Origin of the sequence: Escherichia sp. MOD1-EC5990 (assembly GCF_002965285.1) — a bacterium.
Taxonomy (GTDB): domain Bacteria; phylum Pseudomonadota; class Gammaproteobacteria; order Enterobacterales; family Enterobacteriaceae; genus Escherichia; species Escherichia coli_F.
Window position 1 is genome coordinate 1 of sequence record NZ_PTRV01000029.1, and the last position, 55756, is coordinate 55756.

At 51.3% G+C, this 55756-nt stretch carries 62 protein-coding genes and 9 pseudogenes; 9 read left to right on the forward strand and 62 right to left on the reverse strand.

What is annotated here, in order from left to right:
- A partial coding sequence (locus tag BEB42_RS22965) for an IS1 family transposase (protein WP_004200914.1) occupies positions 1-74 on the forward strand: 74 nt, incomplete at its 5' end.
- A gap of 49 nt (positions 75-123) precedes the next feature.
- Here the strand turns inward: BEB42_RS22965 and BEB42_RS22970 are convergent.
- The 6 genes from BEB42_RS22970 to BEB42_RS23005 form a co-directional block, all read right to left on the reverse strand.
- On the reverse strand, positions 124-399 hold the full coding sequence (locus BEB42_RS22970; RefSeq protein WP_000421252.1) for a type II toxin-antitoxin system RelE/ParE family toxin: 276 nt from the start codon (positions 397-399) through the stop codon (positions 124-126).
- Positions 399-683 carry a CopG family ribbon-helix-helix protein gene (locus tag BEB42_RS22975; protein WP_001178089.1) on the reverse strand — a complete coding sequence of 95 codons (285 nt, stop codon included), beginning with the start codon at positions 681-683 and terminating at the stop codon, positions 399-401. The genes BEB42_RS22970 and BEB42_RS22975 overlap by 1 nt, the downstream gene beginning before the upstream one ends.
- 909 nt (positions 684-1592) lie before the next feature.
- On the reverse strand, positions 1593-2450 hold the full coding sequence (gene repA, locus BEB42_RS22985) for an incFII family plasmid replication initiator RepA (RefSeq protein ID WP_000130933.1): 858 nt from the start codon (positions 2448-2450) through the stop codon (positions 1593-1595).
- Complete coding sequence (tap, locus tag BEB42_RS22990) at positions 2443-2517, reverse strand: RepA leader peptide Tap (RefSeq protein WP_064717003.1); 75 nt, start codon at positions 2515-2517, stop codon at positions 2443-2445. Before tap ends, repA begins: the two co-directional genes overlap by 8 nt.
- 233 nt (positions 2518-2750) lie before the next feature.
- Positions 2751-3008 carry a replication regulatory protein RepA gene (locus BEB42_RS23000; protein ID WP_000083843.1) on the reverse strand — a complete coding sequence of 86 codons (258 nt, stop codon included), beginning with the start codon at positions 3006-3008 and terminating at the stop codon, positions 2751-2753.
- A gap of 283 nt (positions 3009-3291) precedes the next feature.
- Positions 3292-3441: a Hok/Gef family protein gene (locus BEB42_RS23005; RefSeq protein ID WP_001312851.1), complete on the reverse strand. Its 150-nt coding sequence runs from the start codon at positions 3439-3441 to the stop codon at positions 3292-3294.
- Positions 3442-3775: 334 nt separating this feature from the next.
- Here BEB42_RS23005 and BEB42_RS23010 point away from each other — a divergent pair, with 334 nt between their 5' ends.
- Positions 3776-3982: a hypothetical protein gene (locus BEB42_RS23010; RefSeq protein WP_001262247.1), complete on the forward strand. Its 207-nt coding sequence runs from the start codon at positions 3776-3778 to the stop codon at positions 3980-3982.
- A gap of 80 nt (positions 3983-4062) precedes the next feature.
- On the opposite strand, the gene BEB42_RS23015 is transcribed toward BEB42_RS23010, so the two are convergent.
- The 7 genes from BEB42_RS23015 to traI form a co-directional block, all read right to left on the reverse strand.
- The gene (locus BEB42_RS23015; RefSeq protein ID WP_000141887.1) at positions 4063-4629 is read right to left on the reverse strand and encodes a hypothetical protein; all 567 of its coding nucleotides are present in this window, start codon (positions 4627-4629) and stop codon (positions 4063-4065) included.
- A 444-nt stretch (positions 4630-5073) separates the two neighbouring features.
- Positions 5074-5529, reverse strand: coding sequence for a hypothetical protein (locus tag BEB42_RS23020; protein ID WP_001095945.1), 456 nt, complete (start codon positions 5527-5529; stop codon positions 5074-5076).
- A gap of 48 nt (positions 5530-5577) precedes the next feature.
- Positions 5578-5910, reverse strand: a complete 333-nt coding sequence (locus BEB42_RS23025; protein WP_000008339.1) for a hypothetical protein — start codon at positions 5908-5910, stop codon at positions 5578-5580.
- A 33-nt stretch (positions 5911-5943) separates the two neighbouring features.
- Positions 5944-6570 carry a PIN domain-containing protein gene (locus BEB42_RS23030; protein WP_040080517.1) on the reverse strand — a complete coding sequence of 209 codons (627 nt, stop codon included), beginning with the start codon at positions 6568-6570 and terminating at the stop codon, positions 5944-5946.
- A 217-nt stretch (positions 6571-6787) separates the two neighbouring features.
- Entirely contained in the window at positions 6788-7348 is a 561-nt protein-coding gene (locus BEB42_RS23035; RefSeq protein ID WP_000139347.1) for a fertility inhibition protein FinO, read from the reverse strand.
- A 53-nt stretch (positions 7349-7401) separates the two neighbouring features.
- Positions 7402-8142, reverse strand: a complete 741-nt coding sequence (traX, locus tag BEB42_RS23040) for a conjugal transfer pilus acetylase TraX (RefSeq protein ID WP_000206159.1) — start codon at positions 8140-8142, stop codon at positions 7402-7404.
- Positions 8143-8161: 19 nt separating this feature from the next.
- A complete protein-coding gene (traI, locus tag BEB42_RS23045) occupies positions 8162-13432 on the reverse strand; it encodes a conjugative transfer relaxase/helicase TraI (RefSeq protein WP_032219139.1) in 5271 nt (1756 codons plus the stop codon).
- 81 nt (positions 13433-13513) lie between these two features.
- On the opposite strand from traI, the gene vapB reads away from it, so the two are divergent.
- Together vapB and vapC are read left to right on the forward strand one after the other, a co-directional pair.
- The gene (gene vapB / locus BEB42_RS23050) at positions 13514-13741 is read left to right on the forward strand and encodes a toxin-antitoxin system antitoxin VapB (RefSeq protein WP_000450532.1); all 228 of its coding nucleotides are present in this window, start codon (positions 13514-13516) and stop codon (positions 13739-13741) included.
- Positions 13741-14139, forward strand: coding sequence for a type II toxin-antitoxin system tRNA(fMet)-specific endonuclease VapC (vapC, locus tag BEB42_RS23055; protein WP_000911315.1), 399 nt, complete (start codon positions 13741-13743; stop codon positions 14137-14139). Before vapB ends, vapC begins: the two co-directional genes overlap by 1 nt.
- Before the next feature lie 8 nt (positions 14140-14147).
- Here vapC and traD read toward each other — a convergent pair whose 3' ends face one another.
- From traD to traQ, 9 genes are all read right to left on the reverse strand, one after another.
- Positions 14148-16364, reverse strand: a complete 2217-nt coding sequence (gene traD / locus BEB42_RS23060; protein ID WP_040100291.1) for a type IV conjugative transfer system coupling protein TraD — start codon at positions 16362-16364, stop codon at positions 14148-14150.
- A gap of 252 nt (positions 16365-16616) precedes the next feature.
- The gene (gene traT / locus BEB42_RS23065) at positions 16617-17348 is read right to left on the reverse strand and encodes a conjugal transfer complement resistance protein TraT (protein ID WP_000850422.1); all 732 of its coding nucleotides are present in this window, start codon (positions 17346-17348) and stop codon (positions 16617-16619) included.
- Positions 17349-17372: 24 nt separating this feature from the next.
- Positions 17373-17894, reverse strand: a complete 522-nt coding sequence (gene traS / locus BEB42_RS23070; RefSeq protein ID WP_000632669.1) for a conjugal transfer entry exclusion protein TraS — start codon at positions 17892-17894, stop codon at positions 17373-17375.
- Positions 17895-17926: 32 nt separating this feature from the next.
- The gene (gene traG, locus BEB42_RS23075; RefSeq protein WP_001007052.1) at positions 17927-20743 is read right to left on the reverse strand and encodes a conjugal transfer mating-pair stabilization protein TraG; all 2817 of its coding nucleotides are present in this window, start codon (positions 20741-20743) and stop codon (positions 17927-17929) included.
- Complete coding sequence (gene traH, locus BEB42_RS23080) at positions 20740-22113, reverse strand: conjugal transfer pilus assembly protein TraH (RefSeq protein WP_170816519.1); 1374 nt, start codon at positions 22111-22113, stop codon at positions 20740-20742. Before traH ends, traG begins: the two co-directional genes overlap by 4 nt.
- Positions 22113-22493 carry an F-type conjugal transfer protein TrbF gene (gene trbF / locus BEB42_RS23085; protein ID WP_024186094.1) on the reverse strand — a complete coding sequence of 127 codons (381 nt, stop codon included), beginning with the start codon at positions 22491-22493 and terminating at the stop codon, positions 22113-22115. Before trbF ends, traH begins: the two co-directional genes overlap by 1 nt.
- A complete protein-coding gene (gene trbJ / locus BEB42_RS23090; RefSeq protein WP_001443031.1) occupies positions 22480-22821 on the reverse strand; it encodes a P-type conjugative transfer protein TrbJ in 342 nt (113 codons plus the stop codon). The genes trbF and trbJ overlap by 14 nt, the downstream gene beginning before the upstream one ends.
- Positions 22751-23296 carry a type-F conjugative transfer system pilin assembly thiol-disulfide isomerase TrbB gene (gene trbB / locus BEB42_RS23095; RefSeq protein WP_000059851.1) on the reverse strand — a complete coding sequence of 182 codons (546 nt, stop codon included), beginning with the start codon at positions 23294-23296 and terminating at the stop codon, positions 22751-22753. The genes trbJ and trbB overlap by 71 nt, the downstream gene beginning before the upstream one ends.
- Positions 23283-23567, reverse strand: coding sequence for a type-F conjugative transfer system pilin chaperone TraQ (traQ, locus tag BEB42_RS23100; RefSeq protein WP_000624109.1), 285 nt, complete (start codon positions 23565-23567; stop codon positions 23283-23285). Before traQ ends, trbB begins: the two co-directional genes overlap by 14 nt.
- Before the next feature lie 80 nt (positions 23568-23647).
- Between traQ and BEB42_RS23105 the strand changes: the two are divergent.
- Positions 23648-23962: pseudogene (locus BEB42_RS23105) on the forward strand (toxin ArtA).
- Between the two features lies 1 nt (position 23963).
- Here the strand turns inward: BEB42_RS23105 and trbA are convergent.
- From trbA to traM, 22 genes and pseudogenes are all read right to left on the reverse strand, one after another.
- Positions 23964-24311, reverse strand: a complete 348-nt coding sequence (gene trbA / locus BEB42_RS23110) for a conjugal transfer protein TrbA (RefSeq protein ID WP_001287910.1) — start codon at positions 24309-24311, stop codon at positions 23964-23966.
- A 15-nt stretch (positions 24312-24326) separates the two neighbouring features.
- Positions 24327-25070, reverse strand: a complete 744-nt coding sequence (gene traF / locus BEB42_RS23115) for a type-F conjugative transfer system pilin assembly protein TraF (RefSeq protein WP_001030378.1) — start codon at positions 25068-25070, stop codon at positions 24327-24329.
- On the reverse strand, positions 25063-25320 hold the full coding sequence (locus tag BEB42_RS23120; protein WP_000864318.1) for a conjugal transfer protein TrbE: 258 nt from the start codon (positions 25318-25320) through the stop codon (positions 25063-25065). Before BEB42_RS23120 ends, traF begins: the two co-directional genes overlap by 8 nt.
- Positions 25321-25346: 26 nt before the next feature.
- Entirely contained in the window at positions 25347-27155 is a 1809-nt protein-coding gene (gene traN, locus BEB42_RS23125) for a type-F conjugative transfer system mating-pair stabilization protein TraN (protein ID WP_000821836.1), read from the reverse strand.
- Positions 27152-27793, reverse strand: coding sequence for a type-F conjugative transfer system pilin assembly protein TrbC (trbC, locus tag BEB42_RS23130; RefSeq protein WP_105267573.1), 642 nt, complete (start codon positions 27791-27793; stop codon positions 27152-27154). The genes traN and trbC overlap by 4 nt, the downstream gene beginning before the upstream one ends.
- A 5-nt stretch (positions 27794-27798) precedes the next feature.
- The gene (traU, locus tag BEB42_RS23135) at positions 27799-28791 is read right to left on the reverse strand and encodes a conjugal transfer pilus assembly protein TraU (RefSeq protein ID WP_000830183.1); all 993 of its coding nucleotides are present in this window, start codon (positions 28789-28791) and stop codon (positions 27799-27801) included.
- Entirely contained in the window at positions 28788-29420 is a 633-nt protein-coding gene (gene traW, locus BEB42_RS23140) for a type-F conjugative transfer system protein TraW (RefSeq protein ID WP_001203720.1), read from the reverse strand. Before traW ends, traU begins: the two co-directional genes overlap by 4 nt.
- Entirely contained in the window at positions 29417-29803 is a 387-nt protein-coding gene (trbI, locus tag BEB42_RS23145) for a type-F conjugative transfer system protein TrbI (protein WP_000099692.1), read from the reverse strand. Before trbI ends, traW begins: the two co-directional genes overlap by 4 nt.
- Positions 29800-32427, reverse strand: coding sequence for a type IV secretion system protein TraC (gene traC / locus BEB42_RS23150; protein WP_001064245.1), 2628 nt, complete (start codon positions 32425-32427; stop codon positions 29800-29802). Before traC ends, trbI begins: the two co-directional genes overlap by 4 nt.
- Positions 32428-32586: 159 nt before the next feature.
- Positions 32587-32808 (reverse strand): conjugal transfer protein TraR, encoded by a 222-nt coding sequence (gene traR / locus BEB42_RS23155; RefSeq protein WP_001278689.1) that lies wholly within the window; start codon positions 32806-32808, stop codon positions 32587-32589.
- Positions 32809-32942: 134 nt separating this feature from the next.
- The gene (traV, locus tag BEB42_RS23160; RefSeq protein ID WP_000809838.1) at positions 32943-33458 is read right to left on the reverse strand and encodes a type IV conjugative transfer system lipoprotein TraV; all 516 of its coding nucleotides are present in this window, start codon (positions 33456-33458) and stop codon (positions 32943-32945) included.
- On the reverse strand, positions 33455-33706 hold the full coding sequence (trbG, locus tag BEB42_RS23165; RefSeq protein WP_001038349.1) for a conjugal transfer protein TrbG: 252 nt from the start codon (positions 33704-33706) through the stop codon (positions 33455-33457). Before trbG ends, traV begins: the two co-directional genes overlap by 4 nt.
- A gap of 11 nt (positions 33707-33717) precedes the next feature.
- Positions 33718-33915 carry a conjugal transfer protein TrbD gene (locus BEB42_RS23170; RefSeq protein ID WP_236942412.1) on the reverse strand — a complete coding sequence of 66 codons (198 nt, stop codon included), beginning with the start codon at positions 33913-33915 and terminating at the stop codon, positions 33718-33720.
- Positions 33902-34491: pseudogene (traP, locus tag BEB42_RS23175) on the reverse strand (conjugal transfer pilus-stabilizing protein TraP). Before traP ends, BEB42_RS23170 begins: the two are co-directional and overlap by 14 nt.
- Positions 34481-35908, reverse strand: a complete 1428-nt coding sequence (gene traB / locus BEB42_RS23180) for an F-type conjugal transfer pilus assembly protein TraB (protein WP_000146676.1) — start codon at positions 35906-35908, stop codon at positions 34481-34483. Before traB ends, traP begins: the two are co-directional and overlap by 11 nt.
- Positions 35908-36636 carry a type-F conjugative transfer system secretin TraK gene (traK, locus tag BEB42_RS23185; RefSeq protein ID WP_001230787.1) on the reverse strand — a complete coding sequence of 243 codons (729 nt, stop codon included), beginning with the start codon at positions 36634-36636 and terminating at the stop codon, positions 35908-35910. Before traK ends, traB begins: the two co-directional genes overlap by 1 nt.
- Complete coding sequence (gene traE / locus BEB42_RS23190; RefSeq protein ID WP_000399799.1) at positions 36623-37189, reverse strand: type IV conjugative transfer system protein TraE; 567 nt, start codon at positions 37187-37189, stop codon at positions 36623-36625. The genes traK and traE overlap by 14 nt, the downstream gene beginning before the upstream one ends.
- Positions 37190-37210: 21 nt before the next feature.
- Positions 37211-37522, reverse strand: coding sequence for a type IV conjugative transfer system protein TraL (gene traL, locus BEB42_RS23195; RefSeq protein ID WP_000012106.1), 312 nt, complete (start codon positions 37520-37522; stop codon positions 37211-37213).
- Between the two features lie 14 nt (positions 37523-37536).
- Positions 37537-37902, reverse strand: a complete 366-nt coding sequence (gene traA, locus BEB42_RS23200; protein ID WP_000340282.1) for a type IV conjugative transfer system pilin TraA — start codon at positions 37900-37902, stop codon at positions 37537-37539.
- 42 nt (positions 37903-37944) lie between these two features.
- Entirely contained in the window at positions 37945-38160 is a 216-nt protein-coding gene (gene traY, locus BEB42_RS23205; protein ID WP_001352842.1) for a conjugal transfer relaxosome protein TraY, read from the reverse strand.
- Between the two features lie 135 nt (positions 38161-38295).
- Positions 38296-38943 (reverse strand): conjugal transfer transcriptional regulator TraJ, encoded by a 648-nt coding sequence (gene traJ / locus BEB42_RS23210; RefSeq protein WP_105267575.1) that lies wholly within the window; start codon positions 38941-38943, stop codon positions 38296-38298.
- Positions 38944-39134: 191 nt separating this feature from the next.
- Positions 39135-39518 carry a conjugal transfer relaxosome DNA-binding protein TraM gene (gene traM / locus BEB42_RS23215; RefSeq protein ID WP_001063020.1) on the reverse strand — a complete coding sequence of 128 codons (384 nt, stop codon included), beginning with the start codon at positions 39516-39518 and terminating at the stop codon, positions 39135-39137.
- Positions 39519-39857: 339 nt separating this feature from the next.
- Here traM and BEB42_RS23220 point away from each other — a divergent pair, with 339 nt between their 5' ends.
- Positions 39858-40460 carry a transglycosylase SLT domain-containing protein gene (locus tag BEB42_RS23220; protein ID WP_077628677.1) on the forward strand — a complete coding sequence of 201 codons (603 nt, stop codon included), beginning with the start codon at positions 39858-39860 and terminating at the stop codon, positions 40458-40460.
- Between the two features lie 296 nt (positions 40461-40756).
- Here the strand turns inward: BEB42_RS23220 and BEB42_RS23225 are convergent, their stop codons facing one another.
- The 3 genes from BEB42_RS23225 to BEB42_RS26520 form a co-directional block, all read right to left on the reverse strand.
- Complete coding sequence (locus tag BEB42_RS23225) at positions 40757-41578, reverse strand: DUF932 domain-containing protein (protein WP_001234430.1); 822 nt, start codon at positions 41576-41578, stop codon at positions 40757-40759.
- A 117-nt stretch (positions 41579-41695) separates the two neighbouring features.
- The gene (locus BEB42_RS23230) at positions 41696-41983 is read right to left on the reverse strand and encodes a hypothetical protein (RefSeq protein ID WP_000107538.1); all 288 of its coding nucleotides are present in this window, start codon (positions 41981-41983) and stop codon (positions 41696-41698) included.
- A gap of 24 nt (positions 41984-42007) precedes the next feature.
- The gene (locus BEB42_RS26520) at positions 42008-42214 is read right to left on the reverse strand and encodes a hypothetical protein (protein ID WP_000275856.1); all 207 of its coding nucleotides are present in this window, start codon (positions 42212-42214) and stop codon (positions 42008-42010) included.
- A 69-nt stretch (positions 42215-42283) separates the two neighbouring features.
- Between BEB42_RS26520 and BEB42_RS26875 the strand changes: the two are divergent.
- A pseudogene (locus tag BEB42_RS26875) lies at positions 42284-42605 on the forward strand (hypothetical protein); the annotation flags it as partial.
- A gap of 276 nt (positions 42606-42881) precedes the next feature.
- On the opposite strand, the gene BEB42_RS23240 reads toward BEB42_RS26875, so the two are convergent.
- The 10 genes and pseudogenes from BEB42_RS23240 to BEB42_RS26525 form a co-directional block, all read right to left on the reverse strand.
- The gene (locus tag BEB42_RS23240; RefSeq protein ID WP_096937776.1) at positions 42882-43007 is read right to left on the reverse strand and encodes a type I toxin-antitoxin system Hok family toxin; all 126 of its coding nucleotides are present in this window, start codon (positions 43005-43007) and stop codon (positions 42882-42884) included.
- A pseudogene (locus tag BEB42_RS26880) lies at positions 42949-43098 on the reverse strand (DUF5431 family protein); the annotation flags it as partial. The gene BEB42_RS23240 and the pseudogene BEB42_RS26880, both read right to left, overlap by 59 nt.
- 182 nt (positions 43099-43280) lie before the next feature.
- Positions 43281-44034: pseudogene (locus BEB42_RS23245) on the reverse strand (plasmid SOS inhibition protein A).
- The gene (gene psiB, locus BEB42_RS23250) at positions 44031-44465 is read right to left on the reverse strand and encodes a conjugation system SOS inhibitor PsiB (protein ID WP_105267576.1); all 435 of its coding nucleotides are present in this window, start codon (positions 44463-44465) and stop codon (positions 44031-44033) included. The pseudogene BEB42_RS23245 and the gene psiB overlap by 4 nt, the downstream one beginning before the upstream one ends.
- A gap of 54 nt (positions 44466-44519) precedes the next feature.
- Entirely contained in the window at positions 44520-46478 is a 1959-nt protein-coding gene (locus tag BEB42_RS23255) for a ParB/RepB/Spo0J family partition protein (RefSeq protein ID WP_000117203.1), read from the reverse strand.
- Between the two features lie 63 nt (positions 46479-46541).
- Positions 46542-46775: a DUF905 family protein gene (locus BEB42_RS23260; protein WP_000005991.1), complete on the reverse strand. Its 234-nt coding sequence runs from the start codon at positions 46773-46775 to the stop codon at positions 46542-46544.
- A 62-nt stretch (positions 46776-46837) separates the two neighbouring features.
- A complete protein-coding gene (gene ssb / locus BEB42_RS23265) occupies positions 46838-47335 on the reverse strand; it encodes a single-stranded DNA-binding protein (protein ID WP_050541230.1) in 498 nt (165 codons plus the stop codon).
- Between the two features lie 149 nt (positions 47336-47484).
- A complete protein-coding gene (ltrA, locus tag BEB42_RS23270) occupies positions 47485-49386 on the reverse strand; it encodes a group II intron reverse transcriptase/maturase (RefSeq protein WP_000936286.1) in 1902 nt (633 codons plus the stop codon).
- 613 nt (positions 49387-49999) lie between these two features.
- A pseudogene (locus BEB42_RS27125) lies at positions 50000-50077 on the reverse strand (single-stranded DNA-binding protein); the annotation flags it as partial.
- Positions 50064-50270, reverse strand: coding sequence for a hypothetical protein (locus BEB42_RS26525; protein WP_000547969.1), 207 nt, complete (start codon positions 50268-50270; stop codon positions 50064-50066). The pseudogene BEB42_RS27125 and the gene BEB42_RS26525, both read right to left, overlap by 14 nt.
- 69 nt (positions 50271-50339) lie before the next feature.
- Between BEB42_RS26525 and BEB42_RS26885 the strand changes: the two are divergent.
- Positions 50340-50853 (forward strand): annotated as a pseudogene (locus BEB42_RS26885) (hypothetical protein).
- 22 nt (positions 50854-50875) lie between these two features.
- Here BEB42_RS26885 and BEB42_RS23295 read toward each other — a convergent pair.
- From BEB42_RS23295 to BEB42_RS23305, 3 genes are read right to left on the reverse strand one after another with little or no spacing between them, the layout of a single operon-like run.
- Positions 50876-51439, reverse strand: coding sequence for a class I SAM-dependent methyltransferase (locus tag BEB42_RS23295; protein ID WP_001352840.1), 564 nt, complete (start codon positions 51437-51439; stop codon positions 50876-50878).
- A gap of 45 nt (positions 51440-51484) precedes the next feature.
- On the reverse strand, positions 51485-52846 hold the full coding sequence (locus BEB42_RS23300) for a DUF3560 domain-containing protein (protein WP_000170692.1): 1362 nt from the start codon (positions 52844-52846) through the stop codon (positions 51485-51487).
- Between the two features lie 51 nt (positions 52847-52897).
- Positions 52898-53128 (reverse strand): hypothetical protein, encoded by a 231-nt coding sequence (locus BEB42_RS23305; RefSeq protein WP_000218642.1) that lies wholly within the window; start codon positions 53126-53128, stop codon positions 52898-52900.
- 549 nt (positions 53129-53677) lie between these two features.
- Here BEB42_RS23305 and BEB42_RS26890 point away from each other — a divergent pair.
- Positions 53678-53972, forward strand: a pseudogene (locus BEB42_RS26890) (hypothetical protein); the annotation flags it as partial.
- 141 nt (positions 53973-54113) lie between these two features.
- Here the strand turns inward: BEB42_RS26890 and BEB42_RS26540 are convergent.
- Positions 54114-54631: pseudogene (locus BEB42_RS26540) on the reverse strand (transposase); the annotation flags it as partial.
- A 103-nt stretch (positions 54632-54734) separates the two neighbouring features.
- Positions 54735-55682: a DMT family transporter gene (locus BEB42_RS23325; protein WP_001255344.1), complete on the reverse strand. Its 948-nt coding sequence runs from the start codon at positions 55680-55682 to the stop codon at positions 54735-54737.
- Positions 55683-55756: the final 74 nt, after the last annotated feature.

Below are 55756 nucleotides of genomic sequence, written 5' to 3' on the forward strand. Positions count from 1 at the left end.
TGTCGTTCTCAAAATCGGTGGAGCTGCATGACAAAGTCATCGGGCATTATCTGAACATAAAACACTATCAATAAGTTAGAGTCATTACCCTGCAGGCTATGTTAAGTTGTCCCCACACACAATCTACCTGTTTTCTCGTGTGTGCCACAGGGCCAATACATAAATAGTCTGGCCAGTAAGTTCGTAACGGATTTCGTACTCGCCAGCAAAAATCCGTCTGACCTCCCTGGGTTCAAACTGAAACAACTGTTCTCCCATACGTGGATGAGTTAACAGAATGACCGGAGCCTGTGTCAGGGCCTGCACCGTTCTGGCAGCAGCAGGTTTACTGGCCAGTACCAGAAAATCATATAACCGCGCCAAATCAGAAAGCGCCTTACTGGTCCACTTCAGTTCCATCAGCGTGGCACCGGTAACGGATTATCAGTACTGAGGCTGTCCGCCCAGGCCTGTACAGCCTGATGGTCGATAACCTGTCCGGATGTCACATCGTCCAGGGCTTCCAGCGTCAGGCGATTACGCTCCTCCTCCTGGGCAAGCCATGCAGAAAGCGCCTGTTTGATAACCCAGCCCCGGGAGCGTTCCAGCCTGGCTGCCATCTGGTCGACTTTATCAGCCATAGGTAATGGCACATGCGCGGTAATGACTTTTGTTGCCTGTGCAGTATTGTTTTTCATTTGCATATCCGATTAGTTGTTAATCATATTTAATCATAGTGATTACTATCAGACGAAACAAGGCAAATAATGCGCGCCAGCGCATGTAAGGCGGCACTCTGTTGTTTCATATGATACTGGAGTAAAACCGCCGAAGCCCGGCGTAAGCCGGTACTGATTGATAGATTTCACCTATCCCATCCCAGTCCTGCAAAGCTATACCCGTTATCAGCGATGAAAATGTCTCTGTGCGCGGTCGGAGTGGTCCCGACAAGGGTTTACCCGCAGTCGGGGCGTATCTCCGCGTTAGCGGGCCGTCAGGGCCGCTTACGAGCGTGTACTCGATACGTCCAGCCAGAAGGCTGACAGCAATGAGATGTTTAGTTACAACATTCATAATTAAAAGCGACTCTGTTCCGGCCCTTTGGGCCGGGGCGAGGCCGCTTTTCAGTTATGAGGAGGGGCTTTGTGGTTTCGGTTCTGCGCGGAACCCGGGTTTTTCCGGGGTCTATGTCTGCATGTTGTAACTAAATCGGCTCCGGCCGGGGCCCGCCGCTTGCGGTGGGAGGTGCATATCTGTCTGTCCACAGGACAGGCAGTGAATAGGTTTTATTTTTAAATGAATGTAGTTAAGTAGTTTAAAGGAGATATAAACAGGTGTTTAAAAGATACATTGCACCCTGTAAGGCTGGCGGCTGGCGCTTTATGACATAAACGGTTGTAACTTTATGGAGAAGTCCCTTGCAGTTTAATGTGGATAAGCAAAATTACCCGTCTGTGAGGCGTGTTTTGTATCGAAAACAGGGGGGACCGGATGCACCAGAAGGTGGATGATGAGGTTGTTTTTTGGATGTGGTGCCGATTTTTTGTGCACTAACGGGCTTCAGGCGTGCGAATGCCTCCGGCGCGTGCCGGATTATTCTGAGGAGGTCACTTTCAGGGGGAAGCTGTGGCCAGCCGGCTGTAATTACGGTTACGTGACAGAATCATGCGCTCCTTCACACGACGTTCCACTTCGCGTTTTACCGCCTCACGATTAGTAGTGAAGCGCCCTTCCGAGATTTCACGTGTCAGCTGCCGTTTCACCAGGGTGACGATATCCTGGCGTTCCCTGCCCGCATCACGACGCGCACGGGCACGCTTTATTCCCCGGGACTTAAGCTCTGTCTGGTAACTGCGGAAACGCTCACGCACAAAACGCCAGGCTTTCGCTATCAGTTCATCCATACACAGGGTATCCAGCCCCTGCTTTTTGCGCTGTCTGTTTTCCCATTCCACACGGCTGCGGCGTGCGGAAGCCACCGCCTCTTCTGAGATATCGAGAGCAGCAAACAGCGCCGGTGTGAACGTGATGTCGGTCGGAATATAGCAGCCAATAAGCGGGTCATATTCCGTCTGGTAGGTAATCAGTCCCAGCTCTGACAGGAATGTCAGGGCCCGGGTGGCCCGGGTGATGGAGAGTGTTCCGGCAGCAGACTCCGTCGCCAGTCCGCACTCAATGGCCAGTGTGGTGATGGAGCACTGGACGCGGTTGGCCAGCGGGTCATAGTGAAAACACAGCCCCTGCAGCAGCGCATCAATGGCCCGGCGACGCAGTACCGGTGGCATGCGTCGACGCAGGCCACGCGAACGGGCATGCGCCACATGAATGGCGAAATCAAAACGGGAAGTGAAGCCCACCGCCTTTTCCATCAGTTTTTCGCAGAACTTCAGCGTTCCGGCACCTTCACGGGGTGTAAACACCGGATTCGGGTTCTTTACCTGGCGGTAATACCTTTGTTGAAGATCAGTCACACCATCCTGCACTTACAATGCACAGAAGGAGTGAGCACAGAAAGAAGTCTTGAATTTTTCCGGGCATATAACTATACTCCCCGCATAGCTGAATTGATGGCTATGCGGTTTTATGGGGCCCCGGTAATCTTTTCGTACTCGCCAAAGTTGAAGAAGATTATCGGGGTTTTCGCTTTTCTGGCTCCTGTAAATCCACATCAGAACCAGTTCCCTGCCACCTTACGGCGTGGCCAGCCACAAAATTCCTTAAGCGATCAGCAATCTATCACTCACGCCTGAGATAAGCAAGAATGTGAATATTTACGAAGTCGCTCTGCGTTTCAGCTCTGATTCAATCAGTTTTTCAAGCATCTGCGCCTGGGTAATACCTTCCTCATCCGCCAGTTCACTCAGCCTGTCTTTTAACCGTGCCTGGATAACCGCATGAAAAGCCTTATGAGTGTTGCTTCTGCGAGCCAGAGAAGCTCTTTGCCTCTCTCTGGCCGGAACAGGATTACCTTTCCGGTATGCACGCTTGGTGCCTGATGAGGAAGTCACTGCATTTTCTGTCTGCGACATCTCGCCTCCTCAATACTCAAACAGAGATCGTTTCGCAGAGGATACTACAGTTTTTTGAAATCAGCGACTTGAAAGTTGTGACGATGATCAGTGTTGGCGCACAAATCATGTCTGATTACGACCGTTTAATGTGATTTTGATAATGAAATGACTGAAAAGCAGGAAATGCCTTAACCAGGATGCCGGCCCCGGGCGGGACCGGCGGTTTCTGGCATTTCGGGTGTCTGCCCCTGAAATACCTCACACTTCCGGAAAGCGGGGACTTCCGTCCCCGCCCGGCAGCTTACTTCCGTGCTTCGTAGGCCAGAGTTACCTGCACCACTGTATTTCCCCTGTGAATATTCAGCTCACATAACCGTTCCCTGAATATCAGTGAAAAACACAACACCGTGGCGCACACGGCGAGCAACCCGATAAGGGCATACTTCGTCATAAACTTTGACCTCTCTGCAAGGAAGAGGCTACAATCAGTAGTGCAACGTACTTCATGCAGACCTCACGAGTTAATGGATTAACGAGTGGGGTCTTCGCATTTCTGGAACCTGCGTCTTGCCTGAACCAGAAAGGCTCAGACACCCGCAGCAATAGTACCACACTTCAGCCAGTCGGTTAATTATCTGATAACCTTAATAATTATCAGTATTTCCCGAATTGTTCCATACCTGTTTGTACGTAAAATCCCCTAAAAAAGATAATAACGATATCGTTCGTTATCTGTCAGATAGCTGTGAGTTTCTGTTTTCACTTATTTTACGAGAGTTGATAGTATGGCTAACGCAATTTACCTGGCTTATTTTCTTATCGCCATTCTTAATACATGGTTTCTGGTGCAACAAATTAAAACCAGAAAAACACTGGCTATATCTCATGAATCCTCAGCACTGTTAAAAGAAACCAATATTAATATCGGGCTTTCCGTATTAATTTATCTTGTTGATATTATGTTTGTATATATGACAAATGCCATTCACTAAATAATACCGGAAACGCCGGAAGCGGGGAAAACTTGCTTTTTCCCGTTTCCGGGGTTGGACAACTGAGCAACGCGAAGGCGTCAGGCAACGTTTGCCTCTGACGTATCCCATAAATTTATTACCAGATGCCCCGGAATTTGCCTCTTTGGCATCTTTTTACCACCTGATACAAAAACATCTGAAAGTTTCATATTGATATTTGCCTTCTCAGTATAACAAAACAGATCGGATATTATATAATTAGCCTCCTGAGAGACAGGAGTTGCCGAGAACCTGTAGCCATTCACACTAACCCCGCAGGGTTTATCAAACATCAGTTCATGACTACCAAGCACTTTATCTGCCAGCTCTCGCTGTATCATGGCGGTGCTTCTTTTCAGAGTGGTTATTTCCTGTAAAAAGTTTTCAGAAACGCTCTTCAGCTGTAATAACTCTTTTGATATAAAATCTGATTCCTCAGCCGTTTTTATATCCTGCAGAATTTTATTAATCATCCACTCCACGGAAGACTCAGACTCAATTATGCTATTGACGACATCAGCACACTGATAGCGTTTTTTCTCTTCAGCGTTCGGAGCATAACGGCTGTTCAGCGTAACAATCCCATAATTCATAGTTCCTTCCCATGAATTATCTTCAAAAGTCATACTTATTCCCCAGTGAAATAACTTAGTGATATCTTTATTTTTGTTCACCCATATTATCTGGAGAAGAACTACAATCAAAATAAGACAGGACGGGGGTCTAAGCCGGAATCCCAGAAAATTCCGTCACTAAAGCGAGTCACAGACAGCTTTGCATGACATTGAATAAGTGACGGGTTATGTGACGAATTCAGTGTCGAAATCGTTGTTTCTGTGAGTGTCACTCAATCGGTCGTTTATGTGACAACCCACGCCGTTACTGGTCGCGGAAAAATCTAGGTTTCCGGCTTGGAACCCCATATAAAGACGGGACAGAAACATTATTTGCTTTCGCGACATTTATTTAATTTCCCGCTTTTCATAAATAATCTTCAGCACATCCAGATTTATTACAACAAAACAACCATGAATAAGATAAACAGGATTACACAACAGAAAAGTTAATTATTATCCACCTGGCTGATGGCAGGGGCAGACGCTTCCCTGACAACTTACAACAACAATATTATCCTTACCCGTTAACTTCCCGACAGTCCTAAAGTTGCACTTCAGTCCGGACGCATCTCTTTTATGTACTGCAACAATAAGTTGCTTATCAAGTTTTCTGGCTGTCATGGCAAACTGTAATATTGCCGAACCTTCTCCCAAATCCGGCCACCCGACACAATTAAAAATAATAACGTGCTCTTCAGAATTTAAGGCATCTCTGACAACAGAAACAGCATAGTCATTTCTGCCAGCAACCAAATCACCATCACCGCTTGCCTGACTGAAGTCATAATATTTAGAATCAGGCATGTAATATCTCTTAAAAAACCTATCAATTTGGGTGACAGAATTCCCTACAATAAGAACATTATGCTCATATCTCGCTATCAAATCTGATGCTTCCTGAGTATTCATATATTCATTCTCGTCATTTAATTTCACAAAAGAATCACAACAGGCACTTTAATAATTCCCGTACCACCATCCATCATCTTTTTTGTTTAGAATAATACAAACACTGCGCACACCTGCAGGCAGTATTTCTTTGCTGAATTTACCAGCGAGCGTGAATGTACCGGAAGACAACTTCAATCCCTCCCCGGGTGAATCTGTTGGTTTTAATCTTATCTCTTTCGCATCATAGTCCAGCTCTGTGATGATGAATTCTTTTTCTCCACGAACTGCAACACTCACATAAAGACCTGACGCGCCGGATTTTGTCCTTCTTACTGTCAGTCTGGCATTACCCTTATCTTTAAATGATGCCCTCTGTTTTGTCACAGGAATAAATGACATTCTTTTCTCCTTATTTAGCATTATAAATCATGGCTACTTCCGATCACTCAAAGATGACCAGGTAATTTTGCTTTCTTTAACTTTTATCACCCTCCGACGAATCAGTTCATCACGAATATCCTTAGCCAGCGTTTCACTCCACTCTTTCCGCATCTGTGACTTCAGATAGTTATTAAATGACTTCACTGACGCTGGCATATTACGGGGTTCTCTGGCATATAACTGAATCTTATCTACCCAGCGCACAATAACATCAATACAAATAACGGGGAATGCTGCCAGAACAGCTCTCTCAGGTGTGACACGACGGCTCTGAATGCCCTGCCTGCGCAGCGTCTGTATAATCCCGTCATATCCCTTATCTGCTGAAATAATATGGTATGTATTATCCCTCTCACCACAACAGGTCATCCGGCCAAGTTCAAGAACCAGATGAAAATCAACATTATTTTTTGACACTCCGCTTGTCTGTCTGATACTTATTTTTACATTATCCGGAAATGAATTAACCGGTAGTACAACATTTTGCTGCAGGGGGCCGGTAAAGATGATTAATTCTGTATATTCTTTAAGTGATATATTTTTCAGATTACTGCAGTTCTCATAATCAATAAGGGCAATACATCTTTCTGTATCTTCTCCCCTGATTATCTTCTCCATAATAATTATGATCTCCATATGCTTTTTGTAAAACTTTCATGACAAAACATTACATCAGAGGGGTTATCAACCGTAATATGCTGTGCTACCTTTCCGGGGTATTCTCTGGACGTGGGCACAGATTCTGTACATGATGAGGCATATACAAATATACTGATTCACACTAGGATACGTCTGGGATGAATCCTTCGGCCTCCGACCCCATGCGGAGGCTTTTTTATTTCTCATTGAGCACGGCCTGTAGTTCTGCCTTTATCCGGTTCTGGCGACGGATTTTCTCCAGACGCGCTGCCGCATACGCTTCTTCCTCCTGAGAAATATGCTCCGTCACATACCCTTCCGTGTCATACCGACAAGCACCGGCTTTCATGACACACAGATAGCTTTCTGAACGGGTAATGGCCTTCAGCGCCCTGCGCAGTTTTTTATGCGAAAGCGGGATATTCCGCTGCGCCACATCTTCCAGTAACACGTCCCGGATACCGCAGGCCAGAAGCCGGGGCGTGTCACCGTCAAATAATCCCGGCCACCAGGGCTTCAGGGTATTCACAGCTTCATCCAGCGTGGGCAGGTTCAGATAAATGGACAGCGCCTGTCTGGCCTGCGCTTTTTTTGCCGCCAGCTCTGCTTCCCGGGCTGCTTTCTCGGCCAGTTTCTGCTTTTTCACCTTCCATTTTGGTGGCGTGGTGACATTGATGATGGTTTTCCGGCTGCGGACAGGCGTCTCCCCTTCCGTTTTCCGTTTCAGTGTCAGTACCGGTCGTTTCTGCTCTGTCATGCTGTGTTCTGCCTCTGACGAATCATCCTTTACGGTCAAAGATACCACACCCTTCACAGTGCCAGAACGCCCAGCACAGCCAGATGACAGGCATAGAACGTCGGGAAAAAATCCCCGGGCCAGAAACGGGGTAATGATTTCCCTGCACAGGACACCAGACCAACGGTCAGCACCGTCATCACAAGGCCGGCCACCGCCGCGGCATCACTGGTGGCAAGGTTAAGTGCCGGAATCACGGCCAGCAGGCATGCAACCAGCGCCAGACGTTCCGTTCTGTCTTCCGCCCGGTACAGCCGGTGGCTGACAGCCAGCATCAGCAGCCCGGCAATGCCGTAACTGGTGCCAGACAAAGGCCCCCACAGTGCCATCATGAGAATGGCCGCTGCAGTACGCCACCCACTGCGCGTTTCACACCATGTCAGCACCTGTGCCGCAACTGCAAAGGCAAACAGGATATTCCCCTCATACCTGGGAAAGCCGGCCAGATAATATGCGAACTGGGCAATCACCGCCCATCCCCACAGCCGGTTAATGGCCTCCTGCCGGATATGCGTATGACGGGACAGATTCAGCCCCCACACCAGGGCAAACAGCGGAAAGGCCCCACGCCCGACCAGAAACATCCACGTCTGGTCCAGATGCAAAATGCGGTTTGCATGGTCCAGTACCATCAGCACCAGTGCCACCGTTTTGATGATATCCCGCTGTCCCGGAGACCAGACCAGCAACGACTGCAACCAGGTATCGGTCCGGGCAGCCAGTGAATCGTTACGTGTCGTGTTCTCTGTTGTCATCAGCGTGTGTCTTCCTGTATCAGTCTCCGCCCAGGGTTTTCTCTTTCTGCAGGTCACGGACCATATCCCGCTCCATCTGCTGAAGTCGCTCCTGCAGCAGATTTTCCCGGGCAATTTCCCTGACAGCTTCCCGCACCCGTTGAGGTTCACGCAGTACACCCTCCGGCAGCGCGGCTTCCCGTTCAGTTATGGCAGCCCGGTCACGCTCCTGCCCGGCAATCTCCCTGACAGCCTGCTCTGTTTTGCCATCCGGCAGGTCAGGTTTGTTCTCTGCCATTTTACGGACAATTTCATCTGCGCGGTGTTCCGTTTCACGACGGATGGCCTCTTCAGCCTGCCGCTGTGCCAGCACCTCTGCCGTGACCGGTTCGCCATTTCCGGCTCCCGGCTGGACACTGTTGTCCGGGATATCCCCCCACACGCGACCACCGGTGATGGCACCGGGATTCCACGGACGACCTTCACCGGCGATTCTCACCACCACACCGCTGTCAGGATTATCACGGGCAATCCGGACACCATCCTGCATATTATCAGCCAGCAGGCTCTCTCCGTTACGGCTGCCCTGCAGGGCCACGAACTGCGCATCCCCGCAGCCTTTCACCCGTCCTTCACCACTGAATCCCCGCAGCCCGTTTCCGTCATCCGTGGTCAGTGGGTTCAGCCAGATACCTGCTGACTTGCCGTTACGGTCAAACGCCGGCAGTGCCACATACGGCTGCGGATATTTGCGCCCCGGTGCAATAAACCGTGCCGGACTGTCTCCCCCGGCCAGCCCCGCCTGACGGAGAACAGCACGCCCTGCCGCCACGTCCCGCAGTTCCCGCGCCGTACTGAACAGCCGCTCTGCATTCATGACCTCCCGGTCCGGTTTCGGCTCAAATACATCGTGGGCCGTTCCTTTCTGTACGGCATTGTTAATGGCATCCGTCCAGCCCTGACGGTTATCGGTGTACACCTGCACATGCTGCTTCATACGCGACAGGGCCACGTAGGCTGACTCAAAGCCGGCCATCAGTTTCCGGTTACCTTCCGTGCCTTCAAGCGCAATGGCAAAGGTTTCACTTGCCCCCTGCGCACCGTGAGCGGTGATGGCATAGGCCAGGTCAATATGTTGCTCTGCCTGCTCCTGGCCGGGGCGAATCTCCCGGGTCTGCTGTCCGTCCGACAGCGTGACACTGTCACCGGAAACTGCTGTCACCGTCCAGACGCTGTTGGCAACATAACCGCGCTCCCGGTCACTCTTCGTGAAGCGCATCCGGTCACCGGTCCCCACCCTGATGGTGTCCGGGGTGTACAGTGTGACACCTTCAGCCACCGCCTCCCGGGGAGAAATCAGCCGCGTGTTACCTTCCGCATCCTGCAGGGTTATCAGCCCGTCATCCTTACTGATACCGGCAATCCGATGATACACATTATCCACCAGGACAAGTGCGTCCCGATGTGTCTCCCAGGTGGAGAGACGACGCAGCTCCCCGTCACGTATATTCGCTGTGTTCAGGACAGGCACCATGACCTGCTCTTTCCCCAGCTCACCGGCCTTTTCCCGTACATCATGAATCATGCTGTTCAGTACGCGCCGGTCCTCATTCAGGTGCGTGACAATCAGCGTCTGCTCCCGTGCTTCCGGTGTTCTGCCGGTATAGTCGCGGACAATGGCTTCATACAGTGTCATGGGGACATCCGGAAAAGCCTCGCCTTTCAGCATCGCCTTCTGCTGCGCTTCTGCCAGTTTCGCTTCCTGGCTGTGACTGAACTCCGTCACGGAGTGCTCCGGTGCCCATGCGCCCTCCTGACGTGGCACCTGAGACGGTTTCACACTCTCAAGCCCGGACAGTGCCCTTTCCACATCCCGGTTAATCAGGCTGTATACCGCCTCCCGCAGTTCCGGCGTCTGACGCACAATCTCCTTCATGATGGCCACATCGGCAGCACTGCGCGTCTGCTGGAGACGGAAAGGCTGACCGGGCGCGATGGCCTGCAGCTGGTCCGTGTCACCACTGGCCACCGCCCTACCGCCACCGGCCGCAATCAGGGCGTATGCCCGTGCCATGTCGGTATTGCCCACCATTGAGCTCTCATCGAGCAGGAACAGCGTGTTGCTGAAATCCGGCGTTTCTCCGCTGCGCTGCTGCAGCTGCGTGTCATGCAGAAAGGACGCCAGTGTTTGTGCATCCACGCCGGCGCTGCGCATCTCACCGACCGCACGGTGCGTGGGCCCCAGCCCAACGATACGGGGACGCTCACTCTCCAGCAGCATGTTCACGGCTGACATCACCGCCCGGAACTGTGTGGTCTTACCCACACCGGCATACCCCTGCACCACCGTGAAACGGTCGGACGTTTCCAGTATCATGCGGGTGGCGGCACGCTGTCCTGATGTCAGTTTCTCCATGAGTTCGCTAGGTACTCTCTCCATCAGCGGCGTGACCGCCTCCTTACCTTCGAGAATATGGCGAAGAATGCTTTTTTCAGCCTCATACGACGCACGGGAAACCAGCAGGCCTGTGCCATAGCCTTTTTCCACATCCACATACAGTAAATCACCGCGTTTTATCTGCGCATTGATTTCCCCTCCCAGGTCAGTAAAACTGGTTCCTTCTGCAGCAAACGACTTCGCCTCTGTCAGCAGGTCCACCATGCTGAAGGCCAGGTTTTTACTTTCCAGCACAGGAAGGGCCAGATGAATGGCCTGCTGTGCCGGCGTGTGAAGCCCTGCTTTCTGCAGACTGATAGCGGTTTCCAGCAATGTCTCACCGGCACGCGCCTTTATCTGCTCAGAAACCACCGTAAAGGAGGGATGGCGGGCAAGTTTTTCCGCAGTACGGGTTTCATCCAGCGAGGAATACAGCCGGACATCACGACCGCTGCGGGCCAGACCGTTCAGGGTGGCGTTGTCCATTGCCATCTGTGTGACGGAGGCAAAAACCTTCGCACTGTCACTGACGGAATGCCCGGGCGTTTCCACCCAGCCGTTCTCCAGCTTCAGTGCCGTGAACGGTGAATCAGCCACAGGCAGGGTGGCCGGTTCAGCCCGCCCCGGCACAACAACCGTCATCGCATCTTCACTGACGGATGCCGCCTGCAGGCGGTCACCGCCGTAGACGCGGAGTCCGGGAATTTTCCCTGTCACCCTCAGACGCTCGCCGTCTGCCACCGGCATTTTTTCCGGCCGGAACAGCGACCAGCTGCTGTCCAGAGAAGAAATACGCACCACCTGCGTTTCACCCTGCGCATCCCGCAGGGTCAGGCAGTGACTCTGCGCCGTCACCCGGTCTATCACATAGCGGTCATGACTGCGTGTCTCCGGGTTCCACTGCTCCATCACCATTCCCGGGCGGTACATATCCCGCAGATAACGGCTCCGGCTGTCCAGCCAGACCGGTGACAGTGCCGTCATGGTCACCTCCTGATGACCGAGCACGCCCTGTGTTTTCAGCTCGCTGCGAATGGCCTGTGTCAGTATGGCCTGTTCCCGTACCCCGCTGACCTGTGCCACGCTCTCTTCTCCGGCTTTCACGCTGGCCGCAAAATCTCCGGCCAGCCGGGCATAGCGGACATTACGGTCTGGTTCACTGATGATGGTGGCCGGTCGCTGTTCTCCCCCCTGCCAGCGATATGTGTTCACCCCGGCATCCTTCATGGCCATAAGTGCACTGCCTGTACCGGTTCGCTGCCCGCTGTCGGTTATCAGGACCTGTACGTTATGACGTGCGGCACCGTCCAGCAGGGTTAACGTCTCTTTCAGGGAGAGTTTTTCGCCCTGGTCAACGATAACGGTACTGCCCGGTGTGAAGGTCATGCCCTCCTGCAGCTGACGACGTCCGGTTATCAGCTCACCGGACAGCCGTTCATCCTGCTTCAGGTTCATCTGCGAACGACGGTCAGCAGCGATAATCTGCACCTCCCGCCCCTGCTCCCGGGCCATCATGACCAGTTCAGCCACCCGCTCACGCTGCCCGGCTGCACCGCCCTGCCCGGACACAATGGCCAGCGACGGGCGATCCTGTGCCAGAACACTGACGGCATCGCTGTAGCCGGCCGTCCGGGGGACACTTTTCTCCGGATGTACGGTCACCCGGTTCTGTTTCATGATATCGCGACTGAGTGCCCGGACTGACAGTTCATCGAGCACATGAATCCCGGACGTGAACAGCCCCTTCTCACGGTCAAGGGGGATGAGTTGCTCACGGCTGATGGCCTCATCGATACCGGCGCGTGCCCGTTCAATCACACCATTTTCCGGCGGCAGTATACCGACCGTTCTGGCCAGCACGTCCGTGTACGTAAACTGCACTTTTTGTTCACTTAATCCGGCAATCGCCTGTGTCACCGCCTGCTGCACATCCGGCCCCTCCTGTGAAACAGCCCCGGGCGCCTGCGTGCGGGTCTCCGCACGCTGATCCGCCGCGTCACGATATGCCCGGATGTCGAACCTGGTTTCCTTCAGCGTCTGCATCCACTCGGCCATTCTGACTTCAGGATCGACGTGCTGTTTGGATTTTCGCGTATCCAGCGCCGCCACATCCCGGGATTTCAGCGAGGCGTCTTCCCCGACGGCCTCCCGGATAGTCTGTGAGCGTCCGGAAAAGGCCTCCACCGGTACGCCCGGCATCTCCCACATACCGTGCTTACCAACCACTTCCGTTTCATAGCCCAGCGCCTCAACCTGCTCTTTCAGTTTTTCCCGGTAGAGCCTGCCGAAGGCAATCTGATTAGCGTACACATTCTCAATGAACCCCGTTTTCCCCACTTTATCACTGCTCAGTGTCTTCCACTCGCCGTTATGCTGCGTGACATTGGCCACTACCGCATGTGTGTGTAACTGTGGTTCCTGATCGCGACTGGTGTCGTGGTTAAACAGTGCCATCACCAGATTACCGGTCAGCACCGTTTCTGACTGTCCGTCCGTCATAACCCGTGTGGAAGCCAGCGCCTCCACCTGACGGACAGCAAAATCCACGGCCTGGTTATGTGCATCAATAAGACGTTTGTCCCCCCCGAGCATGGCCATCATGGAGACACTTTTGGGAGCGGAAAAGGTCAGGTCGTAGCCGGGACGATGCCTGTTACGGCCATCCTGCATGCGGCTTAAATCCGCCCCGTCTGGCAACCTGCCCTCCAGAAGGCGGGTAAAGACATCCTTATCGACACTGCCCTGCAGCCCCAGTTGTTCAGCCCCCTGGCCGGCCCAGCGTTCTCCCATGCTGCCCAGCACATAGTAATTATCCTTGTCGGTATAATAGTTCCCGGCACTTCCGGCCGATCTGACCTGCGCAATACTCATCATAAACGTATATCCCTTTGACATATCCCGGCATCAATCCCACAATGGATATACACAAGACATATCCACATAAGGAGGCAAATAATGGAAACCACCGTATTTCTCAGCAACCGCAGCCAGGCGGTCAGACTGCCAAAAGCGGTTGCATTGCCGGAAAACGTAAAACGCGTTGAAGTGATTGCTGTCGGACGAACCCGAATCATTACGCCTGCCGGAGAGACATGGGACGAATGGTTCGACGGAAACAGTGTCAGCGCTGATTTTATGGATAACAGGGAACAGCCTGGTATGCAGGAAAGGGAGTCATTCTGATGCTGAAGTTTATGCTCGATACCAACATCTGCATTTTTACGATAAAGAACAAACCCGCCAGTGTCAGGGAACGTTTTAACCTGAACCAGGGGAGAATGTGCATCAGTTCGGTCACTCTGATGGAGCTGATATATGGTGCAGAAAAAAGCCAGATGCCTGAACGTAATCTCGCTGTGATCGAGGGATTTGTTTCCCGCATTGACGTTCTGGATTACGACGCTGCTGCTGCCACACACACCGGCCAGATAAGAGCAGAACTTGCCCGTCAGGCACGCCCTGTCGGGCCATTTGATCAAATGATCGCAGGTCATGCCCGCAGTCGGGGACTGATTATTGTGACTAATAACACCCGGGAATTTGAACGTGTGGGCGGCCTGAGAATTGAAGACTGGAGTTGACCTGTTCATCAGAAATCATCTCCCGGCTCAACATCCTCCCCGCGCTCCCGGTGCACATTAATGTTCACCTCTTCACGACGCTGCATCTGCTGCTGGATGTCCGGATGATTTTCCTGTTGCCATGCCTCATAAGCGGCCATATCCACCACTTCACCGGATTCACTGATCCCGGGTGGCAGTTGCTGTTCCATCTCTTCTTCCGGTTTCATTTTCAGCTCCTGCTCGATCCCCCCTGCCGGAACATTCACACCTGAATCTGACTTCTTATCGTTGATGGCAGGAGACACCGGCTGTTGCGGCTGTTGCGGCTGTTGCGGCTGTTGCGGCTGTTGCGGCTGTTGCGGCTGTTGCGGCTGTTGCGGCTGTTCAGCCTGAGTCACGTCTTCTCCGGAAACAACCTCCGGGACATCCGGTTCGAAGAGGCTGGCCATCTGACGACCTTCTGCTTCCCTTGCGGCAAGTACGGCACTCAGACGGTTCTCCATTTCCGGGTTGATGTCACGCGGAATAAACTCCGGAGCGACCTTCGGTCGTGTCTGATATTTCAGAGAGAGTTTTACTGCCGGATACGGTCCGGGCAGGGTGACATAACAGGTCAGATCCGGCAGAGACTGAATGTCGGAATAACTGACCAGCGTCTGGCGCTCCATATCCTTACCGGTCGATACCCCGTCACGTACCGGATCAGCACCGTAGGAATACTGCTCGCTGGCTTTCAGGTGCTCTTTCTCACCAATTTCACCGGCAGCGAACTCTGCAATCTTATGGCTGGGAGAACGGAAAAAGGCACGGGTGTTCATGACGTCAAACAGCGAGGCAGCCGCTTTCTCACCGTAGATATCTTCCAGCTGGGCATAGGACTGGATACCAAACACATAACAGCCACCGAACTTACGGGCTTCCGGCAGGATCTCCACCAGGTCCGGCAGTTTGTGTAACGTGGGTAACTCATCACAGAAAAACCACACACGACGGTTACGGTTTTCTCCCATTGCCAGCAGACCACGAATGGCAATGGACAGCCACATGGAGATCACCGGCTTCAGGGAGGCATGGGTGTCGGCATTCGACGAAATAAACAGCCAGCCGTTTTTCTGATCTTCCCGGACACCACGCATCCAGTCACGGATGGTAAAAGACTCACCGTTATGCTCAATCCCCTGCAGGTAACGGATGGCTTTCACGTAGTTGGTCAGCACAGCACGGATGGAAATCGCCGTTTTCTCAATTTTCTCTTCCACCAGGTTGGCCGCCGGTGAATTACGCAGGAAGGTACGCAGTTTTTCGATTTTGATGGAAAGCAGTGTGTCCACCAGTTTGCTGTAGCTGCGGTTGGGGTCATTACGCATCAGGTACGCCGCTTCCGCAAAAATGGTACGTCCTGACCCCTGCCAGAACGGGTCCTCTTTTGTGCCCATCGGGATCAGCGTGTTCGCGGTATTATCAAAATCCGGCTGTGTCAGGCACTCCTTCCACAAATCCCAGGCGGCACAGCGGGCATCCAGCGGATTCAGGATTTTATCGATGGAGGGATCATAGTAACTTTTAACAAATTCCCCTGAACGGTCATAAATCACCACCATATCTCCACGCTGACGGGCGTAGTTGGCCAGACGACGGATAACTTCCGACTTACCGGCCCCGACCGTGCCGTGCAGACAGAAGTTCTGGATTTCGGAATCCCGGATAATCGGCAGGTCGCCAATCCGTATATCGGAGTCCTTGCCGTCTTTTTTCAGCATCCGGGCAACGTCTTTCGGATTGTCTGTCAGCTGACGACCACCTGTGACTTCATTTTCGCTCTGTTGTTTACCCTGACGCCCCAGAATCCAGGAGACAACAAAGAAGGTAATCAGGCAAATAACCAGTGCCACAACTGTGGCCAGAACGAATGCGGACCATAGCTGCTCTCCGCACCAGATCATATATTTATCATGCAGTACCTGAGCAGCATTCATCCGGAAGGTTTTGCCGTAATACTGGATCTCATATACCGGCTGGGACTTGATTAAATCCCGCATGCCTTCCAGCGTGGTACACCACCAGTAAATACAGCCGTTCACAAACGTCTGCCAGCTTATTTTTACCCATAAAACCAGACCAACGAGTATCCAGAAAAAAATAAACAGGCAGTAAAGCATGATATTGGCGATCTGGCTGAACATGCGGATACGCATGGACGCAATCTGACCGCCCTGGGTCATATCCTTTGCGTTAAAACTCATGATGATATTCCGAAGAAAAAAAGTCAGTCGGACTGATTATTAATGATGAAAAGATTAATAACCGTTAAATTCCGGCTTCGCCGGCAACACTTCACGGTCGCACAAAGAATTTGCACAACCGCTCAGTGTTTTCATATTTATTTCGGAAACGCCGGGGAGAAATAAAATTTATTTTATTTCTTTCCGGGGTTGGACAACGAGCAAAGCGAGGCGTCAGTCAGGAGGCCGGTCAGACCAGCCTCCGGAAGATAATCAGAGAATATTTGCGATTGATTTGGCCAGCTGGTCTTCGAGAACAGGCTTCGCCTCTTCAAATTTCAGGTTAACCTTGTTCGCATTTGAGACCACACGGGTCTGGTATTTATGCTGGTTACCTGTTTCTGTACTGGTCTGAATTTTCGCACCTGATGTGCCCTGACGCAGGGCGGCAACATTATCCGTTGTCACCGTTGCCTTAGTACGCTCTGCAATCTGCACATCCGTGATCATGGTATAGTTCACATCTTCCACCATCGCATCTGCAGCCATACCCACCAGACCGGCAGCAAGGCCCACACCGAGTGTGGCACCGGCAGAATTGGAATTATATCCGGTGATACCGGCACCTAACGCTGCACCAACTGCTGCGCCTTCATAACCACGGTTCAGCCATCCCTGAGACTCCCGCAGATCCATCTTATCGGCCTTCAGCACATTCGCCTGAATCCAGTAGTAGGCTTTATCCGGAGAAGTCACCACCTGATACCCTTTTGCTTTCACAGCATCAGCAATTTTGCCCTGCAGCCCACTCATGTCTTTATCAGACGTGTTTTTGATCTGCAGAAATACCGTGCGTTCGCTGGCGGGTTCAAGCCAGATGGTCTCACTCATCTGAGTCTTCACCTCAAGGTTACGCTTCTTGATTGCTGTGCTCATCGCACCACACCCTGAAAGGGCCAGAGTGGAACTGACCAGTGCAACCATCATTAGTTTTTTTGTTTTCATCATATATTTACTCTCTAATATCTTTTATTTTACTATTGATAACTTCTTGTTTTTGACGTAACTATTGATTGCATCAATAACACCAACAAATTGATATCTACCGATATCTAATTGAATCAAGAACGCCATAATAACCGTCACTAAAATTGCGCCAAAACCGTATATAATCCCTCCACCTAAAAAAGACCATAAAAATATAACTCCCATATACACAATGAAATACACTTTAAGTTTTGATGATATAACCCTCATTACAGATGATGTCTTTAGGAATTCTTCCGGCAGAGAGAAATATAACATTCTAATCCTTGCCACAATAAACAGAATAATAAGTCCAAGCCATCCTCCGGCTAACACAGCAGTGAGTGTTTCACTTGTCTTTTGTGTTATTAGAAATGACATTAGCAAGGGACAAAAAATCATCCACCCCATGATGATAAGCCCGGGTTTTAATCCCTGCCATAGTGACGGAATTCTAATATCTCCTGAGTCAATATGTTTCTTTAAAACTTCCAACTCACTACTGATAATTTGTTGTGTAATCATGGTCTCTCCATACCCTACCCAACATGTTATGATTATTCTTTATGCTGGTAACTCTTTGCTTTCTCTAAAAGCTCTTTCGGACTATCAGCACCAGGTATTCTTTCCTGAGCCAACTTTTCTTCATTATATTTATTATTCTGAGTTAATGCTTCTGTTTTATGATGATTTTGTAGTTCAGAATACTGCCCTTTTACAATATTTTCCTCGCCTCGGATGCTGTTCTGAGTATCTCCGATATTACCTCGATATTCTGTGACCATATTATCAACCTGATGTTTTACATCATTACGGATATTACTGTCCTGCGTTCTTTGCTCAATAATGGCCTGATGTCCCTGATGATCAGCAATAATATCCTGGCTGCCACCACCCGAAGGTACGCTCTCCATTCCTTTACCTATATCTCTACGGGATTCACGCCAGGTGTTATCAACACCAGGCTGTACCTGTTCCTGCACAAAAGACCACGCCATAGCCCGACGGCGTTCTGCAATCTCCGGCGAACTGGTATTTGTCAGAATAGCTTCAACATCCTGCGGTGCGTTTTTCATCACATACTGTGCAAACTGTTGCGACAGATCTTCACTCATCTGCCCACTCATACTCTCAGTACGGGATGCCATTTCAGCATATTCATGGCTGCGGGTCATATTCGTCGTGTACTGGTCGTAACTCTGTTTCGCTGAATTCAGGGCTGCAGACAACTGATCCACACGGGAATCAGCATTATTGTCAGTATGGCTGCCGGATTCACTGACTTTGCGGCTGGTAAAGTAATCGCTGGCTTCTTTAAAGTCTTGTGTAGCTCTGGCATCGATATCATGACGAGCATCATGGCTGGCCCGTGAACCACTACTGGCTTCATGTGAGTCAAGATCACTGCCATCAATGCTTGCCTTAGCTCCGGCCTGGAGACCAACCCCTCCACCGTTACCCAATACACTTATGCCTAAATGCCCTTTAGCATAAGCATCACCGTAAAGGCCAAGCGACGCATTTGTACTTCTCGAGGCCAGTTCTCTCGTCGCCTGCTCATTACTGATATTATGCGCCTTCGCATAGCTTTCCACTGCACTGCGCATACGGCTGGCCATCATGGAGTCCTGAGCACTCATCGTGCTGTCAGCACCACCAGTGACAGAGTCACTGCTCCCCCGGTTAGAGCCAAACTGACTGAGTGTGTTCCAGGCACTGGCAATACTGCTGCTGAAACCATGCAGGGCACTTTCGGCTCTGTTCGACGCCTCCCGGGCCATTTCCTGTTGTGCCGCTGCAATCTGACGCGTTGCATTGATACCGACCGGTAACCGGGACATCGCTCCGCTTGCATCCATCACCATATTACCGTCACGGGTCTGTGTGGCGGTTGCGCCACTGCCGGTCTGGTACATCATCTGACCAAACGACGTGGTGCTGTTGGTGCTCCAGCTGAAGCCGTTCACGTTTTCCGTCTGCATGTTGCCGTAGGAGTAATTACCGTCAACCACACTGCCTGCTGCACTGGCCGTTGGACTGATAGATGAAGAGGCGAAGTGGCTGTACACGCTGGAAAAACCTGCGCCAAGGCCTTTTACCATCATCCATGACAACGGGGGGATCATGGCTGAAAGATACCCGGCAGTGGAGGCCAGGTCAGAGTATTTCAGCTGTATCTGAGAGAGTTCAGACAACACGACCGGCGCACCATTCTGTTTCGCATAGAATGTCATGGCACTGTTCAGAATGGCATACAACAACGGCCAGGTCTGCAGCCACATCAGGGCAAACACATACCCCTTTAATACAGACAATGTCAGCTTGTTAAAGACAGCCGCCAGTATCAGGAGCGGGAATATACCAATGGCAATCCCCGTCAGGATAGTCTGGACCATCGGCAGGTTTCGCATAGTTACATGACCAATGGAGACATGTGCCAGACGTTGTTTCTCCATCGATGACGTGGTGGCCAGACTTACCAGGCTGGCGGTGTCACCGTTACGGGCTGCATTACTGGTGATACCCTCTTTCAGGGCATTCATGGTGACGTTCTGGCGCATAATCTGGCTGGCAGACTGACTGGAGCCGTAGAAATAACTGTAACTGTCACTGACCAGTTGTCTGAATAACAGGTCCGGGTCCGGTCTGCCGCCAAATATCTGCTGCACATAATAATGCCAGGTCTTGCCTCCCGTCTTTGTATCGAGATTCAGCCTGTCTTTCAGCGTGACCGACGCATCCTTACAAGTTATGAAATTATTATTGTTGTCATAAACGCCCCGTAGCGGGCTGGGGCGGGAAAAAATCAGCGTGTAGGGGTCAGCGGAGGCCATCAGGTCTTCCAGCGTGTATTTATGATTCAGGTAAATATCACCCAGCACGCAGTTCTGGACGTAGTCCTGGAACAGATTGATGATTTCCGGATTCCGGGACAGGAAATCGGTGCTTTTCACAATCAGATTCGCCCCGAACAGCATCCCCGTTTTGCTGTAGGTGACGCTGTCCGGTTGCGTGAAGATCATCTCGTAACTGGCCACCATTGCATGCCCGATACGGGTCGTCAGTGAAAGTGGCATCGCCAGACCGACCGGCACATTATCCACCCGGTGAACTTTGACCAGGTCACTGTTATCAATAATCTGCACCGATGTGCGGACATTAACCAGCAGGCTGATAAGCACAAACACGGCCACCCAGCCCAGCAAATCCATCACGTTGTGCCGCTGTACCCACATTACGGCCACCGCGAGAACAGACAATGTGAGCGCAATTTTTTCAATGGAATCCCACGTCCAGGTTCCCATAAAGGCGGCAATGGCGTTCAGGTTATTCCGCAACCACTCACCACCGGCAATCACATAAACTTCATTCACAGCGTGCTCCCTCCGAAGTGATAGTTGTTCTGGTAACGACTGAGCATGCGGGCGGAAAGCTGCTGACGCATGTAGCTCATCTGACGATCGACAACCAGCAGCGCATCCTGCTGTACCTGCACCTGTGACTGAAACGCCGCAATCTGCCGGGTGGCATCATTCATGTTGTCGTTAATATGCCCGATAACCGCTTCGTCATAATTTCCCGTGGCCACCATCGCCCGTGCCTGCTGTATCAGCTCCTGAATGTACTGCAGCAGGATGTCGTAACCGATATAGTCCGTCAGCTGGTAAATCATACTGTTGGAAACACCGAGCATCTGCGGGTCAACCAGGTATTTGAAGACGGGGATGGTGGTACTGGAAATAAAGCCTTTTTCCTTGTCATCCAGAGGCGTGTCACTGACAGCCTTGTTCTGAATGCTGGCCAGAAGTTTAGTAATCTGAGACTTCAGTGCATTATCCCGGCTGATGGTCACCGGTGTGTCTGCCACCACTTTCAGGCATTTATCAGAATCGTTGCAGTGATAAATTTTTGCTGTGCCGCCTTCCATCATGGCCCGGATAATTGAGCGGTCAGTGGTTCTGGCTGACAGCGGTGTGATTTCGCCGTTGGGACCAAACACCAGTGAGCCGGTCAGCGTCATCACAAACTCTTTCAGCTCTTTGTTGCCGTCAAACATTCTGTTTTTGGAAAGCGCATTCCACATGATGTTAATGTTTTTGGTCACACGCTCCTTATCCTTGTCGCTGGCTTTATCCCTGACGCTGTCAGATTTACCGCCAACGGTACATCCCTGCCGGGAAGCCGCCCAGTCAGCAAAAATATTGCTCTCACCGGCAATGTCCTGACAGACTTTCTGCTGGGACACCTGCATCCGGGGGAAAAGCCCGCCGATAATCCCCTGCGCCGCCTGGCAGGAACTGAGGTTCATGCTGTTAATGTCGCTTGCCATTTTCTGCAGGAAGTCTTTTGCGGTTTTTATTTCCGGCACCGTTGTCTGCAGGGCAAGGTCAAAAAAGTAACCGGCAGCATTGCTCATAATCTGCTTAACAAAACGCTGCAACTGCTCACCATTAATAAAACTGAACGAGCCGAGATAGGCGTCGATGCCGCCACATCCAGCATTGATATCCGGCAGCGTCATGGAAATTAGCTGAACATTTTTGACCTGAGTACGGGCATACAGGGAGCCACCGTAAGCATAGCCGGCGGCCTGCCCCTGCCAGACGCCCGGCTGTGTGGTATTGGAAGCAAATCCCAGCTTATTAAAGAACTGATTCATGTCGCTGTTCACATCCGCTGACGCTGCAGGCGTCACCGTCAGTAAGGCGGCACAAAGAACCAGAAGAGGTTTAATGCGTGGCATCATTCTTGCCCTCCCTTAATGTGTTCTCCCGGTGCATACGACATTTCAGCAGGAATATCTCGATATTTCCGTATATTAATTCGTACATTGGGGACAGAAAAAAATGTAACAAGAAACCCGGCTGCAAGCGCATATAACGTATACGGAATGGCATATATCAGGATATTCCACATATAACTCGAATTATTTAATTCCGGGTCCGCTTTCCACGAATCAATACAGGCATCAAAAATAATATCCATAACTGTCCATAAAATAATTCCGGCAGTCAGGAATACCAGAGACAACCCAGCATACCTGCCAGTAATTCTGGAAATGCATTTATAATCTCGTTCTGTACTTCTGATTTTGAGCTCAGGATTACTTTTATTTTCTCTCATTATAAGTTCCCTCTGATATTTCCGATGATTCATTCAGACCGGTCATGCGGCTGTAATATATTTCAGACACCGAAATCCATCCCACAATTGCCCCCACAAAAAACACAACAGAAACAGAAAAGGTAAGACTCAGCGAAACGACAATTTCTACAGGGCTGGCGGGATAAAAAAGCCCCTGACGGATAAAGGGGATATTCAGGCTGACGATTATTCCCGTCACGATGCCGGATATTCCGGCAATGAGTAACACCACCTGCTTATTTCGCACCTTTTTTTCCTCCGTACATCTGCAAAACGGTATCCACCCGCGCCATAAAACCGGCGGCATCCGTTGCCCCCTGTAAAAGCGGTAATGCCTCAAGCGTGTTGACGTTGACCAGGAAGGTGGTCGGTGTGGCCACCGGGATATTCGGGAAGAAGGTCTGCATCACCTCCGGTGGCACCGGTAATGCTTCAGGAAAGGCCGTATCCCCCTGACCATCCAGGGTGTAGGAAAAAACGGAAAAGCCGTACTGCTGTGCCAGCTGTTTCAGTACCGGGTCAAACTGGTGACAGTAAGGGCAATGCCCCTGCATAAACAGCACCACCTTCCAGTCGGCCAGGTTAACCTGCCTGCCATTACTGAGGCGGAACCAGCGGGGAGCCGGCTTTGCTGTCCTGGCTGACGTGCCTGCTGCCGGTTGTGCAGGCTGCGTAGCCATACCCTGCGGATTCCAGAGTCGCTCTATTTCATCCCGGGTGGAGGCCTGCACAGCAGCGGCGCTCAGCAACAGGGTGAACAGCAGTGATTTAGTGAGAGACATGTCCGCCCTCCTGCTGCCCTTCCATCATGGCCTGTTGCCTGGCTTCCAGTGCCTCACGCTCTTCCCGGCTGACACGGGCAATCCATGCATCCAGCACCTGGTATGCGCCGAACAGTACGAGAATGGCCGCAATCAGCTCCGCCAGAAAAAAAGCCATCCAGGGTTTGCTGTAAACAAGACGGGCGACGATATGAAACCAGACACCCAGGGAAAATACCCACATTCCCGTAATATCAAGCCGGGGTAAAGAGAATCTGCGTTTACTTATCATGTTAAACTCCGGTTATTATTTACATGAGAGTATTCATGTCTGTAATATTCGCGTTTGTGTGATATTAATCAGAGGTACAAATGGAAAAGCGATCTTTTAAAGAAAAACTGGAAATAATCAGAAACATAATAAGAGAGTCGTTACTGGGAAATGCGGCAATTATTGCGCTGATATATGCAGCATCACATTCATTACCGGTCAATGCCTTCCCTGACTATCTTGTAATAAGTTTATTAAGTATCGCAGCAGGCATCGTTGTATTATGGTTATTTTCAATTATCTATATTTATTTTTGTGAGCTATTCAGAAGCCACTGAATTGCGGTATGGTTTATCATATGGTCTTCAGTAATCAACCTCATTATTTTGTATGGTTTTTATGACCGTTTTATATGACTTAGCCTGTCATAAGCCCCCTTATAAAAAACCACATCACTCCGGACCATACCGATGACAACACAATACAGATAAATATTCTTCTGAACCTGTCGAAGCTCGTAACGTCCGGTAATGCGGCCGCAACTATTGAAACAACCAGTGCTGCGCCCTGACTCATAATTGCACCACACAGAAACCAGAGACTGGCGGTAAGCACATATAAACACGCGATATTAATAACAAGGAAAACCAGTGAGCTCAGGAGAAACATTTTCCTGTCATTACGCTCAGAAAAGAAATAACCGGCAATAATGACAAATATTAACAGAACAACACCTGTAAACATTTTCAAATAATCTTCACTCATAAATCAAATCCGCGATTAAAAATTGGGTTTAAAATCCTCAGAAACGTTCAGGAACTGTTTTGCCAGGTCGTCCTGCGAAATAAAGCCGTATGATAACGGGCGAACACTGCCCTGTTTCGGGTCAACCAGCATCATGGCCGGGAAATATTTCACGCCGAGGCGCTGCGCCTGCCCCTGGTCAGTCCGGGAATCCGGCAACAGCGGATTAATCACGCCATCCACGGAAACGGGAATAACACTCAGACCATACGTATCCCGGAAGCCATTAATGACCTGCGCCAGTTGCCCGTCGATGGGGTCCTGCCCCCGGTAAAAAAACATGATGCCGTAGTGTTCAGCCAGTTTCGCAATGGCCTGTCGCTGCTGCGCCTGGTCTGCTGCCAACTGGTTCCGTACCGTGCCGTTGTAATGGCTGTACTGCAGGTTATAGTCCAGTTCAGGATGTGCCAGCATGGCCTTTCTGGCGCTCATGGTGAAAAGCCCGGCCTGCTGAGTCCAGTAATTTTGCAGCCGGAAATATTTCACAAAATTATCCACGCCGGGATACAGAATGGCTTCGTACAGCGCCCGCTTTGTTGCCGTCTGCAGTGCGGCCAGTTTCTGCATAATATCCGGTTCCTGACGGGGGGCTGCAGGTACAGGTTTATTTTCTTTTTCCTTCGGATTTATTTTCTCGTTATACCACTGCCAGCCTGCATCTTTTCCTGACGCCGGAAAAATAAAGCAGCAGAGTAACAGTGGCAGTAATGCTTTATTCATCTTCATTCCTTTCATCACTTTTTCTTTCATCAGGTTTCTGCAGGTCAGTCAGGGCAGAAAAACAAAAATACAGAATAAACAGGAGCACACCGGAGTAAAGGATAACGAAAGCAGCGGCAAGCATCCCGTCTGCCGTGGTTTCTTTTACCGTATCCCACGACCAGATAATTACCGGAGAAATGACAATCGCTGTAATCAAAAGCCGGATAAGAAAATCAATAAAACGGTTCGACGTGAATATGACTTTCATCATTTCCCCCGGTTATTTCCCATACCTTACTGTCCTGCCTGTTTCAGCTGGTCAGCAATCTGCTCTTTCACTTTCTGCGTCAGAACGCCACTGTCCGGGATTTTCTGGTTATTCATCAGGTCTTCGTAGAAGTTAGTGAAATCCAGTCTGTTGAACTGAATTTTCTGCAGCTCATCAACCGTAATCCCCCGACAGTCAGGATGCTTCGCACTACCAAAACTGATACGCAACTGACCGTTGCGCCCCTGCTGCTGGACTATCTGCGCCAGCTTCGAATCAAACTGACAGTAGCTGCGTTTTTTCTCCAGACAGACACCCAGCACTTTCTTCGAACAGAACTCCCCGACGCTGACGGTCAGTTTGTTTGATTTTGCTTTAGCCAGGGCCTTTTCATCACTGCTGCATTTGGCCAGCCCGATATCCTGTCCCCAGCCGCTGTCCTTACAGCAGTTGCTGTATCCGGCTGCAGCCTTCTTACAAAATTTCGCCTGACCGGTGAAAGCACGGACATCCACCCCGTTCAGCGCCGCAACATCCTTACCTGCTGCGGCCAGTGCCGCCAGCTGAGAAACGGCTTCGGCAAAATCCTTACTCTGCCCGCTCTGAGCCTTATCGCATTCGCCATCGAGACAGAAGACGTCTCCCCCACAGACCATCACTTTCCCGGATGTTTTTGACTCACAGGAGTACGTGGCATATTCATGCAGACAGGCACCTTCTTCGGAGTAAAAGGCACACTGGTGTGACACCAGGGTACAGGCAGGATTGTCGGTGTAGGTCTGACAGGTTCCCTTGTCTGCTGACTGCGTGACATACGTGTCCCGGTATGCCCAGCAGCTCTGGTACATGCTGTATGACTGACCGTCTTTCACCAGCGTCCTGTTCCCGCCAGCCTCCGTACATTCTGTTTTTGTCAGTTTCCCCAGCTCCTTGCTGAACGGGCAGCTTTCAGACCAGACAACATACGGGGTGTACGAGGCTTTTTTTACCCTGACAACCAGACGCAGCTTCATTGCCGTATGACGTTTGAATTTTGTATTCCCGACCCGGACGGGGTGAGATGACGTAAAAGCCACACCGGCAGTCAGTGTTTTCTGTACTGGTGTAAATGAGGCATCTGCTGAGTATTTGGCATTCCAGCTCAGTGGGGTTCCCAGTACTGTAATTGTCATAGGTACACTCTTCTGCAGGTAAGTACGACTCCAGCTGTAATGCGCATCGACAATTTCACCGGTAACGGGAGAGGTAATGGAGACAACATACTGACCATTCACTTCACGTGCAGGTAGCTGACTCATTTCATACTCCAGCGTCCGGGTTTCCCATGTGGTACTCCCCTGCAGCTCCATACGGGCAGTTCGTGTGCAGTACTGCTCCACCTGTAAATCCCGCTCACAGGTGTAATTCGTGTATTCACTCCTGCTAATCTCCTGCGCACTGCACTGCTGCCCGGTGTTTCCCACAATGCTGTCAGCCCGGTTCACCACATCCCTGCCGGTCTGGATAAACGGTGCATCCGGTGAAAGAATGTCTTTCGGCTTGTTCATGAATGACTCTGTAATGGTTTTTCCGGTTTCACCGGTCGCCCATTCCGTGGTGCCGTCATTTTTCAGGCCGCCATCCCCGCCGGCAGTCACGCCACCGTAATATTTTGTCTCGTCCGGATTCGCGTTATAGCCGGGGATACTCTCCTGTGGCTTAAAGCCCTGAATACTGCTGCTTCCCTGCCCTTTGATCTGGTGAGCAAAATCAGAACCGGCCCGGTAATCACTGTTGCTGTCAGCCTGTGCCATGCCGGCAACCAGAGCCAGTATCAGAGGTAAAATACGTTTCATTTCCCGGAATCTCCTTTCCCTGCCAGTAAATCATGAGCCACCTGCCGGCAGTCACCCGTGGCGGCCACTTTCTCCAGCGCCTGGCCGACCCGCAGGTTTCCCCGGATGATGTCGTATCCCTGACTGCAGAACACCACCAGTGCCGGTACAGTGCGAATGCCGTACTGTGAAAACAGCGTCGGGTCGATCTGAACACCATCAGTCGCGCCGTCTTTCACCAGGGACAACACAGCTTCAGCGGTGGTCTTCAGGTCATTGTTCACCATGCCCCGCAGTGTGGCCGGAATACCGTAGTGCCGGGTTTCGCCCAGCATTCGTTTCAGCCCCTCTTCGGGAATGGAAAACGACACAAAATACAGAGCACCCTGCCGGGGTTTCCCGTCCTGCGAAGCCTGCTGTTTACGAACCAGCTCATCCAGGAAATGGTTATCTGAACGCTGAAGGGGGTTTTCCAGCACCTGTTTCTCCGCCCAGGCTTTCAGCTGATGGTCAGGTTTTTCACGCAGTTGTCTGCTTAAATTTTCCTGCTGCTTCAGGAACTGGCGGTTTTCAGGAGTGTTCACGTTTTCTGACGCCATAACCGCCCCGTTCAGCATCATCAGCAGTGCTGCCAGAGATTTCATACTCAGCTTCCTCATTCGCCTCACAGGAAGACACAGTTACGTTTACGCCACATCAGGTAGCCGAAGTTTTTCTTTGTGTTGGGCGGATTTTTCCCGGTTTCCCAGCGGGTCACGCTGCGCCCGAACGGGTGGCACTGCCCGCTGTCCGGATACATATTCACCATCTGGTAACGCCAGCGTTCTTTGGGCAGGATTGGGGACGGATATTCATTACAGACGGCGTTATTTTTCCCGATGGTTTCCATAATCATGCCCTGACGGTGCAGCTTGAACGCCATGCGTTCACTGACCAGCAGGGAGGACTGCAACGGACTGGACTCATTACTCACCCAGCCATTGAACGGGTACATACTTCCCTGCGAACCGGCACACCAGAACAGAACATCGAGAGGCATATTAAAGGCGCTGGCAATCGCATCTGCTGCGCAGGCTCCCTGTGCTATCGGATTGGCAAAGATGACAGCTTCCGGATTGAGAATGGTGGTCAGGCTGCTGTCCGTCCAGGTGGGGTCGATTTCAGAAAGATAAGCGATATCCAGGTCACCACCTTCCAGACAGCCCAGCGATGTGATGATGTTCAGCCAGTACGTCAGCGGGTATTTGTACCAGTGAACGTGATAGAACGCCCCATTTACCTGCTTCTCATCCTTTTTCGCCGTTCCCTGTGCCGTTTTACCAAAAGCCGGCAGGCTGAAGCCCAGGTTCACCATGCATCCCGGTGACCGGGTGACGTCCGTCAACGCCATCGGCTCCCAGTAACCAATGGCCAGCCCGATACGCCTGAACAGCGGCGGCGGTGCCGGACAAATCTGAATGGGCATCGACGGGTTCGCCGTGTCGGGGACCTTACCCTGACTGACTTTGATACTGCCCAGCGAGAGCGGGAAAATACAGCTCCAGCAGATATCTGTGATCGGGTTTACAAAACGCCCCTCACAGGCAGAATCCGCAGACGCCGCAGGGACATGACCGGCGAAAAGGAATAACATCAGCAGCCACAGCCTTCGCTTCATTTTCTGCCCTCCTCTGCCGGAATAAATTCCACCTTCAGGAAGCGATCGCCGGGAACGGCGCTCACCCGTGCCGGGACCTGATCAATGCCGAGGCGCTGGCAGAGCACACCGTTCTGGTCAAAGTAAACACGGCTGTCCAGAGACTTCTGCATCTCCGGGATACTGCCCTGCACGAGGATAATTTTGCTCTCCAGTGTGGGCGGCGTCTGGCGTTTCATCCAGGCCACCTGCGCCGGATCATCGCCATTGATGAAATACAGCGTCTGGTTAAAAGGAACATACTGCAGCGGATTCATCACTTCACCCTGACGGGCAAACACCCGCCCTTCGTTATCCCGGATATCCGCAGCCAGTCTGACGGACGGGTCAAACAACCGGCTGCCGTATTTCTCCGTGCGTCCGATACCGGGTACGGCAGGGGGCCGCAGACTGTTGCGGATCACCCGCTCCTTAAAGGCATCCATTTTCCGGCCCATCTCACCGGACTGCTCCAGTGCCGTCAGGCGCTGCATGATCACCGTCAGCATGTCCGGCTCCTTTACCGGCCACAGATCGCCCCAGGTACCAAGATCGGCGGCGGCCACACTCTGCCCCCATATCAGCAGGGCAATCAGCCCCCGGCATCTCATGGTTCCGCCCTCATTCGCCGGGCAATATCCTGCTGGATTTCCCGGGTGATATCCGGTGCCCCCTGTACCACAGCAGGCGACACCAGAATGACCGAGTGGTGTTTCTGCTGCCACGCCTGCAGGCTGGCTTCCAGTGCCGTGTTAAAACGCGCTGAAAGGGCTTTTGACTGCGCTTCTGACAGTTGTTTCTGACTGGCGCTGTCAAAAAACGCATCCACGGTCTGTTTCATGTTGAAGGCGACAGTCACCGGTGCGTTCAGTCTGACAATGCCGTAACTGACGGCTGCGTTCAGTAACACCATTGCCAGGCATCCCGGCACCGTCCACCACCAGTGGCTGCGTCGTTCTGCCGTGACGTCGGCGGGTTTCTGCGTTGAACTCATGCCACACTCCTGTATTTCTCATGTTCTTCCAGCCAGGCTTCCAGCGAAGCCATTTCCGGCCCTGACTTCTTCCACGCCAGCTGCCACACTGCCTCATGAATACTCAGCCCCTCTTTACGCTTCTGCTGCACAAACTCAAAATCCGGGCCGTCAGAGCTGTACATGGCGCGGCTTAACGGGTCCACAAACAGACGGTGCCAGGAGGAATGGTTTTCCACCTGCAGCAGGAAGGAACTGAACCACTGGTCTTTGGCCGCACCAAACTTACCAATCATGTCGCGCTGCAGTGGCAGGAACTGGTCCGGATACAGTTGGTTGTATTTCGCGAACTCCTTCGCACTCTGTTTGAGGATAATTTTGTAGGAGGAGTTACCCCATGCCGCGCGGGCAGCACTGGAGGCCTTATCAGAGTCAAAGTCGACGATGTTCTGTGTGATGGTGATATAGGCACCGGTATGACGGCGGGCCGTACGGTAGCCTTTCTCAATAAATTCACCGACCTTGTGATTTTTGAAGTCCAGCAGACGCCAGCCTTCATCAATAACGTTCAGTTTCTTGAGGTTACGCGGCGTGCGGTACATCCTGTTCTCGATGTAGATAATCAGGGAGAACATCACCGCAACCAGCAGTGACGGACGGTCTTCCAGTCCGCCCAGCTCCAGCACCACCATTTTTGCGTCATCCCGCAGGGACGGCTCATCAGAGTTAAAATACTGGCCGTAAGTGCCGTTGGCAGTGTACTGGTCAAGCAGCACAATCATTTCGTCCAGACGGCTGCGGATAGTCGGTGACTCGGCATACTGCTCGCTGTCACTGGCGTTTTTCAGGAAATCCACCACGTCATCAATACGTGCTCTGTTCTCTTTGGCCAGCCAGGAGGCTCTGACCGCCTGCAACAGCAGACCTTCATGCACTTCATCCAGGTTACCGTTGGGGCTGGCCATCACTGACAACTGGTCACGGACACGCTCCGCTGACTGGTCAATATCGGTGATGTTCGCAAACGGGTTAAAACGCAGGGTTTCACCGTCCAGATACACCCCGCCCATGTTCTCACACAGGGACTTGTATCCATCCCCCATGTCGAACACCACGGCAAAGCCTCCGGAGTCCAGCACGCTGCGGATAAGTGGCTGTATCAGCCCGGTTTTACCGGCCCCGGAGGTGCCACAGACCGCCATGTTGTAGTTGGTGTTATTCATCCCCCGGAAGAAAATATCGATAAACGCCAGCTGGTTACGGTAGGTGGGTGCCAGCAGACCTGCCGGTGTCAGGGGGTTATCCGCCACTAACGGCATCAGGTTGGCAACATTAAAGCTCTCTGCGCGCTGAACCACTCCGGCCTCTTTCAGCTGTTTAAACAGCCCTTTCCCGGCCATAAAGGGCAGGCAGGTCAGGAAATTGCGCATGTGGTTAAAGCGCGGTGAAATCAGCTCAAAACCGTTTTTACGAAAGCTGTTCAGGATGTCCTGCTCCACTTCCAGCGCCGTTTCATTATTGTCCTTGCAGAATGCTGTGATGTTGAGGAAGTAGGACACCACAGAGGACTGACCGGAGCCCAGCCGCTGACGCAGTTCCCCCCACTCCTTCGCCTCTTTCTCCACGGACGGAAACCATTTGGCATAGGAGGTCTTCGACTTTTTCTCCAGGTCCATGTACTTCAGGTTGGCTTCGCTGTGGGTTTTCACCTGGTCTTCCACCACCAGAGTCAGCGTCAGGATGAACGGACAGGAGATGGACAGTTCCGGGTTCAGCAGGTTGCTGTAGTTGTCGGCCACGTTCCACAGGAAGGCGATTTCCGGGTTACGGGCCAGATGGAAATTCAGGATGCGGGCCGTGCTGTTCCTGCCGTTCTCACGCAGGCCCAGCGTCAGGTAATCAGCCCGGACTTTCAGATCAAAACTGTCCTCCACACACTGATAATTCAGATCAGAATACGGGTCCAGCTGACGTCTTTTCGGGTACAGGGAGTCCGGGTTATGGTTAATCATCTCCCCGACAATATCGATAAAGGCCTGTGCATCCACCGTCTGTGTGGTGATACTGGCCCCCTGTAACGACGCCCGGATGATTTTCACCAGGTTTTCCATTTCCAGAATGTCGGCCCGGCTTTTTTTCTTCGAAGGAGAACAGTACGAGATAAACACCCGGTAATGGCGCAGGGTCAGGGGCAGATTCATCCCCTCCGGCAGCGGAAACTGTGTCGCTGCCGCTTTCATATAATAGGCCCGGGTAATGGCGTTAAACCGTTCAGCCTGTTCACCTGACCAGGAGAACTCACGCAGCCCGTATTCAATCCTGTCACCAACCAGCTGACTGGACATCAGATGGATACACAACGGAATACCGCGCGGCAGTTTGGTGCGCAGCATGTGATCGAGGGCCTCCACAATGGACTCATTCGCCCCATTGATGGGGATGGCTTCCAGCATAAAGCCCATCGTGGTGTCATTCATGAACAGACCGGATTCCTGGTTGTAATCACGGTACGGCAGCAGACGGCTGAACTGCGGGAAGCTCATTTCGCCCAGAACTTCATTGGCCTTTGCGGATTCGTCAGGCAGTTTCAGTGCTGTGACGAGGGAGTTAACCGCCTGAGTGACGGCCTCAAGTGGGTTATTCACATGAATTCCTTAGTTGAAAAATAAAGCGAGAAATGCGGTAGCCATGAAGGGAATACCTGTAATTAACGCGCCATTTCCCGGCGCATATACAAAGATTTCTGTTTTCTGAATATCCACTCATGTTCATCCGGAATTAAATCACTATGTTCTGCGACTGACTTATGCATAATGTTTTCTCTGTCTTTCCTGATACGCCTGACATTCAACGCACAACGTCACACCGGGAAATATTTTCCGCCGGGCTTCCGGAATAGGATTTCCGCATGCTTCACAGAGATAAACAGGAATACCATGAGCATTTATTTTCTGGCGTATCCGGTTTATTCCTGTCATGGTCAGTTGTTCTGTCACTGAATATGCTTCATCGGCTTCATCACTCACGGAATATTCCTCCCGACATGTTCTGACACGCTACCGCCCATCCCTTTTCACGCACAGGGCACTCGTTTTACAGGCAGATTTTGAATACAGAAAGCCCGCCGGCATTGCCGGCTGATATACAACTTCAGGGCCAGTTAATTAATACGTGGTTTTCCCCACGCAGACGGTTTAATAACAAAAAACACGCTGGATGGCTGATGATAAACATCCTGGTTATCAATATAAGGCGCTATCCATAATGCTGCCGTCTGCTCACCCGTTCTTAGCGGACGAGGAGGTGTTACCGGCGTAACTGAACTGACCGGAACAACCGTTTTCACTTCCCGGGCAGCGGTAAACAGCGGGCGAGGTGCCAGCAGTTTCTGCTCCGGATGTGCTGTCACCGCAGGTCTGCTGCCGGACGGAGTGGTCGCGGTGACGGTCTGCACCGGCATTGTCCGGAAGTTCCCTTCAGCCAGGCGCGGCAGTGATGCCGCAACCGGCTTTGCTTCTGAGGACTGCTCCAGTTTTTTGGCCTTCTCATTGGCCTGCTCCATCGTCATACAGGTATCGGATGTGGTGGCGTTACACTCAAATTCCGTACTGGTTCCGGCACAGCCGGAAAGTAATAAGGTCCCCAGCAGAGGAATAAAGAAAGAAATCTGTTTCATTGTCCCTCACCTTTCTCATCGCAGTTCACAAAATCCTTCTTCAAATCCCTGACCGTACAGGTTTTTACAATGTCAGGATTTTCAAAAACCGTACTCCGTGATGATTTATAAACATATGCCACAATGCGTTTCCCACCCGCATCAGGTTCTGGTGCACTGACTTCACATAACTGAGGTGTTATTCCGGACTCATACAGCACCGGATAATTTATTTTTTTGACGCTGCCATCAGAAACCAGCTTATTCATCGAAGGGTTCCTTATATTTCTGAATTCTTCATCACACCGACAGCAGTCATATTAAAATTGTCCGGCAATGACTCAGAACCGAATTTCTCCGGTGCAGGAAGTACGATTCTTGTGGCGCAGTTACTGAGAACAGCATGCATAAAATCATCTGATACGTTTTTATCCGGCACAACGCGGGCTGTAATAACATTAATATTACGCATGTTCATTTTTATCTCCGTTGCTTCTGTTTGTTCGGTCATCAGGGAAATAAACATGGCATTTCCTGATTTTTCCCGGCAGGGAAGCGTCTTCCGTATAAACGTCCTTCAGATATTCATCTGCGGTTACCACCCGGATACATTTCATTTTTCCGGGCAGCACCGGATATTTCCCGGTGATCGCTGCCAGCGAGACATACATCAGTGCCAGTGTTGCCCATAATGCGGTGACCAGTTGCATCAGTGACCGGTCAGTCTCCCTGACATAATCTGCAGCATCAGCCGCGCGGTAATGGCAGATATCCTGTATTTCTGATCTGCCTGAAGAATCAGAGGAAGAAAACCAGCATTCACTGACCGGGAACTGTCCGGCAGGTGCTGTTTGTCTTACGAAGTTAATCTCCTTAACCAGTAATTTCCCCGGCGTGGTGTTGTCCTTCCATAAAACAAACAGAGCCATCAGGCCATTGTGGCCAGTGGCAGAATGACGGTGTACTTCAGACACCAGAACAGTCCTCGCAGAACCCGGGCGACAACATACCGGGCGGCATGGCACGCCTGACGGGACGACATATTATTTGCCATCGTTGCCCCCTCCCTGGCTGCCGGACATAAACTGCTGCGGATTCAGGTTGCCCAGCTGCTTCAGCATCTGGTCAGTATTAAAGCCGTTAAGATGACTTTCAGCCGATGGCGGAACAGGAACCGGACTTTCCGGATTGTCTTCTTCCGCTCTGTTCTGCGTGCGTTCCAGCGCCATCTCTTCCACGGTTTTCAGCTGGAAGCCGTCCTGGAACACCACGGTCACTTCGTTGCCCGCACCAATCGGTATCACCGGGTGATACTGTTCGGCACGTTTGATGTAGTAGTCACTGAGCGTCTGTGCGGCTTTCGATGCGCCGCCACCGATACCCATTTTCAGGACATCACCAGCCCCGTAAGCGGCTGTGGCACCCAGCCCGACAGCCGGCTGGGAGGCGCGCTCCATTCCCTGACCGATACCGTCAACAAATCCCGCGCCCCATGCCCAGCCGAGGATTTTGCCGTTACGCATCACCACTTCGCCCTTGATACCGTTTTTACCCCGGAAGCTGACATGCCCCTTAATCGGCATATCAATAGTTTTGCCGTCCTTCAGGCAACTGATATTGCGGGTGCGTACAATGGCACGCTCACTGGACACATCCCCCCAGGCTTCCAGACCCACAAAACATCCCGTTGCGTCATACGTCTTGCTGTTCGGCATTTCCACCAGGCCGGTGATACGCAGCTGCATCGGCACCGTGGATTCATTACCGGTGACAGAGGCATTGGCATCCGCCCCTTCAATCAGCATGGCTTTCGCAAAACTTCCTGACGGAATGTACGGCAGTGATGGTCCCTGTTTTCCCTCATTACGGGTAAACACCTTACGCTGTATCCGGTTAGGCACCGGCACAGACTGGTACGTCACCTGTGGTGGTGGCGTGACACCATTCCCGGGATAAAACGCCGTCGGCGGTGGAACAGCAACGCTGCCCTGCGGCGGGAAGGATACGGGGGTGTTTCCTAGCTGTGGTTCGCCTTCCGGGCCGGGCGGTGAGGCAGGCATCTGCGGTACAGGCTCACCGGTCGCCGTGACGGGATTAGCACCCAGGGCTTTTACCTGCTCTGCCAGGGCGGCATTGTCCTGTCCCAACTTTTCAATACGACGCTGGTCATCACCGCGCTGTTTGTTCAGAACATCCAGCTCACGACGGATTTCCTCATACTGCTTCTGCATCTGCGCTGCCGTCACCTGCATCTCGGTGGTGGCATGCTGACGCACCTTGTCATCAAAGGTCGTATCCACCACACCGGTCATATCCGGCACAGGCTCCTGTTCAGCCACGGTTTCACCGTTACCGGACATGTCCACATCAGACAGATACAGTGCCCCACCAATCGCGGAGGCTGTACCGACAACCACAATCCCCAGCCACAGGTACTGCTTGCGTTTCACAATGGTATTGATACTGGCCATCAGTTGCCCTCCCCGTCACGGATGACATACACATCCATGCGCGCACCTGCCAGTAACTGGCTGGCAGGCTGGCTGAACATCACGGCACGGGTTCCCGGCTGCCAGAAGTCACTTTCCCGGATATTCAGGGCAGACAGCGTTTTATTTTCCACGGCAAAGCGGACCATCTTCAGGTGATTCCCCGTCCATACGGCATCTGCCACTGAAGACAGCCCCGCCGGGGCCTGCAGGGTTTCCTTTGTCACCGGGACCTGATACCAGCCTGCGGGTAATTTTCCGCCACGGACGGCCTGGCTGATGGTCACAAGCAGGGATTCGTAAGGCGTGGACGTTTCCCACGCACCGGCTTCTTCTCCGGTTCCGCGCAGGTCACTGACCAGCTGAATGGTACGCCCCGCGCCTTCACGGGGAACGGCCTGAATGGAAAGATTCAGACCACGTTCTGTTTCCAGAATGAACGTAAAGGGCTTTTTGTTGACGGTGGCAACCACCACACCGCCGGAGGCGGTCTGCTCATTATTGGTCAGGGCACCATCCAGACTGTTCACGGCGATAATCCGGTCACCGGGAACGGTAAACAGATTCGGGCTGGTATTGCTGATGGCAATACTGGCCTGACCACCGTTCACCATTGGCACCACGGTGGGGGCCAGCGTACCGTTTGCGGCCATCACGCTGCAGGAAAAAAACAGGCTGCCGAATATTATTGCCGTATTATTTTTTCTCATCGTCTGTTTCCCCGAAATTATCCAGCCAGGTCACCCCGTTTTCCCGCTTCAGAATAAGGATGTAATGTTTGATATCAGTGAAAGGTTTTGAATCACCAATCCAGGTTTTAAGCACACCTCGAATTTCCACACGGCCATACTGAGGCCAGACACGAACACTGGTCTGGAAAAAGGCTGAGTTCACGTTATCGTTTTTAATACGCTTCGCTTCTTCAGCCAGAATAACTTTCATCTGGTTCTGTGCGCCCGGGCGGATATATTGCAGAAGCGCCTGATGTGAGGCATCGACGGTTTCTGATGAAACATTCAGACGGAGGGCAATAAATGACAGCGCCATCTGCTGTAAATAAGAGGTGTCGGCACTGTTCTGTGACACGGCAAAGGGGGCATTAAATGCCATTGGCGTCACGGCAGTGCGTTGCTCATTCTGAAGACGGTAGTTATTCACCCCCTGAATGACGTTAACAGAGAGGCTGAGAACAATAAGCACTGACATAAATATAAAGGCGATGGCCATTACACGACTGGTACTTAAACGGGCACCGTGTTCCATATAACAATCCTGGTATCAGTTCTATTTAATCCACTGCCGGAAACACGAATCGGGAACATTATGAAAAATACCGCGCAGCAGGGCTGTTGGCATATACCAGTAAATCAGGTCACGTAACCAGGAACTGCCCCGCCCTTTTTTCAGTTTTTTAATCCCGAAATAAACCAGAACCGCTGCACCAATACCGAACAGATATTTCGATGTTGTGATACCCCAGCCAATACAGATTGCTGCGGGGATCAGTTCATCCAGTGGCAGGCCAAACCAGCGGCTCTGGTTGGTCAGTGTTTCCGGGAAACGATATTTCTTAAGTTTATTCTCGTCTCCCGACATCGTTTTATTTCCTGTCAGAGGCCAACGACGGCCATACCCACAGCAATAAATACAGAGATGATGGCAAAACCGGCCAGGAACTTGACGTTTTTGGTCATCATGTACATGACCGCACCGACCAGAACTTCAGCCAGAACAACCCATTTAACAACACTGGAGTCCTTACCGAAGGTCGCCTTAACCGTGGTGTTACCACTTGCCATCAGGTCCTGACCACTGCTGCCGGCGGCCATCGCCAGCTGCGGGAAGAACATCATCAGAACAGCAGCCGGGATCACAGCGCGAGCCAGGCGAAGCATATTCAGACGAGTGAATTTAGAAAAAAACGACTTCTTTTTGACGGGCGCAGAAACACCCTGAACACTTAAAACGGCGTCCATATGATTCCTCTGTTTAATATTGATAGTGAAAAATAAAACTCTTTATATATCGTCTATGCTTTCAGCTTCCTCCTTTACTAAAGATGCATTATAAAAGTCTGGAAAACGATTGAGATGATCTTTTAGTCTAATGAACACCTCATTAGTTTTTGTTCTTCCGCTACGATCTCTAGCTGCTAAAAGTTTCTGATTAGTTGTCTCATCCAGTATTAATAAGACTTTGTTACCCGGTGCGGCTCTGGTTCTCCCTCTGCTCACGTTTCCTCCGCATAATTACTTGAGATAATAAAATATAATCATATAAATCATCTTTAATGAAAACAAAAATAGAGTAAATTATATTAACAAAAACGGGAACCAATGGTTCCCGCAAAGTAACAATAAGTTAACAGCCTATCTTCCCAATATTTCTTTTACTTTAGCATATAAAGGAAGTATCTTTTCTGTTCTAATCATTTCATCCAACCAGAGATCTCTAGAACTAAATCCATGTCGTTTAAATAATTTCATGGTTTTCTTCTTTGATTTAGACACAGTGATGTTCATCTTTGCTGATGAATAATGATGGCTAAACCCTATCAGATATGGCTCAATGCCTACATATTCATCAGATAGTACAATTAATTCATTGGTGTATTTAGACACAACAAACGATGACAGATTATCATTTGCTACCCAAATAAATCTCCAGATAAAGAAATAGCCGCATGGTGTGATAACACTTTCTATGATCACACTCCATAACATATTATTAAGTAATATGTCATTATTACAATTTACACCATAAACTGAAGAGCATGATTCAATCTCTGCTCTGGATAACTGTAATTTACATTCCAACGTTAAACTATCAAACCATTCATCACATGAATTAAATGACGATCTGATAAGTTTTTCAAAGCGGTTATTTTCCTGAATAAAAAAACCATCCTCGAAGCGGACACATACTGGATATTTTAAAAACGAAATAGCCTCTCCAAGACTATGAGGGAAATGCAATTGACTGATGAGTGCTCTTTCTCTACGATCCATCGCACACATAGGAACCTCCTCTAAGGATTCTATGGACAGTCGATGCAGGGAGTGGCTGCTCCCTGCATCGGCGATTTTCAGTTTCAATTTTTAACGTGGCATTAACCACATAATCAATATACTAATTATTCTGATTATTGTCATCAGTTTGATACCATAAAAAACCATGATATTTGAACAAAGTCAAAATTTATTTCACTTTATTCATCATCATTTTTTGGAAAGAACCTTTCCATCTCAACCGACACCTTCTCTCTGATATCTTCAACCATATTGGCATATTCAAACTTCGGTTTTCCGGAAACATGAGGGCTAAGAGACTCAATACCTAAAATCTTTGCCACCGTTGACTGCGTTTTTACAACACACTCAAGAAGAAGTTTATTAAACTCTGCCTGATTAAACGCTGATTCTTTTCGTTCCATCTGCGCTTCATAAACTCGCAATCCTAACTCAAGCAACATAGAGGCAATGCTTGAATAACTAACATCTTTCTCTTTTGCTCCCTCTGCTCGCCTTTGCACAGCAATAGCATTTATTTTTTCAGACACATGGTCATTAACATAAACCTGAATTTTGGCCATAACACACCTTATTCACCTTCCTAAACAAACAATATATTTTCGTGCTCTCTATTCTGCACCTTATGACGAATCGCCATTAGATTCATCATACTAAAATCACGATTCACTATACGAATCAGCAATCATCAAATGACGAATCTAATATAGATTCACGCGCCAAGTAAATAGATGTTTTCAAAAAAAATAGTCATTACTGAATCATTGACAATTCGTGATAGATTCACTATCGAATCTATCACGAATCTCTGCAATATAATTCAAAATTATATAATATAAATACAGTTCATTAATTACATGATTTAAAACACAAATCAGCAAAAACTTGTTTTTGCGTGGGGTGTGGTGCTTTTGGTGGTGAGAACCACCAACCTGTTGAGCCTTTTTTTGGAGTGGGTTAAATTATTTACGGATAAAGTCACCAGAGGTGGAAAAATGAAAAAATGGATGTTAGCCATCTGCCTGATGTTTATAAATGAGATCTGCCAGGCCACTGATTGCTTTGATCTTGCAGGCCGGGATTACAAAATAGATCCTGATTTACTGAGAGCAATATCATGGAAAGAATCCCGTTACCGGGTTAATGCCATCGGTATTAATCCGGTAACAGGATATGGCAGCGGACTGATGCAGGTAGATTCCCAGCATTTTAACGAACTGGCCCGCTACGGAATTAAGCCAGAACATCTGACAACAGATCCCTGTATGAACATTTATACCGGTGCTTATTATCTGGCAATAGCATTTAAAAAATGGGGCGTCACCTGGGAGGCCGTTGGTGCATACAATGCAGGATTCAGGAAAACCGAACGCCAGAACCAGAGACGTCTTGCCTACGCATCAGATGTTTACCGGATTTATACCGGGATAAAAAGCAGTAAAGGTATCCGGCTTCCGGCCACGAAGAAATCACTTCCGGAAATTAACAGCGTGCAGAACAATTAATCTTACAGACATTGTCAGATACCGGTTATGCCGCAAAAGCGGCATGGAAGTCCACACACAAAAATATCATATGAGTGACAATACTGACTGGCCGAAGCCCCGCGAAGCGGGAACCCATCTTATATATACCCGGTAACTGCGCAGCCTCCTGCCAGACCATTTTTCGCGGGCACAATATTTACAGACAACCGGAAAGCCGGTTGATGAAATTGAGGTATATCAGACGACACAGCGATGCCGAAAAATGATAATATAAGTAAAGCCCCGAAAATTTTTTCGGGGCTTTACTTATATTATCATGACTTCCACTTTCTGAACTGTTCGGCAATCACCCATAACGCCTTGTTGATTCTTATATCACCATCAATACCTGTAATGGCTCTTGTCCTGGTATTTTTCCCGGAGGCACTTCGCCCCGATAATCCACCTTTTATCATATTCTCCTGAACCCGCTGCCAGGTTGTCCAGAGATCGTTCTGTTTATCTTCCCGACGACGGGGAGTAATTATCTGTTCAGGCGTCACTGGCGTTTTATTTTCATCTTCATACCTGACCATCAGTGCAGCTCTGCCAAATAAATGTTGCTCGTCACTGTTAAGATGAATTTCTTTCATCGCCTCCATATTATCAGTGACCTTATCAAAGACACCGAGCACTTCATACGCTCCCTCGATAACCTGCCCGACAATATCACCTTTATGTGGAACGCGGATTTCGCCAAAATTATTTCCGCACACCAGGCCATTTGTGCAGACAAAACGAAAAATTCCGGGGATCATCTGATAACTGGATGAACCATCATGTGAATTAAGCAGGATAATTTCAGGAACTTCCTGCCCGTTAATATGCCCTTCCCTGCGAAGACGTAACATATGTTTACTGAATTCGCGACGTCCCAAATCACGAACCCGACTCTGACAGGCAAAGAATGGCTGGAAACCTTCATCACGTAACTTATTGATGATATTGATTGTTGGAATATACGTATAACGTTCACTCCGGGACTCATGTTTATCACCGGAAAATACCGAAGGCACGAACTGCATTAATTCATCATCCGTTAAAGGACGTTCACGGCGGATGGAATTATACCGACCAAAACGGGAAGCTAATCGCATAACAGCTACTCCTTTATGAAAGAATAAATTTAATAAAAAATTTTTCCGCTTAATATCATCCCCCCGATCTCCATTAACAAGATTGCAACAATCAGGAGGGATATTCATCACATCCGGTCAGCAGATCGCCCGGATATCGAGGCCGGCACGCTTAATCTGACGCAGGAACTGTTTGAAGTGATCGGCTTCCGCAATGTTGATATGGCGGAACTGCGTATCCACACCCTGACTGAGCGCGTAGCTATAACTGAAGGCCATCTTTTCCGGGTGGCTTTTGCGATATTTTTTCAGCTCAGTCAGGCTGCTGAATTCCAGGACGTCCCACTCTTCCCCGGTGTTTTTTTTCTTCCCGGCAACAAGAAGCGTGTACGACGCGGTGTTAACGTGGATATTTCGGGTACTCATCCTGCTTTCTCCTCTGTCTGGTTTTCAGCCCCCATCATCTTTTGAGTTTCGGGAGCCGCGGTTTTGACGTTTTGCGGGGACCTGCCTTTTGTTCCCTCCGGTATTCACCATCACCTTTTTGAGAACCTTCGCCGCAAGGGGCATCACTGCCACGGCCGGAAACGACTGTCCGGGGGCAGACCGCAAAAGTTTTTGCCTGCTTCTGGGCAAAAAGTTTTGCGGGATGTACATTTCACCCCTGGACTGGCGGAGACGGTTGTGGCTGTATTAGCCCCCGGCGACAGGGGCTTAAACAGGTGAATGGCACCGGACACAACAACGGGCAGGCACCCGCCGCAACGACGTGAAGCGCGGTTTGCGAAACGGCGTTGCCCCTTACATCCCGGCGGCCTTTTGCCGGGATGCCGGGAGCGCAGGCCACGGCGCGACAGAGGCGGCGCGACCGGAACGGTCGCTGCAAGCCCGGGGTTTCGCGTCAGGGATGGAAGCCCGCCAGGGCGGAGACAGCTTCGCTGGCTCCGTTCACGACAGCCCGCCCCGCCAGGGGGACGCCCGGAAAAGACACTGCCAGGAGAACAACAAAACAGACAGTAATCAGGGCAGCAGTAATCAGAGTCAGAACAGGAGGAAAAAGAGAATAATCAAAGGGAAGGTGATGTGATTTCTGACAGGTCATAAACAGAGAAGGCGGGGGAAAAGAACGGGCGCCGCAGGCGCACGTTCATCCCCGTTCCCGGAGGGAAACGGCCTTCCTGGCAGTCTGGTTGTTCATGCCCGTACAATGCCAGCAAGGAGAAAGGGGCCACCGGCGAACCAACAGCCCCTTTATAAAGGCGCTTCAGTGCAGTCAGACCAGCATCAGCCCTGAAAAGGCGGGCCTGCGCCCGCCTCCAGGTTGCTACTTACCGGATTCGTAAGCCATGAAAGCCGCCACCTCCCTGTATCCGTCTCTGTAACGAATCTCGCACAGCGATTTTCGTGTCAGATAAGTGAATATCAACAGTGTGAGACACACGATCAACACACACCAGACAAGAGAGCTGCGTGGTAGTTTCATGGCCTTCTTCTCCTTGCGCAAAGCGCGGTAAGAGGCTATCCTGATGTTGTCTAAGCATGCAGGGGCCTCGTGGGTTAATGAAAAATTAACTACGGGGCTTTTGTCCTTCTGCCACACAACACGGCAACAAACCACCTTCACGTCATGAGGCAGAAAGCCTCAAGCGCCGGGCACATCATAGCCCATATACCTGCACGCTGACCACACTCACTTTTCCTGAAAATAACCCGCTCATTCAGGCTATTTACGGGTAATCTGTGTGATTGTTGCCGCATCACGCTGTCTCCCGGAGTTTGTTCGGCACCATCCACCGCTCCATCTCACGGACAGCGTGACCAGCCTCTCTTGCTGCAAGACTGGCTTCCGTAATAACCTGCCAGAATGGCATATCCTGCCACTGCCAGCGTTCCATTCCGGCCAGTGACGGAAAACGCTCGCCCCACTGCCAGAACAGGGTTTCCAGGTCATGCTCTGCCACCCGGTCACTCCAGCGGGCATGCCAGCTTCCGACTGTTTCCGGTGAATGGAACGCCAGTTCGATTTCCGCCTGAGCGACCAGCGCCTGGTACGCACGGGCATTCTGCTCTGCCTCCCGTGCCTGCTGACGGCTGTACTTCTGCATGATCAGTGCGGATTTGTGGCGACTGCGCTCCCTGACACGGAACCGCACCGACGGGAACAGCCGCTCTGCTGCATCGCCGGGAAGGGGAAGGAGGCAGACCTCGCCCTGTGTTTCAATCAGCACATCGAGGGCATACAGCCACTGAAGACGGTTGCCGCGCAGTTCTTCTGCGGTCAGGGACGGCATGAAAAATCGCAGGTCAGACAGCGAAATCCTGCGGCTTCCGTTCAGACAGCGGAAAAACGCCCCCGCATACGGATATTCCGCCAGCGAGTTTCCCTGATGGCGGCGTTTTTCCGTCTCCGCCACCGCCCGCCATGCGGCCTGTTGCTCTGCGCTGAGGGGAACCAGTGCCTGTGAACGTGCGCTCATACCTGACCGCCTTCCGCCATCAGGATATGGATGATGTCGTTAACGCTGTATCCCTGCGCATCCAGTGACGCCGCCAGTGCCAGTGAATGGCTGACGGCTTCCGGTGCAAACCGCTGCTGTACCTGAACCACCGCAAACGGCTCACCACCGGCATTCACCAGAACCAGCACCCAGACCTGAGAGACGTCACCCGGTGAACATAACACCAGGTGAAAACGTTCGTGGGCAGGCGTGAAACGGACCTGGACGGGGAAAAAGCCGCCAAACTCGCTACCATACTCGCCGTTCATCGTCCAGTTATCCGGCGCATCCAGCTCCCGCATCACGGCATGTGTCAGCTCACGGCGTTCATCACTCCCGGCAGCCCGGATATCTTCATATTCCTGTGCGTTCATGGTCTGTAATACATTCAGGGTCAGTTCAGTTTTCATCACGGTATCTCCCTTGCTGCCGCCCCGTCTCCGGCGGGGCGGTGTGGTTGTTCATCAGGCGGCATCAGCCAGGTTATCGGCGCGTTCAGTGGCATCCGTCTGTGGACGTGGTGAACACATCCAGCCAGGCACCCAGCGGTTGTCTTTCATGTGGAACTCTGCATGTTCAGCGGCATCACCTTTCTTCATCTTCTCCGCGTCCCGTGCGGCACCGGACAGTCCGGCATCATTCAGGGCTGCGATAATCTGCGGCTTTTTCAGGTGTCCGAAAAAGTTTGCTTTTGTCGGCTGCCACCAGTCGCGCATGTGGAATCCGATAGCGCTTTCCAGCGAGTCAAGCGGACTGCGTGACGTGTGACCACACTCACGGGTCTGGACACCGTTAAGGCTGCATGCGGTGCAGAAACTGAGCAGGGATAACAGCACCTCCTGACTGAGTGACAGGAACGTCGTCATGTCCCGTGCCCATCCATCCGGCAGCAGGGCTGCAAGACGGGCTTTTTCTGCCATCATCGCCATGAATGCGGCACCTTCCTTCCCCGAGGGCGCATCGCTGGTCAGCGCATAATGCTCACATTCCAGGCGGATTTTTGCGGGATTGCTGTAAGCTCCGCTGCCAAACACATTCAGGCAGAGCGTCCATGCCAGCAGTGCCAGGGATTTGTCCGGTTGCAGCATCAGTGCTGCCTGGACTGCCAGCGTGCGTTCGGAAGACATTTTCGTCAGCAGTGGCAGACTGATTTCCTCCACTGACGCTTTCTCCTGCACCTGTTCCGTGCGGTCAGCGTCATCAGTCGCGTCATCTTCACTGCGCAACTGCACACCACGCTGGACACATACGTTTCCATAACGCCAGGACACCACCACGCCACTTCCGGCACGCATCTCCGGCGTCCACGCCCTGACCTTCGCCATGCAGTCAATCAGCTTCATTTCTGCTTCCAGCAGGTCGGATTCCTCACACTGATTTTCCAGCGCGTCGTAACGTGCCATCAGTTCGTTCAGGCGTTCTTCTTCCGCCTCCGTCAGCACAGCTTCCGGCTCCGGCAGACTGCGGTATGTTCCGGCATCCTCACGGCAGAAACCGACAGGCTCCATACGTCCAGCGCACCATTCCCAGCCTTCGGCTTCCCGAAGGTGTTCAGCAACAGCCTGGAGTTTTTCCAGCAGGGCGGCATCGAGCGCCACGCAGTCCACATAGCCACCCTCGTTGTCGCTGAACAAATCGGTGCGCAGTTCATCTGGCGAGAAGGCATCAGCCCCCACGAAGCGGAATTTACTGTTCCCCGCCACCACCACTTCACTTTCGGTCACCAGACGACGAATGGTCTGTACTTCCGGTTTTCCGCCCCATCCCGACTGACAGGCAGCTTCAAACACCTGTACCTGACGTGCGGTGTCGTTCTCCAGCGCCAGCGCCTGACAGTGCTCTGTGGTGATGCGGTCTTCTGCCAGCGCATCGAGGATGACAGGCGCAAGGTCAGCCAGTTTCAGCATTCGCTGAACGTGGCGGGGTGAATAGCCCAGCAAATCACCGATTTGTGCAGGTGTTTTGCCTTCCTGCGCCATTGCGCGGAATCCGGCAATCTGTTCGGCAGGGTGCATATCCCGACGATGACCGTTTTCAGTCATTGATGCGGCAGTCGCCAGTTCCTGCGGAATGACCTTCACACGGACAGGCCAGTCAGCCGGAATGATGCCACGCTCTGCCAGCATGTTGAGTGCTGCCAGTCGGCGACCACCTGCGGCGACACCGTAACGGTCACCTGGCAGGGCATGAACAACCAGATTCTGTAACAGGCCGACACCTTTAATGGAGTCCGCCAGTTCGCTGACGGACTCCGCAGAATACGGCACCGTGCGCACATTCAGCGGTGACTTAATCAGTGAGGCCAGCGGCACGCTCACTTCCTCCGTCTGCGCCAGCAGGGCAGACAGGGCAGTCTCCTGCTCTTTTGACGGTTTACGGCTGGATTTACGCTCCGTTTTTGTCTTAGACTCTGTAACTGACATATATTTCTCCTTTGACCGGGATGGTTGTATGTCTGCCGGACGCGTTCCCGTCCGGCACCTCTCTTACTTAAGAATGCCGAAATCACGGATGGCATGGCTCATCCAGTACCCGGCACCGTCCTCAAAATTCCAGGTACGCCAGACCATTGCACCGTTATTACGGACAACCAGGCGAAACTGTTCGCCGTGGTCATCCTCGATAAAGACGTTCCGGTACTGTGCGGCAACGGCTTCGGCATGTTTGCGGGTAAAAGGACCGTCAGGCAGCCCCTGAAGTATTCTGAAATATTCGCTCATCCTCATTTCTCCGGTGATGCCCCGCACAGGACGGGGCGGGGCGGTTATCACAGTCAGCCCGATCAGAACGGGATATCGTCTGAAAACCCGTAATCGTCACCCTCCGGCGGTTGCGGCTGAGGCTCCGGCTGCGCGGCCTTACGTCCACGGCCTTTCGTTTTTGCGCCTCCTTTTTTCGTACCGGCCTCCGCCTGTGGTTCCGGCTGAGGCTGACCGCTGAACTGTTGCGCCTCTTCCGGCTGAGTCTGAGCACCTGCGGCACATCCCAACATCTGCATGGTGCCCGTGGTCTTAACAAGAATTTCGGTGACGTAACGGGTGATACCGTTATCCTCCCAGCTACGGGTGCGAAGCTGACCTTCGATGTAGACCTGCGCGCCCTTGCGCAGATATTCACCTGCCACTTCCGCGAGCTTGCCGAACAGCACCACGCGATGCCATTCTGTCTGCTCCCGCATCTCCCCCGTCTGTTTGTCACGCCAGCTTTCTGACGTGGCCACCTGCAGGTTTGCCACTGCGCCCCCGTTGGGGATGTAACGGACTTCCGGATCTTTTCCCAGGCGGTAGGGTAGGGTACGTGTGGTCTTTCAAGATAAATGGCGAATATGTCCTGCTTATCTTGAGTTAGGTCACCGTTACCCCCCCTCCGAACCGTACGTGCACCTTTCAATGCATACGGCTCTCCATTGCTAGCTTATTGGGGATAAACTCATTTAGCAGAATCCCCGCTTGAGACTGGTGATTGCAGGAGTATTCTTCCCTTTTCCTGTCTTAAATCGGGTAGTTTTCCGCTATGTAACTTGTCGTGGCAACTTGCGCACAAAATCATCGTTTTCCGGCGGCGTGCGATCATCATTAGTTGCCACAGGCTGGGTTTATATCCGGCCTTACGACCTTTCTTCAGGTCTTTTAGCTTTCTGACATGATGTACTTCGCAGCGCCCAGTCTTCGCACAATACTCGCAGATCCTTGCCCCTAATCGACGCATGATCTCTGTTGTGCGGGTTGTGATATGTGCAGTTCTCGGTTCCATATCGACAATCGTTGTTCGGTTGCGATTGACATGTTTGAGTTTGAAAACCTCAATCTTTCGGGGGCCATTTTTAGCCTGAACGGTAATAGCCAGATCTCCATTATTTTGCCGTAGCGATTTGACGACTTTATTCACTGAACTACATCGTTTATTCGCTAAGGTCTTAAAAAAGCTTTTTTGCCATATGAAATATAATTTTGATAATTTATATTTCATGTCCAGCGCCAGACTATAATAGTTCGCCAATCCGCGCATTTCAGCGTTGAAAGCAAGAACTATTTCAGCTTCACTGAGATTTTGTAGACTTGAACGATGTACTGCCTTCACATTCTCATAACAGCCATATTTCTTTTGGTGACAAAATTTAGCGGCTATATTGTCAGGAACGAAGAGCTGCACAATTCCTGTAGTGGATCTCCGGAGAGTGTGCCGCCCTTGCATTTTCTGCTTCAGCAATTTCTTCGCATCTGCCTGTCTGATTTCATAGCCTAAAAAATTAACTCCTTCTGAGATATGGCGGATCCTGGTCTTTGCTTCATTAACTTCCAATCCCAGTGAAGTAGTAATAAAGTTTCTGACCAGTCTTGATATATGTTCAGCATCTTTCTTCGAGCCGATGACACCGATTACGAAGTCATCAGCATATCGAACATAGTACATACGCCTGAAGTTTGGATCGTTCATGACCTGAGATGGTATAGAACGTTTTTCTTCAAGCAGTCGTTCAATTTCTTTCTTTATGGCTTCTTTTTCTGATTCAGAATCAGTTGCCATACCGTCTACTTTCTTTCGTAGTTTATGAATCTTATGGGCCAACCTGTTCATATCTGGATTCGCTCTTCGTTTTGTACCGCTTGTATATGCAGGAATTAAGTTCTGTTCTACAAAACGGTCCAGTTTGTCGAGGTATATATTTGCCAGTAAGGGAGAAATTATCCCACCTTGTGGCGTGCCAGAATATGAGCGATGGTATTTCCAATTGTCCACATATCCTGCCTTCAGCCACTGTTCGATTAATTTCAGGAAATTCTTATCCTTAATTTTCTCTGCCAGTGTATTCAGCAATAGTTTGTGGGGGATATTGTCAAAGAAACCTCTGATATCAACATCCACGATCCATTTAACTCCGTTCCAGACTGGACGAATAGATCTGAGCGCAGTTTCACACGAACGTTTTGGTCTGAATCCATGAGAGTGTTCAGAGAATACTGGTTCATAAACCCTTTCCAGAATAATTCTTGCTACTTCTTGCGCCAGTTTATCGTCTCCACCTGGAATCCCCAGCGGTCTGGTTTTTCCGTCCTTTTTCGGGATCTGAACTCTGCGTACAGGTTTCGCTACGTATTCTCTACTCCGCAATGTTTTTGCCAGCTTCTCTGCTCTTTCGATAGAGAAGCCATCAATGGTATCTGTTGATACACCTTGAGTCAGTGCACCTGCATTGGCCCGTATATTCACGTAGGCTTGCAGCCACAATCCGGGCTCACACGCAATTTTGTATAGATTACGTACTGGATACCCTTTTTTTGAAGCATCCTCAATTCCATCTAATCTTTTCTCAAGTTCATCAGGCAGCATTGGCTAACCCTCCTCTTAGAGATTGATGTATCTAACAACTGTCTCCCTTCCCCGCCGCACTGTGAGGCTTTCATCTCCCTTCCGGTTGATTTATACCTTTGCTGCTTCCGTATAATGCGGACTGCCGTAGCCCATTACAGGCCGACCTTGAGTACTATGGAGACTCCGCTACCATGCTGGGTATAAATCCAGTTTAGGTAGTCCCGTAGTTTCACGGTGTGGAGATGCGATGTACTTAGGATGTCTTTCGATCGTTTAACTATTTCATCAATAGCTGGCCCGTTAGAGTGGTCACAATCAACGTAGGGCGGATTTCTTGTGCTAGTACGGGAATAACGCTTCAATCGTTCTGCGTTATTGGTTTCCTGTTTCCCACATAGATCTCGACTTCAACAAACCCAGTTTATCCATATACATCTTGCATTGAGTGGTGATACTTATAACGATTTCCATATTCACCACCCTTTTCTGTGGATGCTATGTTCACCTCTCCTTTTCAGGATCTCCGAGCCTGTTACCAGGCGAGGCTAACCACAGTATGCAATGGCTATACCACTAAGCCATGTTGCTTTTCATACAACACTCCATAAAACACCGAGCTTCAACGGCGCACTCCTACGAGAATGACCTTGTTAATGCCACGAACTGCCATGATGTGTCTCCTTCTGTTGATGTTTTCAGCCCCCATCATCTTTTGAGTTTCGGGAGCCGCGGTTTTGACGTTTTGCGGGGACCTGCCTTTTGTTCCCTCCGGTATTCACCATCACCTTTTTGAGAACCTTCGCCGCAAGGGGCATCACTGCCACGGCCGGAAACGACTGTCCGGGGGCAGACCGCAAAAGTTTTTGCCTGCTTCTGGGCAAAAAGTTTTGCGGGATGTGCATTTCACCCCTGGACTGGCGGAGACGGTTGTGGCTGTATCAGCCCCCGGCGACAGGGGCTTAAACAGGTGAATGGCACCGGACAGAACAACGGGCAGGGACCCGCCGCAACGACGTGAAGCGCGGTTTGCGAAACGGCGTTGCCCCTTACATCCCAGCGGCCTTTTGCCGGGATGCCGGGAGCGCAGGCCACGGCGCGACAGAGGCGGCGCGACCGGAACGGTCGCTGCAAGCCCGGGGTTTCGCGTCAGGGATGGAAGCCCGCCAGGGCGGAGACAGCTCCGCTGGCTCCGTTCACGACAGCCCGCCCCGCCAGGGGGACGCCCGGAAAAGGCATAAGCAGGAGAACAACAAAACAGGCAGTAATCAGAACAGCAGAAAAAAGAAGAACAGTAGCAGTAGCAGTAGCAGTAGCAGTAGCAGTAGCAGGAACAACAACATCATCAGTAACAGACAAATGACAGGTCTGAAAAGACAGAAGCCCACAGCAGAACGTCCGCGTAATGAAAGGGGCGGCGCGTCAGCACGGCCCCTTTCAGCGCCACCGGCGCGCGGTCTTTTCCCGGCGCGGGCAGACGGGCATTAATCCTCCCGCCTGCCCTGTGTCATCAGGCTCGCAGACGAATAATCATCGTCGGAACACGGGTATAAGCAAACGTGCCGCACGGCAGCACCTCGCGGACATCAGAAAACGGTAACAGCTTCTCCTGCTGGCGCGGCCCGTTGAGACAGACGGCGACCAGCACGCCCCCCGGACGCAACAGGGAAAAGGCCCGCAGGATATGCCGGATATCCTGCCCGTGACTGAACGACGGATTCATGATAATCCGGCTGTAATACTGCACCGGCTGCCATTCCATGAAGTCGCCACACTGTACCCTGACACCGTTAAAATTTTCCCGCAGATACCGGACCAGCCCGCTGTTAATCTCCACCGCATCACACATGGCCCCCGGCGCGGTATCCCGAATAGCCCGCAGTATGGCCCCGGTGCCGGCAGAGGGTTCCAGAATGTGATCCCGGTTGCTGATCTCCGCCAGCGTCACCAGGCGCTCACAGACCGGGGCAGGTGTCACAAAAAGCTGAGATTCAGCCCGGATTTCAGCAACCGGCGCGACGTTATCCAGCCTTGCGCGCATCAACCGGATACGTTCTCTTAACTGACTGTGCATGTCATTATCTCCGTCATACCCCGGGCTTTTCCCCGGGGATAAGCCTTATTTCTGCGGGATTTCCGTAATTTTCATGTCGGTGATATACACATTCACCAGGCGGAAATTATTGTCCATTGTGCGGCGGTAGCGGTATGCCCCGTGGTCTTCTGCTTCTGCCACACTGCGCACAGCCTTACAGTCCCGGGGCAGGGCGGCCCACTGCGCCTTTGTCATTTCCCGGAAACCTTCCCCCGGATAGTTGACTACCGGCGGACGCTTCGCGGCCTGACTGGCGACGGCAGCCTCTTCTGCCGATGGTGCTTTGTAGTCCGTGATGCGATCGGGCGTCACTTTCATCGTGCCGCTGTACCCGAGAAAACTGTAATTTGGCGTTGTGACTGAACTCACCGCCCCGTTGCTTTTGTTCACGCGGATGATGGTCAGCCACTCGCCCCGGCTGAAAACCTGTCCGCCCGGCTCAAAATCCTGTGGCCGGGTAACCACGTCGCCGCTTTCGTCCAGCATGGCACGCTCATAGATCAGGCGGTTCTGATAGTGGTTAACCCAGCGTTGCTGATGCTGAATCTGCCGTTCATGACAGCGGATCGCAATTTCGCGGGCCTGCTCCGTGGTGATGATGTCATCATCCAGGGCCGACCATAACGATCGACTTCCTTCATACTGGCTTTTTTCTGCCGGGCGCGGATACGTATCCAGCGGGAAACAGGCACTGATACGGTCATGACTACTGATGAGTTTTGCCATATTCAGATCCAGCGATTCAGCCCGCCACATCGTCAGATATTTCTGCGACTGCGCGATGGTCTTTTCAGCCTTGCGCAAATCAGCTTCGATTTTTTTGATACGACGCCAGCGAACGTCCGGACGTTCTTTATACTTCGCGTGAATCAGTGCCGACCGCGCCCGTTCTTCCCAGTATTCCGCACGTTCAAAGAGCATCACGGCACGTTTCATGCCGTTTTCAATACGCTGCGCATCACGACGGGCGCGGCGTTCGCTGTGATGCCCCACAAGAATGGGCTGACCGGGCGGGATCATCGCGGCCAGTCTTTCCACTTCATCAAGTGCCTGTGCGGATTCACTGGCCCGCTTTCCGCTGTATCCGGTAAACCGCTCCGCCCGTGCTTCCTGACGTTCAGCGAGCGTGCTGTCTTCATCCTCAATCTCTCCGGCAAGTGAGAGGAGCACGTCTTCCCGGCCCGGTGTCCAGGCTGGCGCGACAAACAGCGTCTGTTTTGGTGCCCAACGGAAACCGGCATCATGTACTTTCTTATACGTCTCCGGGTCAAGACGTGACGCGGCATACAGGCGCAGTTTGTTGTCATCCGGTGAGTAGGTCGCGCGGTACATCTGCACAGGGCTGGCGGCTTCCGGGGCAGTCATGGTGATTGCTGCTAATGTCATAAAATGTTCTCCTTCCGTCTGTTGCCGCCCCTCGCGGGGCGGCTCACCTCATCAGTTAAAAGCGCGTTTCAGTTCGAGTGTGCGGAGCACCTGCCCGAAGGCCGTGTTTTTCATGGCGGGGATGTGTACACCACGCCCCCGGTGAAAACTCCTGGCAATGTGTCGCCCGAAGGCTTTCAGCACGGGATCAATTTCCGGCGCGGGGATGTCTTCGCGTCTGAAACGGGGATGACGGCGGGGCTTTACAGCCGCTGCGGAAGGTGAAACAATACTTACTGTCATAAATGAAACTCCTTATGACACAGGTTAGTGAAGCCGTGAAAATCGATTGCGGCGATTTCTACGGCGTGGATTAAGCAGGTCCCTGACCTGCTTTTTTCATATCTGCATCTGACGCTTTCCGGTGTTTTCCTCCTTCTGTTCCTGCGTTCTCATTACCTGCCAGCCGGATGACTGACAGAACAAATAAATGCGTATTGCCGGAGTCTGAAATAAATCCTGATTTTTAAAGAACATCACCCGTTGAGTTTCGGGAGCCGCGGTTTTGACGTTTCGCGGGAACCTGCTGCTGTATTCCCTGTGGTATGAACTTCACCCGTTTGAGAACCTTCGCCGCAAGGGGCATCACTGCCACGGCCTGACGCACCTGTCCTGGGCAGAACGCAAAATTTTTTACCGGGTTTTGGGTAAAAAATTTTGTGGGCTGTTCATTTACCCTGGACAGTCAGTGCGGCAGGTTGTGGCTGTATCAGCCCCCGGCGACAGGGACTCATACGGGTGTGTGGCACCCGGCGACAGGGACTCATACGGGTGTGTGGCACCCGGCAGGCAATGAGCAGGGCCCCGCCGCAACGACGGAGAGCGCGTGCGCGAAACGGCGTTGCCCCTTACATCCCGGCGGCCTTTTGCCGGGATGCCAGGAGCGCAGGCCACGGCGCGACAAGGGTGGCGCGACCGTTCTGGTCGCTGCAAACCCGGGGTTTTGCGTCAGGGATGGAAGCCCGCCAGGGCGGAGGCAGCTCCGCTGGCTCCGTTCACGACAGCCCGCCCCGCCAGGGGGACGCCCGGGAAAGCCATAAACAGGAGAGGAACGGAAAGAAGAGGAAGAAGAAGAACAGTAACAGGCACAGTAACCACAGAAAAATAACATCAGAAAAAAATATTCCTGACACATCACAAACGGGAAGAATAACGGGCGACGCGCCAGCGTGGCCCGCTTCCCTTCAGGCAGGCGCCAGCCTGCCTGAGGTTTTCGCGCGGGCTGACACCAGTGAACCCGGACGATATAATCAGCTTCTCCAAAAGCAAGTGAGCGGATACATTCGGGACGCGAACCGAATCCCCGGTCAGCAATGCGTATTTCGTCTGCCTTTTGCGCAAATCGATCCAGCCGTTCAGCGTCTCTGCTGTCGGTTAGCTCAAAATCAGTGAACTGACAGGTATGAGGATCATATCCCATATGTAGTCGCCATTCAGCGCTGCCGCCCCGGGCGCGCTGATTGCTGTTCCATCGACAAGACGCAATATCTTTCCGCTTGTACAACCCGTAACTGCGGCACGTACAGCAAGTGTTTGTGCGGCAAGCATGCCAAACCAGTCGGCGGCATTCCGCAGCCGCTTCAGGAGAGCCACGTCAGATAATGTTGCAACGTCATAGAGCTGAGCCCATACAGTGACTTCACGTAATGACATCCCCCCGGGGCCGTAAGCCAGCCCCAGACGCAGCAGAGTTGCAGCATCACGAATTTCGCGGCGGCGGGTGAGAGCCCCGGCATTACGTGTAGCGACCCGCGTTTATAAATACCCAACCCTGCATTTATCCGCGACGACCTGCATTCCATTTCAACCGACCCACATTAACTGAAACGAAAGCCTTTTCTTTAAATCCTCAGGAAGTCTCAGTATTCTCATGAATACCATTATTTGTTTGTGGTGAGCGATCCCGATGTTTGTTGGTTGCAGACACTCGCCGTGAGAAAAGAGTAAGAAATATCCCGGCAACAAACGGTATAATAAAAAGCATTGATTGAGTTGAAATTGCATATCCATATACATAGCTTTCCAGGCTTACCGCAATTAGAGGAAAAATAAGGAATACAAGTGAAGCCTGAAAGGCACTGGCCTTTTGCTGAAGTGCAAAGTAGCACAATATCCCAAAAACCCCGGCAACAGCTCCGAGATACAGGGTAGCTAATATTGAGTGTGATGAGAAGGCTGACACCTGTGGTCTTTCGAAGAACCATCCTGCCGCAGAAAGTAACAATCCTGCCAGAAAGCACGGGAGCGCATTAAACGTTATAACAGAGACAGTACAGCTTCTTTTCTTGCATTGAGTATATATTATGGCATGGATGATTACGGCTGAAACAAGCGCAATGATTCCCTGCCATTGGGTCTCTGTGCTTGTTTTCGTTTCTTCGAGAAGAATGCCCGCCAGTGCAACTATTGCGATAGTTAAACCCGCAATCTGCATTGAGTTTGTTTTTTCATTCAAAAACATAACTGATGCCATCAAAACAGCCACAGGCATGTTTGAAAATATAATGGAGGCAAGCCCGGAGCTGACATAGGTTTCACCATAAATCATTAATGAGAAAGGAATGGCAAAATAAAAAATACAAATTACAAGCTGGAACAAGCGTTGTCCGGGTGGAAATAAAAGCGGTGTTTTTCTTAACCATGCAATGCTGATTAAGAATGGAGCAGCAAACATAAACCTCATCCCGGTTGCAAACACTGGAGGGATAGTTTCAGCGGCTATCCGCATAGCCAGCCATGTGGTTCCCCAGGTCAGTGAAACCAGCAGGAATAATACCAATATCGTCACTCTGCGCATAAGATGCTCCCAGTAAAAGAAATTAATTTAACTTTTTAGCGGGAGAAAAATATTGTTTTCCTCACTGTTATTTT

What these genes read in the sequence shown, in the direction of transcription:
- traK (WP_001230787.1), bottom strand. Translation starts at nt 36,636, where the DNA reads ATGAGAAAAAATAATACGGCAATAATATTCGGCAGCCTGTTTTTTTCC.
- traW (WP_001203720.1), bottom strand. Translation starts at nt 29,420, where the DNA reads ATGAGATGCCGGGGGCTGATTGCCCTGCTGATATGGGGGCAGAGTGTG.
- BEB42_RS26520 (WP_000275856.1), bottom strand. Translation starts at nt 42,214, where the DNA reads ATGTACATCCCGCAAAACTTTTTGCCCAGAAGCAGGCAAAAACTTTTG.
- BEB42_RS23170 (WP_236942412.1), bottom strand. Translation starts at nt 33,915, where the DNA reads ATGAACATGCGTAATATTAATGTTATTACAGCCCGCGTTGTGCCGGAT.
- BEB42_RS23020 (WP_001095945.1), bottom strand. Translation starts at nt 5,529, where the DNA reads ATGAATACTCAGGAAGCATCAGATTTGATAGCGAGATATGAGCATAAT.
- trbJ (WP_001443031.1), bottom strand. Translation starts at nt 22,821, where the DNA reads ATGCCGCCGGTTTTATGGCGCGGGTGGATACCGTTTTGCAGATGTACG.
- traL (WP_000012106.1), bottom strand. Translation starts at nt 37,522, where the DNA reads ATGTCGGGAGACGAGAATAAACTTAAGAAATATCGTTTCCCGGAAACA.
- traA (WP_000340282.1), bottom strand. Translation starts at nt 37,902, where the DNA reads ATGGACGCCGTTTTAAGTGTTCAGGGTGTTTCTGCGCCCGTCAAAAAG.
- traJ (WP_105267575.1), bottom strand. Translation starts at nt 38,943, where the DNA reads ATGTGTGCGATGGATCGTAGAGAAAGAGCACTCATCAGTCAATTGCAT.
- BEB42_RS23010 (WP_001262247.1), top strand. Translation starts at nt 3,776, where the DNA reads ATGGCTAACGCAATTTACCTGGCTTATTTTCTTATCGCCATTCTTAAT.
- trbB (WP_000059851.1), bottom strand. Translation starts at nt 23,296, where the DNA reads ATGTCTCTCACTAAATCACTGCTGTTCACCCTGTTGCTGAGCGCCGCT.
- BEB42_RS23025 (WP_000008339.1), bottom strand. Translation starts at nt 5,910, where the DNA reads ATGTCATTTATTCCTGTGACAAAACAGAGGGCATCATTTAAAGATAAG.
- BEB42_RS23005 (WP_001312851.1), bottom strand. Translation starts at nt 3,441, where the DNA reads ATGACGAAGTATGCCCTTATCGGGTTGCTCGCCGTGTGCGCCACGGTG.
- trbF (WP_024186094.1), bottom strand. Translation starts at nt 22,493, where the DNA reads ATGAGAGAAAATAAAAGTAATCCTGAGCTCAAAATCAGAAGTACAGAA.
- BEB42_RS23225 (WP_001234430.1), bottom strand. Translation starts at nt 41,578, where the DNA reads ATGCGATTAGCTTCCCGTTTTGGTCGGTATAATTCCATCCGCCGTGAA.
- BEB42_RS23035 (WP_000139347.1), bottom strand. Translation starts at nt 7,348, where the DNA reads ATGACAGAGCAGAAACGACCGGTACTGACACTGAAACGGAAAACGGAA.
- BEB42_RS23255 (WP_000117203.1), bottom strand. Translation starts at nt 46,478, where the DNA reads ATGTCAGTTACAGAGTCTAAGACAAAAACGGAGCGTAAATCCAGCCGT.
- BEB42_RS26525 (WP_000547969.1), bottom strand. Translation starts at nt 50,270, where the DNA reads ATGCACATCCCGCAAAACTTTTTGCCCAGAAGCAGGCAAAAACTTTTG.
- psiB (WP_105267576.1), bottom strand. Translation starts at nt 44,465, where the DNA reads ATGAAAACTGAACTGACCCTGAATGTATTACAGACCATGAACGCACAG.
- BEB42_RS22970 (WP_000421252.1), bottom strand. Translation starts at nt 399, where the DNA reads ATGGAACTGAAGTGGACCAGTAAGGCGCTTTCTGATTTGGCGCGGTTA.
- trbI (WP_000099692.1), bottom strand. Translation starts at nt 29,803, where the DNA reads ATGAGTTCAACGCAGAAACCCGCCGACGTCACGGCAGAACGACGCAGC.
- trbG (WP_001038349.1), bottom strand. Translation starts at nt 33,706, where the DNA reads ATGAATAAGCTGGTTTCTGATGGCAGCGTCAAAAAAATAAATTATCCG.
- traM (WP_001063020.1), bottom strand. Translation starts at nt 39,518, where the DNA reads ATGGCCAAAATTCAGGTTTATGTTAATGACCATGTGTCTGAAAAAATA.
- vapB (WP_000450532.1), top strand. Translation starts at nt 13,514, where the DNA reads ATGGAAACCACCGTATTTCTCAGCAACCGCAGCCAGGCGGTCAGACTG.
- BEB42_RS23015 (WP_000141887.1), bottom strand. Translation starts at nt 4,629, where the DNA reads ATGACTTTTGAAGATAATTCATGGGAAGGAACTATGAATTATGGGATT.
- BEB42_RS23120 (WP_000864318.1), bottom strand. Translation starts at nt 25,320, where the DNA reads ATGAAAGTCATATTCACGTCGAACCGTTTTATTGATTTTCTTATCCGG.
- BEB42_RS22975 (WP_001178089.1), bottom strand. Translation starts at nt 683, where the DNA reads ATGCAAATGAAAAACAATACTGCACAGGCAACAAAAGTCATTACCGCG.
- traS (WP_000632669.1), bottom strand. Translation starts at nt 17,894, where the DNA reads ATGATTACACAACAAATTATCAGTAGTGAGTTGGAAGTTTTAAAGAAA.
- traH (WP_170816519.1), bottom strand. Translation starts at nt 22,113, where the DNA reads ATGCCACGCATTAAACCTCTTCTGGTTCTTTGTGCCGCCTTACTGACG.
- traD (WP_040100291.1), bottom strand. Translation starts at nt 16,364, where the DNA reads ATGAGTTTTAACGCAAAGGATATGACCCAGGGCGGTCAGATTGCGTCC.
- traU (WP_000830183.1), bottom strand. Translation starts at nt 28,791, where the DNA reads ATGAAGCGAAGGCTGTGGCTGCTGATGTTATTCCTTTTCGCCGGTCAT.
- BEB42_RS23000 (WP_000083843.1), bottom strand. Translation starts at nt 3,008, where the DNA reads ATGTCGCAGACAGAAAATGCAGTGACTTCCTCATCAGGCACCAAGCGT.
- traE (WP_000399799.1), bottom strand. Translation starts at nt 37,189, where the DNA reads ATGGAACACGGTGCCCGTTTAAGTACCAGTCGTGTAATGGCCATCGCC.
- BEB42_RS23260 (WP_000005991.1), bottom strand. Translation starts at nt 46,775, where the DNA reads ATGAGCGAATATTTCAGAATACTTCAGGGGCTGCCTGACGGTCCTTTT.
- traF (WP_001030378.1), bottom strand. Translation starts at nt 25,070, where the DNA reads ATGAATAAAGCATTACTGCCACTGTTACTCTGCTGCTTTATTTTTCCG.
- traQ (WP_000624109.1), bottom strand. Translation starts at nt 23,567, where the DNA reads ATGATAAGTAAACGCAGATTCTCTTTACCCCGGCTTGATATTACGGGA.
- trbC (WP_105267573.1), bottom strand. Translation starts at nt 27,793, where the DNA reads ATGAGGAAGCTGAGTATGAAATCTCTGGCAGCACTGCTGATGATGCTG.
- BEB42_RS23230 (WP_000107538.1), bottom strand. Translation starts at nt 41,983, where the DNA reads ATGAGTACCCGAAATATCCACGTTAACACCGCGTCGTACACGCTTCTT.
- traI (WP_032219139.1), bottom strand. Translation starts at nt 13,432, where the DNA reads ATGATGAGTATTGCGCAGGTCAGATCGGCCGGAAGTGCCGGGAACTAT.
- BEB42_RS23300 (WP_000170692.1), bottom strand. Translation starts at nt 52,846, where the DNA reads ATGACATTAGCAGCAATCACCATGACTGCCCCGGAAGCCGCCAGCCCT.
- BEB42_RS23295 (WP_001352840.1), bottom strand. Translation starts at nt 51,439, where the DNA reads ATGCACAGTCAGTTAAGAGAACGTATCCGGTTGATGCGCGCAAGGCTG.
- trbA (WP_001287910.1), bottom strand. Translation starts at nt 24,311, where the DNA reads ATGAGTGAAGATTATTTGAAAATGTTTACAGGTGTTGTTCTGTTAATA.
- BEB42_RS23325 (WP_001255344.1), bottom strand. Translation starts at nt 55,682, where the DNA reads ATGCGCAGAGTGACGATATTGGTATTATTCCTGCTGGTTTCACTGACC.
- traB (WP_000146676.1), bottom strand. Translation starts at nt 35,908, where the DNA reads ATGGCCAGTATCAATACCATTGTGAAACGCAAGCAGTACCTGTGGCTG.
- ltrA (WP_000936286.1), bottom strand. Translation starts at nt 49,386, where the DNA reads ATGCTGCCTGATGAACTTGAGAAAAGATTAGATGGAATTGAGGATGCT.
- BEB42_RS23305 (WP_000218642.1), bottom strand. Translation starts at nt 53,128, where the DNA reads ATGACAGTAAGTATTGTTTCACCTTCCGCAGCGGCTGTAAAGCCCCGC.
- BEB42_RS23030 (WP_040080517.1), bottom strand. Translation starts at nt 6,570, where the DNA reads ATGGAGAAGATAATCAGGGGAGAAGATACAGAAAGATGTATTGCCCTT.
- traT (WP_000850422.1), bottom strand. Translation starts at nt 17,348, where the DNA reads ATGAAAACAAAAAAACTAATGATGGTTGCACTGGTCAGTTCCACTCTG.
- traN (WP_000821836.1), bottom strand. Translation starts at nt 27,155, where the DNA reads ATGAAACGTATTTTACCTCTGATACTGGCTCTGGTTGCCGGCATGGCA.
- traV (WP_000809838.1), bottom strand. Translation starts at nt 33,458, where the DNA reads ATGAAACAGATTTCTTTCTTTATTCCTCTGCTGGGGACCTTATTACTT.
- vapC (WP_000911315.1), top strand. Translation starts at nt 13,741, where the DNA reads ATGCTGAAGTTTATGCTCGATACCAACATCTGCATTTTTACGATAAAG.
- traX (WP_000206159.1), bottom strand. Translation starts at nt 8,142, where the DNA reads ATGACAACAGAGAACACGACACGTAACGATTCACTGGCTGCCCGGACC.